The 57,671-nt window shown below is 52.5% G+C and carries 45 protein-coding genes, 4 tRNA genes, 7 rRNA genes and 1 riboswitch (1 of these 57 only partly in view); of the genes, 41 read left to right on the top strand and 15 right to left on the bottom strand.

The window, feature by feature from the left end; genetic code table 11:
- Window positions 1-433 precede the first annotated feature (433 nt).
- A complete protein-coding gene (yihA, locus tag PTW35_RS17085) occupies window positions 434-1,090 on the bottom strand; it encodes a ribosome biogenesis GTP-binding protein YihA/YsxC (protein WP_281025948.1) in 657 nt (218 codons plus the stop codon).
- A gap of 158 nt (window positions 1,091-1,248) precedes the next feature.
- On the opposite strand from yihA, the gene PTW35_RS17080 reads away from it, so the two are divergent.
- The 6 genes from PTW35_RS17080 (at window position 1,249) to hemN (ending at window position 5,928) form a co-directional block, all read left to right on the top strand.
- Window positions 1,249-1,866 carry a c-type cytochrome gene (locus PTW35_RS17080; protein WP_281025947.1) on the top strand — a complete coding sequence of 206 codons (618 nt, stop codon included), beginning with the start codon at window positions 1,249-1,251 and terminating at the stop codon, window positions 1,864-1,866.
- Window positions 1,867-2,356: 490 nt separating this feature from the next.
- Window positions 2,357-2,539 (top strand): hypothetical protein, encoded by a 183-nt coding sequence (locus PTW35_RS17075; protein ID WP_039466945.1) that lies wholly within the window; start codon window positions 2,357-2,359, stop codon window positions 2,537-2,539.
- A gap of 198 nt (window positions 2,540-2,737) precedes the next feature.
- A complete protein-coding gene (locus PTW35_RS17070) occupies window positions 2,738-3,379 on the top strand; it encodes a class I SAM-dependent methyltransferase (protein ID WP_281025946.1) in 642 nt (213 codons plus the stop codon).
- The gene (gene yihI, locus PTW35_RS17065; protein ID WP_281025945.1) at window positions 3,379-3,915 is read left to right on the top strand and encodes a Der GTPase-activating protein YihI; all 537 of its coding nucleotides are present in this window, start codon (window positions 3,379-3,381) and stop codon (window positions 3,913-3,915) included. Before PTW35_RS17070 ends, yihI begins: the two co-directional genes overlap by 1 nt.
- Before the next feature lie 12 nt (window positions 3,916-3,927).
- Window positions 3,928-4,404 (top strand): DUF2489 domain-containing protein, encoded by a 477-nt coding sequence (locus PTW35_RS17060; protein ID WP_281027549.1) that lies wholly within the window; start codon window positions 3,928-3,930, stop codon window positions 4,402-4,404.
- Window positions 4,405-4,554: 150 nt separating this feature from the next.
- Complete coding sequence (hemN, locus tag PTW35_RS17055) at window positions 4,555-5,928, top strand: oxygen-independent coproporphyrinogen III oxidase (protein ID WP_281025944.1); 1,374 nt, start codon at window positions 4,555-4,557, stop codon at window positions 5,926-5,928.
- 89 nt (window positions 5,929-6,017) lie between these two features.
- Here the strand turns inward: hemN and PTW35_RS17050 are convergent, their stop codons facing one another.
- The 5 genes from PTW35_RS17050 to glnA form a co-directional block, all read right to left on the bottom strand.
- On the bottom strand, window positions 6,018-6,146 hold the full coding sequence (locus PTW35_RS17050; RefSeq protein ID WP_281025943.1) for a hypothetical protein: 129 nt from the start codon (window positions 6,144-6,146) through the stop codon (window positions 6,018-6,020).
- 224 nt (window positions 6,147-6,370) lie between these two features.
- Window positions 6,371-7,786, bottom strand: coding sequence for a nitrogen regulation protein NR(I) (gene glnG, locus PTW35_RS17045; protein ID WP_281025942.1), 1,416 nt, complete (start codon window positions 7,784-7,786; stop codon window positions 6,371-6,373).
- A 10-nt stretch (window positions 7,787-7,796) separates the two neighbouring features.
- On the bottom strand, window positions 7,797-8,846 hold the full coding sequence (gene glnL / locus PTW35_RS17040) for a nitrogen regulation protein NR(II) (RefSeq protein ID WP_281025941.1): 1,050 nt from the start codon (window positions 8,844-8,846) through the stop codon (window positions 7,797-7,799).
- Window positions 8,847-8,966: 120 nt separating this feature from the next.
- Window positions 8,967-9,530, bottom strand: a complete 564-nt coding sequence (locus tag PTW35_RS17035) for a DUF4124 domain-containing protein (protein WP_281025940.1) — start codon at window positions 9,528-9,530, stop codon at window positions 8,967-8,969.
- Window positions 9,531-9,653: 123 nt separating this feature from the next.
- Entirely contained in the window at window positions 9,654-11,063 is a 1,410-nt protein-coding gene (gene glnA / locus PTW35_RS17030; RefSeq protein WP_281025939.1) for a glutamate--ammonia ligase, read from the bottom strand.
- Between the two features lie 484 nt (window positions 11,064-11,547).
- On the opposite strand from glnA, the gene typA reads away from it, so the two are divergent.
- Together typA and PTW35_RS17020 are read left to right on the top strand one after the other, a co-directional pair.
- Window positions 11,548-13,377 carry a translational GTPase TypA gene (typA, locus tag PTW35_RS17025; RefSeq protein ID WP_281025938.1) on the top strand — a complete coding sequence of 610 codons (1,830 nt, stop codon included), beginning with the start codon at window positions 11,548-11,550 and terminating at the stop codon, window positions 13,375-13,377.
- A 93-nt stretch (window positions 13,378-13,470) separates the two neighbouring features.
- Window positions 13,471-14,001, top strand: coding sequence for an AAA family ATPase (locus PTW35_RS17020; protein WP_281025937.1), 531 nt, complete (start codon window positions 13,471-13,473; stop codon window positions 13,999-14,001).
- Window positions 14,002-14,006: 5 nt separating this feature from the next.
- On the opposite strand, the gene PTW35_RS17015 is transcribed toward PTW35_RS17020, so the two are convergent.
- Complete coding sequence (locus PTW35_RS17015) at window positions 14,007-14,648, bottom strand: DUF2959 domain-containing protein (protein WP_281025936.1); 642 nt, start codon at window positions 14,646-14,648, stop codon at window positions 14,007-14,009.
- 65 nt (window positions 14,649-14,713) lie between these two features.
- Here PTW35_RS17015 and PTW35_RS17010 point away from each other — a divergent pair, with 65 nt between their 5' ends.
- From PTW35_RS17010 to PTW35_RS17000, 3 genes are read left to right on the top strand one after another with little or no spacing between them, the layout of a single operon-like run.
- Window positions 14,714-15,685, top strand: a complete 972-nt coding sequence (locus PTW35_RS17010; protein WP_281025935.1) for a virulence factor BrkB family protein — start codon at window positions 14,714-14,716, stop codon at window positions 15,683-15,685.
- Window positions 15,682-16,119 carry a D-aminoacyl-tRNA deacylase gene (gene dtd, locus PTW35_RS17005; protein ID WP_281025934.1) on the top strand — a complete coding sequence of 146 codons (438 nt, stop codon included), beginning with the start codon at window positions 15,682-15,684 and terminating at the stop codon, window positions 16,117-16,119. The genes PTW35_RS17010 and dtd overlap by 4 nt, the downstream gene beginning before the upstream one ends.
- A 46-nt stretch (window positions 16,120-16,165) precedes the next feature.
- Complete coding sequence (locus PTW35_RS17000; protein WP_281025933.1) at window positions 16,166-17,086, top strand: bifunctional GNAT family N-acetyltransferase/hotdog fold thioesterase; 921 nt, start codon at window positions 16,166-16,168, stop codon at window positions 17,084-17,086.
- Here PTW35_RS17000 and PTW35_RS16995 read toward each other — a convergent pair.
- The 4 genes from PTW35_RS16995 to hslR form a co-directional block, all read right to left on the bottom strand.
- Window positions 17,041-19,047, bottom strand: a complete 2,007-nt coding sequence (locus PTW35_RS16995) for an AsmA family protein (RefSeq protein ID WP_281025932.1) — start codon at window positions 19,045-19,047, stop codon at window positions 17,041-17,043. The two genes, PTW35_RS17000 and PTW35_RS16995, sit on opposite strands and share 46 nt — an antisense overlap.
- A gap of 166 nt (window positions 19,048-19,213) precedes the next feature.
- Window positions 19,214-20,845, bottom strand: a complete 1,632-nt coding sequence (pckA, locus tag PTW35_RS16990) for a phosphoenolpyruvate carboxykinase (ATP) (RefSeq protein ID WP_281025931.1) — start codon at window positions 20,843-20,845, stop codon at window positions 19,214-19,216.
- A gap of 319 nt (window positions 20,846-21,164) precedes the next feature.
- Window positions 21,165-22,043, bottom strand: a complete 879-nt coding sequence (hslO, locus tag PTW35_RS16985) for an Hsp33 family molecular chaperone HslO (RefSeq protein WP_281025930.1) — start codon at window positions 22,041-22,043, stop codon at window positions 21,165-21,167.
- Window positions 22,044-22,138: 95 nt separating this feature from the next.
- Entirely contained in the window at window positions 22,139-22,549 is a 411-nt protein-coding gene (hslR, locus tag PTW35_RS16980; protein ID WP_281025929.1) for a ribosome-associated heat shock protein Hsp15, read from the bottom strand.
- 284 nt (window positions 22,550-22,833) lie between these two features.
- Between hslR and gspC the strand changes: the two genes are divergently transcribed.
- The 14 genes from gspC (at window position 22,834) to cysQ (ending at window position 35,654) form a co-directional block, all read left to right on the top strand.
- Complete coding sequence (gene gspC, locus PTW35_RS16975) at window positions 22,834-23,748, top strand: type II secretion system protein GspC (protein WP_281025928.1); 915 nt, start codon at window positions 22,834-22,836, stop codon at window positions 23,746-23,748.
- Between the two features lie 50 nt (window positions 23,749-23,798).
- Window positions 23,799-25,808 (top strand): type II secretion system secretin GspD, encoded by a 2,010-nt coding sequence (gene gspD, locus PTW35_RS16970; RefSeq protein ID WP_281027548.1) that lies wholly within the window; start codon window positions 23,799-23,801, stop codon window positions 25,806-25,808.
- Window positions 25,808-27,310, top strand: a complete 1,503-nt coding sequence (gene gspE, locus PTW35_RS16965) for a type II secretion system ATPase GspE (protein ID WP_281025927.1) — start codon at window positions 25,808-25,810, stop codon at window positions 27,308-27,310. Before gspD ends, gspE begins: the two co-directional genes overlap by 1 nt.
- Before the next feature lie 3 nt (window positions 27,311-27,313).
- Entirely contained in the window at window positions 27,314-28,534 is a 1,221-nt protein-coding gene (gene gspF, locus PTW35_RS16960; protein ID WP_281025926.1) for a type II secretion system inner membrane protein GspF, read from the top strand.
- 20 nt (window positions 28,535-28,554) lie between these two features.
- Window positions 28,555-28,989 carry a type II secretion system major pseudopilin GspG gene (gspG, locus tag PTW35_RS16955; RefSeq protein WP_281025925.1) on the top strand — a complete coding sequence of 145 codons (435 nt, stop codon included), beginning with the start codon at window positions 28,555-28,557 and terminating at the stop codon, window positions 28,987-28,989.
- 9 nt (window positions 28,990-28,998) lie between these two features.
- Window positions 28,999-29,589: a type II secretion system minor pseudopilin GspH gene (gspH, locus tag PTW35_RS16950; protein WP_281027547.1), complete on the top strand. Its 591-nt coding sequence runs from the start codon at window positions 28,999-29,001 to the stop codon at window positions 29,587-29,589.
- Entirely contained in the window at window positions 29,586-29,963 is a 378-nt protein-coding gene (gene gspI, locus PTW35_RS16945; RefSeq protein ID WP_281025924.1) for a type II secretion system minor pseudopilin GspI, read from the top strand. Before gspH ends, gspI begins: the two co-directional genes overlap by 4 nt.
- Complete coding sequence (gene gspJ, locus PTW35_RS16940) at window positions 29,950-30,606, top strand: type II secretion system minor pseudopilin GspJ (protein ID WP_281025923.1); 657 nt, start codon at window positions 29,950-29,952, stop codon at window positions 30,604-30,606. Before gspI ends, gspJ begins: the two co-directional genes overlap by 14 nt.
- Complete coding sequence (gene gspK / locus PTW35_RS16935) at window positions 30,596-31,624, top strand: type II secretion system minor pseudopilin GspK (protein WP_281025922.1); 1,029 nt, start codon at window positions 30,596-30,598, stop codon at window positions 31,622-31,624. Before gspJ ends, gspK begins: the two co-directional genes overlap by 11 nt.
- The gene (gene gspL, locus PTW35_RS16930; RefSeq protein ID WP_281025921.1) at window positions 31,593-32,876 is read left to right on the top strand and encodes a type II secretion system protein GspL; all 1,284 of its coding nucleotides are present in this window, start codon (window positions 31,593-31,595) and stop codon (window positions 32,874-32,876) included. The genes gspK and gspL overlap by 32 nt, the downstream gene beginning before the upstream one ends.
- Window positions 32,873-33,349: a type II secretion system protein M gene (locus PTW35_RS16925; RefSeq protein ID WP_281025920.1), complete on the top strand. Its 477-nt coding sequence runs from the start codon at window positions 32,873-32,875 to the stop codon at window positions 33,347-33,349. The genes gspL and PTW35_RS16925 overlap by 4 nt, the downstream gene beginning before the upstream one ends.
- A 2-nt stretch (window positions 33,350-33,351) precedes the next feature.
- Window positions 33,352-34,110, top strand: a complete 759-nt coding sequence (locus PTW35_RS16920) for a type II secretion system protein N (RefSeq protein WP_281025919.1) — start codon at window positions 33,352-33,354, stop codon at window positions 34,108-34,110.
- Window positions 34,111-34,257: 147 nt separating this feature from the next.
- Window positions 34,258-34,809, top strand: a complete 552-nt coding sequence (gene nudE, locus PTW35_RS16915; RefSeq protein WP_281025918.1) for an ADP compounds hydrolase NudE — start codon at window positions 34,258-34,260, stop codon at window positions 34,807-34,809.
- Window positions 34,806-35,654: a 3'(2'),5'-bisphosphate nucleotidase CysQ gene (gene cysQ / locus PTW35_RS16910; protein WP_281027546.1), complete on the top strand. Its 849-nt coding sequence runs from the start codon at window positions 34,806-34,808 to the stop codon at window positions 35,652-35,654. The genes nudE and cysQ overlap by 4 nt, the downstream gene beginning before the upstream one ends.
- Window positions 35,655-35,700: 46 nt before the next feature.
- Here cysQ and sthA read toward each other — a convergent pair whose 3' ends face one another.
- On the bottom strand, window positions 35,701-37,116 hold the full coding sequence (gene sthA, locus PTW35_RS16905) for a Si-specific NAD(P)(+) transhydrogenase (protein ID WP_281025917.1): 1,416 nt from the start codon (window positions 37,114-37,116) through the stop codon (window positions 35,701-35,703).
- A 317-nt stretch (window positions 37,117-37,433) separates the two neighbouring features.
- Here sthA and fabR point away from each other — a divergent pair, with 317 nt between their 5' ends.
- Window positions 37,434-38,066, top strand: coding sequence for an HTH-type transcriptional repressor FabR (fabR, locus tag PTW35_RS16900; protein ID WP_039466870.1), 633 nt, complete (start codon window positions 37,434-37,436; stop codon window positions 38,064-38,066).
- Between the two features lie 23 nt (window positions 38,067-38,089).
- On the top strand, window positions 38,090-38,461 hold the full coding sequence (locus PTW35_RS16895) for a YijD family membrane protein (protein WP_039466869.1): 372 nt from the start codon (window positions 38,090-38,092) through the stop codon (window positions 38,459-38,461).
- A gap of 52 nt (window positions 38,462-38,513) precedes the next feature.
- Here PTW35_RS16895 and PTW35_RS16890 read toward each other — a convergent pair whose 3' ends face one another.
- Both PTW35_RS16890 and trmA read right to left on the bottom strand, forming a co-directional pair.
- Window positions 38,514-39,902: an IS4 family transposase gene (locus PTW35_RS16890; protein WP_281025132.1), complete on the bottom strand. Its 1,389-nt coding sequence runs from the start codon at window positions 39,900-39,902 to the stop codon at window positions 38,514-38,516.
- Between the two features lie 129 nt (window positions 39,903-40,031).
- Window positions 40,032-41,138, bottom strand: coding sequence for a tRNA (uridine(54)-C5)-methyltransferase TrmA (gene trmA / locus PTW35_RS16885; RefSeq protein WP_281025916.1), 1,107 nt, complete (start codon window positions 41,136-41,138; stop codon window positions 40,032-40,034).
- Between the two features lie 146 nt (window positions 41,139-41,284).
- Window positions 41,285-41,511, top strand: a riboswitch (cobalamin riboswitch).
- Window positions 41,512-41,549: 38 nt separating this feature from the next.
- Between trmA and PTW35_RS16880 the strand changes: the two genes are divergently transcribed.
- From PTW35_RS16880 to murI, 3 genes are all read left to right on the top strand, one after another.
- A complete protein-coding gene (locus PTW35_RS16880) occupies window positions 41,550-43,397 on the top strand; it encodes a TonB-dependent receptor (protein ID WP_281025915.1) in 1,848 nt (615 codons plus the stop codon).
- A gap of 50 nt (window positions 43,398-43,447) precedes the next feature.
- On the top strand, window positions 43,448-44,110 hold the full coding sequence (locus tag PTW35_RS16875) for an adenine nucleotide alpha hydrolase (protein ID WP_281025914.1): 663 nt from the start codon (window positions 43,448-43,450) through the stop codon (window positions 44,108-44,110).
- A 75-nt stretch (window positions 44,111-44,185) separates the two neighbouring features.
- Entirely contained in the window at window positions 44,186-44,977 is a 792-nt protein-coding gene (gene murI / locus PTW35_RS16870) for a glutamate racemase (RefSeq protein WP_281027545.1), read from the top strand.
- On the opposite strand, the gene PTW35_RS16865 is transcribed toward murI, so the two are convergent.
- Window positions 44,949-45,398, bottom strand: coding sequence for an RNA-binding protein (locus PTW35_RS16865; protein ID WP_281025913.1), 450 nt, complete (start codon window positions 45,396-45,398; stop codon window positions 44,949-44,951). The genes murI and PTW35_RS16865 overlap by 29 nt on opposite strands.
- Before the next feature lie 441 nt (window positions 45,399-45,839).
- Between PTW35_RS16865 and PTW35_RS16860 the strand changes: the two genes are divergently transcribed.
- The 11 genes from PTW35_RS16860 to PTW35_RS16810 all read left to right on the top strand — a co-directional run.
- Window positions 45,840-47,391, top strand: a 16S ribosomal RNA gene (locus tag PTW35_RS16860).
- A 67-nt stretch (window positions 47,392-47,458) separates the two neighbouring features.
- Window positions 47,459-47,534: transfer RNA gene (locus tag PTW35_RS16855), tRNA-Glu, on the top strand.
- A gap of 256 nt (window positions 47,535-47,790) precedes the next feature.
- Window positions 47,791-50,677 (top strand): 23S ribosomal RNA (locus PTW35_RS16850).
- A gap of 84 nt (window positions 50,678-50,761) precedes the next feature.
- A 5S ribosomal RNA gene (rrf, locus tag PTW35_RS16845) occupies window positions 50,762-50,877 on the top strand.
- A 370-nt stretch (window positions 50,878-51,247) separates the two neighbouring features.
- Window positions 51,248-52,799, top strand: a 16S ribosomal RNA gene (locus PTW35_RS16840).
- 176 nt (window positions 52,800-52,975) lie between these two features.
- Window positions 52,976-53,051: transfer RNA gene (locus PTW35_RS16835), tRNA-Glu, on the top strand.
- Window position 53,052: 1 nt separating this feature from the next.
- Window positions 53,053-53,128: transfer RNA gene (locus PTW35_RS16830), tRNA-Lys, on the top strand.
- A gap of 30 nt (window positions 53,129-53,158) precedes the next feature.
- A tRNA-Val gene (locus PTW35_RS16825) sits at window positions 53,159-53,234 on the top strand.
- Window positions 53,235-53,574: 340 nt separating this feature from the next.
- Window positions 53,575-56,461, top strand: a 23S ribosomal RNA gene (locus PTW35_RS16820).
- Window positions 56,462-56,546: 85 nt separating this feature from the next.
- Window positions 56,547-56,662: ribosomal RNA gene (gene rrf / locus PTW35_RS16815) — 5S ribosomal RNA — on the top strand.
- 335 nt (window positions 56,663-56,997) lie between these two features.
- A 16S ribosomal RNA gene (locus PTW35_RS16810) occupies window positions 56,998-57,671 on the top strand; it runs 878 nt beyond the window's last position.
- Together the 16S, 23S and 5S rRNA genes with 4 tRNA genes alongside form the textbook arrangement of a ribosomal RNA operon.

Below are 57,671 nucleotides of genomic sequence, written 5' to 3'. Positions count from 1 at the left end.
TGCGAAACCGGCTAGCCAACAAATACATGAAATCGCCATCCTGGATTTGGGGTGGCTTTTTTTTACCCGCCCTGTCATCAAACTGTAATTTTATTCCATTTTAGGATGTTTAGGCTGAGCCTAAGATGTCTTTATTTTTGATAAAAAACAACCTTTCCCGCAAATCTTCCCCAAGCGCTTAAAATGAGATGTTAGCAACAGGAAACCAAGACATAACCTGTGATTAGGTGTTGCGGTAGGCACAATTACGGGAGAAAAAACTTGCGTTGGTAGGGGAAATCACTGATGCTTTTGGGACAAATATAAAAACCTCCTATTTCTCTCCCATTGCCCCGCCTTGCTGGTGGGGTATTTTTATATTTGTGGTCAGTGAAGCTTGCTGGTGGCGGGGCAAAAAAAAGCCCCCGGTGCGGGAGCTTTGGTGCGGGAGCGCTTATTCGTCGTCTTGCGCTTCGTTTTCCTCGAGCATCGCCAGTTGGCGTTCGAGCTCGGGGGCAAACCAGTCATCCAGTTTGCGGCGGACTTGATCTACCCCGATCCCTTTAAGTGACGAGAAGGCCTCAACTTGCACGTCGCCCCCGAATGCCTTGACGCTGTCGCGTACTTTCATTAGCTGCTGCTTGCGGGCACCGCTCTTGAGCTTGTCGGCCTTGGTCAGCAGAACCAGTACCGGCAGGCGGCTCTCGATCGCCCACATGATCATCTGCTGATCCAGATCTTTGAGCGGGTGGCGGATATCCATCAGTACAACCAGTCCCTGCAGGCATTCACGCTTTTGCAGGTACTCGCCCAAAGACTCCTGCCACTTCAGCTTCATTTCTAGCGGCACCTGGGCATAGCCGTAGCCCGGAAGGTCAATCAAATTACAGCCAGGTACCACCTCGAACATATTGATCAGCTGGGTGCGCCCCGGCGTTTTTGATGTTCGGGCCAGGCTCTTTTGGTCGGTGATGCGGTTTAGGGCACTCGACTTACCTGCATTGGAGCGGCCAGCAAATGCGATCTCAACGCCTGTGTCGTTTGGCAAGTGTCGGATTGTCGGTGCACTTGTGATAAATCCTGTGTTTCTATAGTTGAGAGGTTGATTCACTGTTAACTCCGTCAAGTCTTGATGTAGTCGACTGATTACTTTTATGTGAAATTGTGTAAAATGTACGAAAACCGAGCTCGGTTAGTGGTCGCATTGTATACCATGTTACTGAGCATTACTTGTGGTACTGGAAGCTCTATAATTATAAACGGAATGTCATGAAGAAATTAGCACTGATATTGACTCTGCTGGCCAGTTGCTCAGCCTTGGCCCAGGGAGACGCAGAAGCCGGAAAGGCGAAAGCCGCGACATGTGCCGCCTGCCATGGTGCAGATGGCAATAGTATAATGGCGCAATACCCGAAGATTGCCGGTCAGCATGCAGGCTATCTTGAAAAACAGCTCAAGGATTTCAAACTTGCGATGAGTACTGGTGGCGCACAGGGGCGTAACGACCCTGTGATGGGCGGGATGGCGATGCCGCTGACCGAGCAGGACATGGCCGATCTGGCCGCTTACTACGCTTCACTACCGATCTCCGATAGCACCACGCCCGAGGCATCGATTGAAATCGGCCAAACCCTATACCGTTTCGGTGATGCCGAGCGCGGCGTAACGGCGTGCACGGCATGTCACGGTCCGCGGGGCAACGGCACCAGCCTGTCCGGTTTCCCTAAAATCTCTGGCCAGAATGCCGAATACGTCAAGCTGCAGCTGGAGAAATTCCGTGATGGCCAGCGTGGCAATGATATGAGCGCCATGATGCGTGCGGTGGCAGCCAAGCTTACCGACGACGAAATTACCGCCTTGTCACAGTACGTTGGCGGCTTGCACTAAATTTTCCTTCAGCCTGGCTTCCAGTCGGTGGTGAGAAAGGGGCAGCTTCGGCTGCCTTTTTTATTGCGCATAAACGAGAAACCGTTGCAAGAAAATGACAGTTTTTGGCCAAAACACGCAAAATGCTTGCTCTCTTGTGAGAGATCAGCCATTCGTACCGGTCGATGTTGATGAAGCTATCAATAGTTATTGCTGTTAAAGCCTTAAAAAACAGTGTCTTGGTCTGATTGAAATTAAGTTACAGGTGATGCGTCGGCTCGGGATACATTGTTTCACATGCTGATTGGCGTAAAGTATGCGGTGTCGACAGGAGTGGGCACAGGAAGGAAAGCGCCACTGATGGCATGGGCAAGGTGCCCGAAGGAATACAGGATGTCCGGCAAGGAGCCGGGTAGACCGCAAGACGTGGTAAGGACGGTCAGGAAAGACGCTTACGGAAAAGAAAACACAACATAGGAATCAGCATTCTAGGGACGGGGTGCACACACGGATGGTGAACTGGTTGCCAGATGGCAACATGCTAATGGAAAAGCCGGTTAAGGATAGCCGTACAGACAGGGATCACCGTTCAAGGACGGAAAAAACACATCAGGATGATGAAGAACAACAAGTTGGCACGGAAGCAATAATAACAAAAGGATATTGTCAGACCGGGATGTTACTAACTGGTTAAGGACAGACTAGACAGGATATAGCCAGCAATGGCGACCCCACAGAGCGACAGGTTACCCGACCTGTCGCTTTTTTCTTTTCCGCCACTTGCCTCGCCAACCTTAGTAGTGCACATTTCTCCATCAGATCTGCTATGATACCCGGCTTCATTGAGCGCCGCGGCAATGCCCTGTGCGGTAAAGTTAACAGGAGAGCAAAGATGGCCCCATGTCCGTTGTGCCAGAGCCGAAGCACTGCGCCGTTTTTTGAAGATCGGCGCCGACACTACATCCGCTGTGGGGAGTGTGCATTGATTTTTGCTGATCCCGAGTCGAGATTGTCGCCGCAAGAAGAGAAAGCACACTATGATTTGCATGAGAATAACCCGGAAGACTTGGGCTACCGGCGTTTTCTCGCCCGGTTGGCTGAGCCGCTGATGGAACGTCTCGGCAGTGCGCCGCTCTGCGGTTTGGATTTTGGTTGCGGCCCCGGCCCGACCCTGTCGCTGATGCTGGCGGAAGCCGGTCACAAGATGGCGGTCTATGATCCGTATTTTGCCGATGAGCCTGCCGTGTTGGAGACGCAATATGACTTTGTGACCTGTACGGAAGCAATCGAACACTTTTATACGCCTGCGAAGGAGTGGGGGCAGCTGGTTGGTATGGTAAAGCCCGGTGGTTGGCTGGGCCTGATGACCAAACTGGCACGAGATGCAGATGCCTTTGCGCAATGGCATTACAAGAACGATCCGACCCACGTGAGCTTTTTTAGCCGCGAAACATTCCACTATCTGGCCCAACGAGATGGCCTGGCGGTGGAATTTGTCGGGAATGATGTAATTTTGCTGAGGAAAACCCAGTAATGACCCGTAAGAAAAGAAGCCGTACTACCGGGATGTCCGATCAGGTAGTCACCGTAAAGACCCGCACCCAGCACGACCTTGATGGTCTGCAGCGTAAGAAAGATCGTAAGCGCAAAGGCCTGAAATCTGGTAGCCGCCACTCAGTGGTAACGCCAGAAGATGCCCGCAAAGCCGCCCAGCGTAAAGATCCACGCCATGGCAGCAAGAAAGCGATCCCATTGATTGTCGAGCCGAAGAAGCCGATGACCAAGCAGCAGCGTCGCATGAGCGCCGAGCAGGAGCTGCAGATGCTGGAAAATGATGCCCAGCTAATGATACTGCTTGATCGCCTTGAGGCCGGTGAGAAACTGGGCGCAGGCCTGCAGAAGCAAGTTGACCAGAAGCTGGACCGTATCGAGCAGCTGATGAACCAGCTAGGTTTGCTGGACGAAGACGAGCCGGAGATGGAAGAGGTAGCGACTCGCGGTCCTCGTTCCGATGACGATTTGCTCGATCAGTTCGAAAACATGGACTACGACGATTTCGACAAGGAGTAAGCCTTGCAGGATATGACATTGTGGCTAGGACTGGCCGGCCTGATTGTTGCGGTACTGGCAAGCTATGCCGGCTATTTGTTGTATAAACTTTACCAGCAGACCCAGCGCCACAAGGCGTTTCTTGCCCGCGCCCAGCGCCAGCAGGAAGAAGGGATCAAGCAGCGCAATGCCAACATCATGGAAAGCGTCTTGATCATCGCCGAAGCTGGCAAGCAGGATGAGTGCGATATGTCAGAAATTGCCATCCGCCTGTACAAACTGATGGAGGTCCTGCAGGGCGATCATCAGGTTGACTTTGCCAGCCAGTACCCGGCGATGCACGAGCTATATCAGGTGGTGAAGGACATGCCTCGCGGTGAGCAGCGCAAGACCCTGGCCAAAAAAGAGCGGATGCAGCTGGATTTGGTCAGGATGAAGGCCGAAGCCCGCCTGCTGGACACCATCAAGTCTGAGTTGGACTTGATCTTGGCGGCCAAGCCAGCCGCTTGATACCGGTTGCTGTTTTCCCCTGTCTATACTCAGAGGCAGGGGAAAATTGATCGGCTTGGCAGTTTAGTTAACTCCTATCTACATCTTAACCAAGTTGTGTCACACTGGACGGCCAATATTTTCTCCCCTCTAATTTAGTGGAAGTAAGTCATGTCAAATGAGCAGATTATTTGGGATCAGGCCCTAATCGAAAAATATAACTATTCGGGGCCGCGCTATACCTCTTACCCGACGGCGTTGGAGTTTCACGAAGCGTTCACGCCCGCGGAATTTGACATGGCGTGTGCCCAGTATCCTGAGCGCAACCTGTCTTTGTATGTTCATATCCCGTTCTGCCACAAGCTGTGCTACTACTGTGGCTGTAACAAAATTATCACCCGCCACCAGCACAAGGCCGATCAGTACCTTGATGCGCTGGAGCAGGAGATCCGCCAGCGTGCGGCGCTGCTGGGCGAGCGAACTGTCAGCCAGCTGCACTGGGGTGGTGGTACGCCGACGTTCCTGACCAAGCCGCAGGTGAGCCGCCTGATGGGATTGCTGCGCGAGCAGTTTACCTTTGCGCCCGATGCCGAGATCAGTATCGAGGTTGATCCGCGCGAAATTGAGTTAGATATGCTTGACCACCTGCGGAGCGAGGGGTTCAACCGCCTGAGTATCGGGGTACAGGACTTCAACAAAGAAGTTCAGAAGTTGGTTAACCGAGAGCAGGACGAAGCCTTTATTTTCGCCATGGCTGAACGCGCCCGCGAGCTGGGTTTCCGTTCGACCAACCTGGATTTGATCTACGGGCTGCCAAAGCAGACCCCTGAATTGTTTGCCCAGACGCTGGAGCAGGTGCTGACCATGCGCCCGGGTCGCCTGTCTATTTTCAACTATGCCCATATGCCGAAGCTGTTTGCTGCCCAGCGCAAGATCAAGGAGGCGGATCTACCGCAGGCCAATGAGAAGCTGACCATTTTGCAGCAGACCATCGCCACTCTGACCGGCGCCGGCTACCAGTTTATTGGAATGGATCATTTTGCCTTGCCGGAAGATGAACTGGCTGTTGCCCAGCGCGAAGGGATCTTGCACCGCAACTTCCAGGGCTATACCACCCAGGGGGACTGTGATCTGCTGGGGCTGGGGGTATCGGCGATTTCGATGATTGGTGATTGCTATGCCCAGAACCAGAAAGAGCTGAAGCAATACTACGCCAGCGTCGGCGAAAAGCGCGAAGCGCTGTGGAAAGGGGTTTCGCTGGACGGCGATGACCTGCTGCGCCGCGAGGTGATCAAGTCTTTGATCTGTAACTTCCATTTGGATAAAACCGCGATTGAGCAGCAGTTTGGTATCGAGTTCGATAGCTATTTTGCCGAAGATATCGAGTTGCTGCAGACCTTCATTAACGACGGGCTGGTTGAGGTGAGCGATACCGCGATTGATGTCGTGCCGAAGGGCCGCTTGCTGATCCGCAATATCTGTATGAGCTTTGATAAGTACCTGCGCCACCGCGCCCGTCAGCAGCAGTTCTCTCGGGTGATTTAACCCCTCCGATGGTTGTATCGCGCAGATAAACAAAAAGCCCTCGAGCCGCAATGGTTCGGGGGCTTTTTGGTATCGGCTGAGCTGAGGGATCAGCCGTTAAACATGTTCACCGCGGCAATCAGTGCCAGGATCCCGGCAGCGAAATGGCCTGGGCCATTGGCTGCGATTTCGCTGACGGCAGGCATTGCCACGCTGAATGAAACGATACTTTCCAGCATGGTGGGGTTCCCACTGTGTTCTTGGTGTTATGTTGCGTTGTGTGGTCGGCTTCAGGGGAGGCTGCAGCCGGGGGGTATTGTACGCAAAACGAGCGAAGATGGAATGGGGGTAGGTCAAAAAATGGCCAGTGATAGCGATTAATTTGCTTTGCGCTTGTCGATGTGGAAAGTCCCCCTGCTGCTGCCTGCGGGGGCGTTTCCTTACCGCTCCATAAAGGCAAGCGTTAATCTGTCACGACGTTGAGCTCTTTGAGCTTGCGGGTCAGGGTGTTGCGTCCCCAGCCCAGCAGACGGGCCGCTTCCTGTTTATGGCCGTGGGTGTGCTCTAGCGCCGCTTCCAGCAGAATTTTCTCAAACTCCGGTAATGCTTCGCCAAGCAGGTTCTGATGGCCCTGGCGCAAGTTGTCGAAGGCCCATTTTTCCAATGCATGGTGCCAATGCTGGTGGCCACCCTCGCCGGCTTCCGGCTGGCTCGGGGCAATCAGCTCCGGCGGCAAGTCGGCCGGCAGGATTTCCTTGCCGCTGGCCATGACGGTGAGCCAACGACAAGTGTTTTCCAGCTGGCGGACATTGCCCGGCCAGTCCAGCGTCGTCAGGGCCTCCTCGGTATCCGGGTGGAGGGTTTTGACCTCGACCCCCAGCTCATCGGAAGCGCGCTTGAGAAAGTGGCGGGTCAGTTGCGGAATGTCCTGGCGGCGGTCTTTGAGCGCAGGCAGGTGGACCCGGATCACGTTGAGGCGGTGGAACAGATCTTCGCGGAAATCCCCGTCGGCGACCAACCGCTCGAGGTTCTGGTGGGTGGCGGCAATGATCCGGACATCGACATTGACCGGCGAGTGGCCGCCGACGCGGTAGAACTGGCCGTCGGCCAGTACCCTCAGCAAGCGGGTCTGGATATCCAGCGGCATATCACCGATTTCATCAAGGAACAGGGTACCGCCGTTGGCCTGTTCGAAACGGCCCTGGCGGACATTGTTGGCACCGGTAAAGGCGCCTTTTTCGTGGCCAAACAGCTCCGATTCGATCAGGTCTTTGGGAATTGCCGCCATATTGAGGGCAATGAACTCCTTGTGGCTGCGTGGGCTGTGACGGTGCAGCGCATGGGCAACCAGTTCTTTACCGGTACCGGACTCACCGTTGATCAGTACCGATATCGAAGAGCGGGACAGACGGCCGATGGCTCGGAACACCTCCTGCATTGCGGGTGCCTCGCCGATGATCTCCGGCGCATTCTTTTCTATCGTCTCCGGCTGCTGCTGGCGCTTCTGCTCCTGGCTGTGGGTGACGGCACGCTCGACCAGGCTTACGGCCTCATCGATATCGAATGGCTTGGGTAGGTATTCGAAGGCCCCTTCCTGGTAGGCGTTCACCGCGGCATCGAGATCGGAATGGGCGGTCATGATGATGACCGGCAGGGTGGGGTAATCGGTCTGTAGCACCTTGAGCAACGAAAAACCATCCATCCCCGGCATGCGGATATCGGAGACCAGTACGTCGGGTACGCTGCGCTCCAGGGCTTCGACCACGCTGTCGGCATTGGCGAAGGTTTCACATTTCAGTCCGGCTGCATTGAGGGTCCGCTCCAGTACCCAGCGGATTGAGCTGTCGTCATCAACGACCCAAATTAGTCCTTTGCTCATGGTGAATCCTCTACATAATCGGTAAATACAAGGTGAATTTGGTATGGCCCGGCCAGCTCACGACTTCTATCTTGCCTTGGTGCTGGTCGACCAGGTTCTGTGCAATGGACAACCCTAGCCCAGTGCCGCCCTCGCGCCCGGTGACCATGGGGTAGAACAAGGTGTCCTGAATGTCACTCGGGATCCCGGGGCCATCGTCGATAATGTCGATCTTGGCGGCCACCCGATAGCGTTTGCCGTGGATCAGCGCCTGGTGGGCGGTGCGGGTCTTGAGGGTGATATTGCCGCCGCCGTGTTGCTTGAGGGCCAGTGAGGCATTGCTGACAATATTGAGGATGGCCTGCTCCAGCTGCTCGGCATCCATGGTGAAGTCGGGCAGGCTGGGATCGTAGTCGCGGTGCAGCTGGATATTCTCGCCGCAGTCGATACTGATCAACTGGCGGACTTTCTCCAGGACCACATGGATGTTGTCTTTCTGGCGGCTGCCGGGACGCTGCGGCCCGAGCAGGCGGTCGACCAGGTTGCGCAGCCGATCGGCCTGCTCGATGATCATCTGGGTGTATTCGGTATAGCTGGGGTCGGGCAGGGTTTTCTCCAGCAGCTGGGCGGCGCCGCGCAGGCCGCCAAGTGGGTTCTTGATTTCATGGGCCAGCCCGCGGACCAACTCCCTGGCGGCTTGCTGCTGGGCGTGCTGGCTGAGCTCCTGGCTGATCCGGCGCTGCTGGTCAATCGGCTTGAGCTCTAGCAGAATCAACAGCTCGCGCTGCCACGACAGCGGGCTGGCATTGAGCTCCAGTGTGTGGTGACGGCCGTCGATGACAAATGTCACGTCGCTGTCGGCCAGTCCTTGCCCACTTTGTAGCGTTTCCGGGATCAGGGTTAAATCCAGCGAGGTATGCTGGAGCAGATCCGGGAAGCGGGTGTTGTTGAGCCGGCGCTTGCTGAACGACAACAGCTGCTCAGCGGCCGGGTTGACGTAGCGTATGGTCAGCGACTCATCGAGCAACACGATTGCCGTGACTTGGTTGTCCAGGATCAGGGAAGAAAAGTCAGCCGTCACAATTACCATCCTTGTTGGTGCAATTCATCATGGTGCATTGAACTGCAAATGCACCATATTGGTGCAATCAAGTGTAGCCTGTCTGTCTGGTATCGTGAACGAAAAAATGGCGAACGCCTGTTATTTGGGCACTGGGTGCGGTGCCGGGCGTTGGTTGATACGGGCACGGTGCAAGAAGACAGTAATTTCTTCTGATGATGCAATAACCTTGCCGTGTTTGAGCAAATCGACCTGCAGGGTATGGCTGCCGCGATCAATGTTGGTGAGGGGCCAGGTCAGTTGGGTCTGCGGACGGCCGTATGGTTCACCATCAAGACGCAACTGGGCGCTATGGCCTTGGTTGAGTTTACGGTTAGCGACCGCGGCTACCATGATGTGGCCCTGGTTATCGCGCAGGGTTTGCTGATCCGCCGGACTGGTGAGCGCGATGCTTGGTAGCGGTAGGGCTGCGTCGCTGGGCGAGGGAGCGGTTTTCGGCACGGCATCGATTGTGCTCGGCAGCGGAGGAGATGAGACTTCCGGTGGCTGGATGTAGAGCGCCGAGGCTCCGGGGTGAGGCTTATCGGAAAAGTGGGTGGTGCCGTCTTCATCTTGCCAGGTATAGATCTGGGAGGCTGACGTGGTGGGCGGGAGCGTGGCCAAAGCCGCTAAAAAAGCCGCGAGTACATGCGGGATCCAGTACATGGTGTGCTATTGGGTTGTGGGTGTTGCGGTTATTGTTAGCAGCCTCCGGGAGGGGGGCAAGATCAAAAAGGCCAGCTTGTGAAGCTGGCCTAAATCAATTGTATCGACTTATATATCAGTTACTTAAACTGAGTAGTACAGTTCGAATTCAAGCGGGTGAGTCGTCATGTTCACTTTCTCGACATCCTGGGATTTCAGAGCGATGTAAGAATCGATGAAATCGTCAGAGAATACGCCACCGGCAGTTAGGAACTCACGGTCGTCGCTTAGTGCCTGTAGTGCGCCCTGTAGTGATTCAGCAACTGTTGGGATTTCAGCGGCTTCTTCTGCTGGTAGGTCGTACAGATCTTTGTCCATGGCTTCGCCCGGGTGGATCTTGTTCTGGATACCGTCAAGGCCAGCCATTAGCATGGCTGCGAAAGCCAGGTATGGGTTTGCCGCTGGATCACCGAAGCGAACTTCGATACGGCGTGCTTTCGGGCTTGGTACCACTGGGATACGGATAGAAGCAGAGCGGTTACGTGCAGAGTAAGCTAGCATAACCGGCGCTTCGAAGCCCGGTACCAGACGCTTGTATGAGTTGGTAGCTGGGTTGGCAAATGCGTTGATTGCGCGAGCGTGCTTGATGATACCGCCGATGTAGTAAAGCGCAGTTTCAGACAGGCCGCCGTACTTGTCGCCTGCAAACAGGTTAACACCGTCTTTCGCCAGTGACTGGTGGACGTGCATACCTGAGCCGTTGTCGCCAACCAGTGGCTTAGGCATGAAGGTGGCTGTTTTGCCAAATGCGTGAGCGACGTTGTGCACCACGTACTTGTAGATTTGGATTTCGTCGGCTTTGGTTGTTAGCGTGTTGAAGCGGGTAGCGATTTCGTTCTGGCCCGCCGTCGCAACTTCGTGGTGGTGGGCTTCAACGACCAGGCCCATCTCTTCCATGATGAGACACATGGCAGAACGGATGTCCTGTGATGAGTCAACCGGAGCGACTGGGAAGTAACCGCCTTTAACGCCTGGACGGTGGCCTTTGTTACCGCCTTCGAAGTCAGAGCCTGTGTTCCAGGCTGCTTCTACGTCGTCGATCTTGAAGAAAGAGCCTGACATGTCTGTCGCGAACTTCACGTCGTCGAATAGGAAGAACTCTGGCTCAGGGCCGACTAGTACTGTGTCGGCAATGCCGGTTGAGCGCATGAAATCTTCCGCACGCTTGGCAATAGATCGTGGGTCACGGTCGTAGCCTTGCATTGTAGCAGGCTCTAGGATGTCACAGCGGATGTTCAGGGTTGCATCTTCGGTGAACGGGTCTAGTACCGCGCTCGCTGCATCTGGCATCATCACCATATCTGATTCGTTGATACCTTTCCAACCAGCAACAGAAGAGCCGTCGAACATCTTGCCTTCTTCGAAGAAGTCAGCATCGATCTGGTGGGCAGGGATAGAGATGTGCTGCTCTTTACCCTTGGTATCGGTAAAGCGTAGGTCAACAAACTTAACTTCGTTTTCCTGGATCAGCGCAAGTACGTTTTCTACTGACATCTTGAGTAACCTCCGGTGTTAGGTTGGGCAACTAGCCGCAACAAATTAGGAATGAGCGTGTTCTGCTCTATTGCCCAAGTACATTGCGAGAACCGTGCCAACTTTTAAAAGCCCCAAAATAGCGCACTTAGTCGGTATTCCGGGCTGAATTTATCCATCAACTGCACCTTTTTGGGGAATGCTTGCACCATTATGGTGCGTGGTGGGGCGTATTCCCCTTTCTGGTGCGCGTATCTACATTAGCCCACCGCGGCATATTGTCAATCGGCGGAGAGGGAAAAAGCACGGCAGCAAGCCGGTTGGGCTAGTACTTTACTCGCTAGGTATGCGGAAAAACGCACGGTGAGAGCGGGGGAGATAAAAAAGGCGGTGATATAAATCACATATTACGTGGGTTTTGGCGTAAAATCTGTTAGATTATGAGCCGTTTTTTTAACCAAGTAGCGCCATCCGGTCGCTGCATGTTCTGAGTGAATGTGAATCCATGTCTAATCCACAGATCGATAAATTAAGAAATATCGCAATTATTGCGCACGTTGACCACGGTAAAACCACCCTGGTTGACAAACTGCTTCAGCAGTCTGGCACGTTAGAGTCTCGCGGTGAAGTTGAAGAACGCGTAATGGATTCCAACGACATCGAAAAAGAACGTGGTATTACCATTCTTGCCAAGAACACAGCGATTAACTGGAATGATTACCGCATCAACATCGTAGATACCCCGGGACACGCCGACTTCGGTGGTGAAGTAGAGCGTATCATGTCGATGGTTGACTCTGTACTGCTGATCGTTGATGCCGTTGACGGCCCAATGCCTCAGACGCGCTTCGTAACCCAGAAGGCGTTTGCCCACGGCCTGAAGCCAATCGTGGTTATCAACAAGATCGACCGTCCGGGCGCGCGTCCTGACTGGGTGATGGATCAGGTCTTCGACCTGTTCGACAACCTGGGTGCGACCGACGAGCAGCTGGACTTCCAGGTTGTTTACGCATCAGCACTTAACGGCTGGGCAACGCTGGAAGAAGGCGAGACTGGCGATGACATGGAACCATTGTTCCAGGCTATCGTTGACAACGTTGCTGCACCTGACGTTGATGTTGACGGTGCCCTGCAGATGCAGATTTCTCAGCTTGACTACAGCTCATACGTGGGTGTTATCGGTGTAGGCCGTGTTACCCGTGGTAGCGTGAAGCCGAACCAGCAAGTGACTGTTATCGGTGCAGACGGCAAAACCCGCAACGGTAAAGTTGGCACGATCCTTGGCTACCTTGGCCTTGAGCGTCACGAAGTTGAGCAGGCGACTGCCGGCGACATCATCGCAATCACCGGTCTGGGTGAGCTAAAGATCTCTGATACTATCTGTGACGTGAACGCGGTTGAAGCGCTACCTGCTTTGTCTGTTGACGAGCCAACAGTAACCATGACGTTCCAGGTAAACACTTCTCCGTTCGCTGGTAAAGAAGGTAAGTACGTCACTTCACGTAACATCCTTGAGCGCCTGCAGAAAGAATTGGTACACAACGTTGCCCTGCGCGTTGAAGAAACTGAAGACCCGGACAAGTTCCGCGTCTCTGGCCGTGGTGAACTTCACCTGTCTATCCTGATCGAAAACATGCGTCGTGAAGGCTTCGAGCTAGCGGTATCTCGTCCTGAAGTTATCATCAAAGAAGAAGATGATCAGCTGATGGAACCGTTCGAAACCGTGACTATCGATGTCCAGGAAGAGCACCAGGGCGGTATCATGGAGAACATCGGCCTGCGTAAGGGTGAGCTGACTGACATGTCTCCAGATGGCAAAGGCCGTGTGCGCATGGACTTCATGATGCCTTCTCGTGGCCTGATCGGTTTCCAGACTGAGTTCATGACCTTGACTTCTGGTTCTGGCCTGATGTACCACACGTTTGACCACTACGGCCCACACAAAGGCGGTACCATCGGTCAGCGTAACAATGGTGTGTTGATTGCTAACGCAGCGGGTAAAGCCCTGACTAACGCCCTGTTTAACCTGCAGGAGCGTGGTCGCCTGTTCATCGGTCACGGTGTAGAAGTGTACGAAGGTATGATCATCGGTATTCACAGCCGTGACAACGACCTGACGGTTAACGCCCTGAAAGGTAAGCAGCTAACTAACGTTCGTGCATCTGGTACCGATGACGCGCAGGTGCTGACTCCGCCGATCAAGTACACGCTTGAGCAAGCACTGGAGTTCATCGATGATGACGAGCTAGTGGAAGTAACACCTGAAAGCATCCGTATTCGTAAGAAACTACTTACGGAAACCGATCGTAAGCGTGCCAGCCGCTCAGCAAAATAATTGCTAGCTGTTAGCCGTTAAACCATCCCCCCATCGGTGCTACCATGGGGGGATTGTTGTATCTGAACCCTACAAAAAAAAAGAAGAACGACTATGCAACCCATCATTATTACCGGGGGACCGGGAGCAGGGAAAACCTCGCTGCTCGACGCCTTGGCTCGGCGCGGGTACATGACTTTCCCGGAAGTCTCCCGAGCCTTGATCCGCGAGCAGGCGGCCCTGCCTGGCGGTGTGCTGCCCTGGACGGATCTGCCCCGCTTTGCCGCGCTTTGCCTCGATAGGATGAGCAACCAGCGCGAGCAGGCCAAGCGTGGAACCATGCCGGCCTTTGTTGACCGGGCAATTGGCGATATCTGTGCCTACTTGACTATCGGTGGCATCGAAGTGGAAGAACATTACCAGGCAATGGCCAAGGGCTACTTCCCGACGGTCTTTGTCTGTGCGCCGCATGGCGATATCTATGTCCAGGATGACGAGCGGCCGCACAGTTTTGCCGAGGCCGAGCAGATCCACCGGCAACTTATCGCGACCTACCGCGAGCTCGGCTACGAAGTCGTTGATGTACCGTGGGGGGGGATCGAGCAGCGGGCCACATGGCTATTGGCCCGGCTCAAACAGGAATAATCCCGCTAGCTGCGTTGCAACTGAGAGATAAAGCGCTCCGACTCGGTGATGGCGGCCTCCATATCGGTGATCGCCCGCTGGATATCCCGTTGCAGCGATTGGAACTCGCCCTGCAGGGAGCCGATGGCGGCGGCGTTGAGGTTATGCTTTAAATACAGGGTATTATCCCGTAGGGTATCGAGAACGGGATCCATTTTCTGTTCGGCCCGGTGCATCGCGCTCAGCATCCGCTGGTAGGAAGCCTTGGTCGTGTTGAGTTTGGACTCGCTGTCGCGGCGCAGTTTACTGCTGCTGTAGAGCGCTAGCTCATCCTGCCACTCCTCGAACAGGGCGTCGGCAACATCTTCAATGGCGGCGATGCGCTCGCGGACTTTCTCGGCCGCGTCGCTGCTGGCCTCGTATTGGTCATTGACCTGGTTGTAGGCGCTTTCTAGATCGCCACCGTCGAATTGGTTGAGCGCCTTGAGGGCATCGAGGGCACTGGTGAATTGTTGCTGGGCATCTTGCTGGGCTTCGTTGGCATCCTCGACCCGGTCGACCATAATATCGCGTTTGTGAATGCCGACTTGTTCCATGGCTGAATAATAGGCACTTTGGCAACCCGTCAGGGCGGTGAGGCTGAGAAGGATCGCAAGCAGGTAGGGCATAGTTGACTCCATGTGTCCTAATATGAGTAAAGTGACAGTAAATACAAGCAAATAATGACATGACTATGGCTGACAAACCAACAACTAGCAAGCATAGGTGGCGGCGGCGAGCACGCAGCGTGATGGCGTTTTCCGGGTATTTGCAACACCGGATCGGCCATGACCGGCTGACGGTGACTGCAGGCTCGATGGCCTATGTCACCCTGCTGTCTTTGGTGCCGCTGATCACCGTGGTGCTGTCGGCCCTATCGACCTTCCCGGTCTTTGCCGGGTTGGGCGAGCTGCTGCAAAATTTCGTGATTGAAAACTTTGTTCCGGCCGCCGGGGAGGTGGTCAAGCAATACCTCAACGAGTTCGTTGCCAATGCCGGCAAGATGACCGCGGTGGGGGTGGCAGCCCTGTTCGTGGTGGCAATGATGCTGATTTCGTCGATCGACAAGTCGCTCAACTATATCTGGCGGGTGCATGAAAAGCGCCGCCCGGTGATCTCGTTTTCGATTTACTGGATGGTACTCACTCTCGGGCCGATCTTGGTCGGCAGTAGTATCGCCGTCAGCTCCTACCTCGGTTCGCTCAACCTGCTCGGCAGTGATGCAGTTAACGGCCTGCTCCAACGCTCCTTGCGCTGGCTGCCGGTGATCATGTCAAGCAGTGCATTTCTGGGCCTCTACCTCTTGGTCCCCAATACCAAGGTTCGCTTGCGCCATGCCTTGGTTGGTGCGGTGATTGCCAGTATCTTGTTTGAGCTGAGCAAGAAAGGGTTCGCCCTCTACATTACCAATTTCCCATCTTATCAGGTGATTTATGGTGCCCTGGCGGTGGTGCCAATTTTATTTGTCTGGGTGTACCTGTGTTGGTGTATTGTGTTGTTCGGGGCCGAAATTACAGCCAGCCTTGGCGAGAAGAGCCACTGGCATCCAGAAGCCAAGGGGTGGCAGACGACGGTGCCGACCCGGGCTGAATTATCCGAACTTCAGCCCCCGCCAGATCAACAGACTGAAATTCAACAGACAACAGAAAAAGGTAAAAACGAATGATTGCACTGATCCAACGGGTGAGCGAGGCGAGCGTGACGGTAGATGGCCAGGTGACTGGCGCTATCGGTAAAGGCTTGCTGGTGCTGCTTGGCGTAGAGAAAGGCGATGATGAAGCCAAGGCCAAGCGACTGCGCGAAAAAGTGCTGGGCTACCGGGTGTTCGAAGATGAAGACGGCAAGATGAACCTCAATGTTCAGCAGGCCGGGGGCAGTGTGTTGGTCGTTTCGCAATTTACGTTGGCGGCGGATACCAAGAAGGGGATGCGTCCAGGCTTTTCCAACGGTGCCGCACCGCAGGATGCCGAGAAGATGTACGAATACTTTGTTGATTGCTGCAAGGAAACGGGGATCAAGACGGAAACCGGGATCTTTGCTGCCGATATGAAAGTGGCACTGCTCAACGATGGCCCGGTAACTTTCTGGTTGCAGGTATAATTATCTAGTAGGCACCTTTGCCTCAGGAACGCTGGAGAAGGATTTCATGTTTCGACTTGTCACCCCACAAACGGAAGAAGAGCTGGCTAGCTATTATGATTTTCGCTGGCGGATGCTGCGTGAGCCTTGGCATATGCCAGTGGGCTCTGAGCGTGACGCTTATGATGATTTGAGCTGTCACCGGATGATTGTCAGTGATAGCGGCCAGACGATTGCCATTGGCCGCTTGTATATGACCCCGGATAACGATGGCCAGATCCGCTATATGGCAGTGCACCCCGACCACCGTCACCAGGGGATGGGGGCGATTGTTTTGATGGCGCTGGAATCATTAGCCCGTGAGGAAGGGGCGAAGCGATTGGTGTGTAATGCCCGTGAGGACGCGATCCCGTTCTACTTGCGTAGCGGCTTTACTAACCAAGGCGAGCTGAGTGAAGAAAAGGGGCCGGTGCGGCATCAGCAAATGCTCAAGCATCTGGATCCGCTGACGGAAGTGGTGCGCCATCCTGATTGGTGCCAGGAGCTGCAGGAGTTGTGGCAGTCCCAGATCCCAATCAGCGAACGCATGGGGGTGAAAATCAGCCAATACACCGGCTACCGCTTTGAGGTCAGTGCCCTGATCAACGCCAATCTCAATACCAAAGCCAATATGTTCGCCGGCAGTATCTTTACCATGGCGACCCTCGCTGGCTGGGGCTTTGTCTGGATGCTACTGAAAGAGCGCAAATATAAAGCGGATATTGTTCTGGTCGACAGCCATATTCGCTACCGCTCTCCGGTCAAAGAACGCCCGCGGGCTGTGGTGACCGTAGAGGATCTCGAGGGCGATGTTGAGCGCCTTGCGACGAACCGCAAGGGCCGGGCCATCGTCAAGGTCAATGTTTACAGCGGCGATGAATTGGCCTCGACCTTTACCGGTACCTATATGCTCTTGCCGTCACACAGCGAGCCGGATACTGTTTGCTGACCATCCTGCCAGCGCCGGATCAGGTGCTGGCAGCCTAACTTTGCCTCCAGTTCCAGCCACTGTCCGGCGGGGTTGGCCAAATCCCATTGCCCCTTTAATACCGCGTCTATCTCTTGGCCTGTAATACTGAGCGGTGCAATGGTCATTCTTCCCCGGTCACTGGTGATCTGAAGCGGTGTGATTGCCAGTGGTGTGGGCTTATCCGTCTCTGCTGTCTTAGCTAAAGGGGGCGTCTCAGATAGAGATGTCTCTAACCAGGCATCGAATAGTGAACGGCCGCCTTGCTCAACGGCACTGTCGCGGAATGTTGCCCGTAGTTCGCCGTTCAGGCTATGGGCCAGGCTGGTATAGTTCTGGCCGAGCCCCTGAAGGGCGGCGGTAATATCGATACGGCCACTGGCCGGCCAAGGCACAGATAGCCATTGCGGCAATATATTGGCTGGCAGGCTATCACCCTGGAGTGCAGCCTGCCATGGCTGCCCTTCTTGGCTCAGATTCAGCTGCCCCGTCGCTTCTAGCAACCCGTCCTTGAATGGCAAGAAGGCCTGCTTTAATTGCCACAGGCCCTGCTCACTTGCCATGTCAATAAGTGGTTCGTATAAGTCGACGGTATTAAGGCTCATTTGTCTGGCTGTGGCGGTAATATTGCCATGCCAGAGCCTGAATAAGGGTTGTGGGTGGAGTATTAAGTCACTACCGCTGAGGTTGAGCCCGTTGATATACCAGGGGATATCACTGTCAGCAGCCGTTAGCTGAGCATAGCCAATATCCAGTGACCGGATATCGATCTGCTTGAATGGAGAGAGTGCCTGCGAGAGATGGCTAGCCCAATCGGCGGGCAAGAACCATTTGATTCCCTTGCTTGTGAGGTTATCTAATTGCAGTGTCCCTGGGGAAACCTTGCCTTCTACACGCCAATACCCTTCCAGTGCGTTGACGGAGGCGCCATTGAGAATAACGGCGTTGGGGGTGAAGCTCAGATCCAGCAGGGGATCGGTAAATGACTGCTGCCGCCAACTGCCACTTTCGGCATTGAATGATAACCAGGCTTTCTGCTGCGAGTAGGCGGAGCCGGGCCAATGCCAGTCGGTCAGGGAAAGGTTGGCGTGGTTGAGGCTGATTGTGGGGAGCTCGATGCTGCTGTCGAGAATATCGACTCGATGAAGTGTTGCCTGCCATTGTAGTGAGGCCCAGTGTTCGAGCTGATGTTGCAGTGTTTGGGTTAGCCCGCGGTCTTGCAACTGTAGGCCGGACAAGGTGATCTGCTGGATATCTAGCGTCTTTTGGTCGGTCGCAATGTCAAGTTGGCCATTGATGCTGGCATGTTGCCAGTCGAGAGAAAAACCGTTGAGCTTCCATTTGGTGTCGCTGTGGCTACCATCAAGCAGCAATTGCCTGGCTTGCCACTGCTGCCATTGGACATCGTCGGCCGCTAATTGGAAATTTCCGTCGAACTGCTGCCACCAAGGAGCTGGGTCATTGGGTTGGTAATGCCAGTTGTCTAGTTGGAGCTCTCCTTGCTGGAGGGTAATTGGGGAGGTGCCAACGCTCAACCGGCTGATCGCGAGGCGCCGGCTGTATATCTCTGGCAGTCTCAAGCTATCTAGTTGCAGGGCGTGAGCAACCGGTTCGTCAATCAGCAAACTGTCAAATTGCCACGTAAATTGGGTCAGGGAAGCAGGGTTGAGCCACAGGGAGAGCCGGTTGGCGGTGATAGGTGGCTGGCCATCGCTGAGTGTCAAGACAGGACGGTTGACAGTGAGGTGCCAGGGATCCCGAATATGATAGCGCAGATCAGCGAGGCTTAAGGTATAGGGGGTCAGCCGGTTGACGGCTTGGCTGAGCATCGGCGCCGCATAGGGGGTGTGCAGCAGGGCCAGGACGATGGTGACTCCCAGAGCAATGAGCACAATCAAGGTGGCGATGATTTTCCCAATAAAACGCATAGAGGCTTCCAGCATCCGACGACTCCTAGTAATTCCCCCTCAGCACAACCGTCGCTGCGGGAATGATTATTAGGCGGCAATTTCACCATGGCTGCAAGCGCCGGGCGAGAAAATTTGCGGTGGATTAACGAAAAAGCCCCTCGTAAGAGGGGCTTAGTGATTTACTGTTAGGGGCTGGCCGTTAGTCTAGCTGTGGACCTGCAGCAACCAGAGAGGCACCTTCGTCGTTGTCGGTGTACTTCTCAAAGTTGTTGATGAATCGCTCGGCCAGATCTTTCGCCTTGCTTTCCCACTGTAGCGGGTCAGTGTAGGTATCGCGAGGGTCAAGGATTTCTGGGTCGACATGCGGCAGCGACGTTGGGACTTCCAGGTTGAAGATTGGGATATTCTTCGTTTCCGCCTTCTCAATTGAGCCATCTAGGATAGCGTCGATGATGGCACGGGTATCTTGGATAGAGATACGCTTGCCAGAGCCGTTCCAGCCGGTGTTAACCAGGTAAGCTTCAGCACCTGCTGCTTCCATACGTTTAACCAATACTTCTGCGTACTTGGTTGGGTGCAGGGTCAGGAACGCATTACCGAAACACGCCGAGAAGGTTGGTGTTGGCTCGGTGATACCGCGCTCAGTACCAGCCAGTTTGGCGGTAAAGCCAGACAGGAAGTGGTACTTGGTCTGCTCTGGCGTCAGCTTGGAAACCGGAGGCAATACGCCGAAGGCATCGGCCGATAAGAAGATAACCTTATTAGCGTGGCCGCCCTTGGAGATCGGCTTAACAATGTTTTCGATGTGGTAAATCGGGTAAGAAACACGGGTGTTTTCAGTCTTCGAGCCGTCATTGAAGTCGATAGCACCATCACTGCGTACAGTGACGTTTTCTAGCAGGGCGTCACGGCGGATCGCATTGTAGATATCTGGCTCGGCTTCCTTGGACAGGTTGATGGTTTTCGCGTAACAGCCGCCTTCGAAGTTGAACACGCCGTTATCATCCCAGCCGTGCTCGTCATCGCCGATCAGGGCGCGCTTAGGATCGGTCGACAGCGTAGTTTTACCGGTGCCGGATAGGCCGAAGAACACTGCCACATCACCGTCTTCACCCATATTGGCAGAACAGTGCATCGATGCGATGTCACGAAGCGGCAGGAAGTAGTTCATCATTGCGAACATACCCTTCTTCATTTCGCCGCCGTACCACGTACCGCCGATAAGTTGCATTTTTTCCGTCAGGTTGAACACCGTGAAGTTTTCGGAGTTCATGCCGTGCTCTTCCCATTTCTGGTTTGTGCATTTGGCACCGTTCATGACCACGAAATCAGGTTCGAAAGTTTCCAGCTCCTCTTCCGTTGGACGGATGAACATGTTTTTCACGAAGTGGGCCTGCCATGCAACCTCGGTGATAATCCGGATGCATAGGCGGGTGTCTGGGTTGGTCCCACAAAAACCGTCAATCACAAACAGGCGCTTGCCGGATAGCTGGCCTGTCACTAGCTCTTTCAGATCGTTCCACGCTTCAACACCAATGCTCTTGTTATCGTTTTTGCCTTGGTCTGCCCACCACATGGTATCGCGGGTGGTGTCATCTTTGACGATGAACTTATCTTTCGGTGAACGGCCGGTGAAGATGCCTGTATCGACAGCGACGGCACCCAGCTCGGTAACGATACCTTTTTCGTATCCCTCTAGGCCTGGCTTGGTCTCTTCTTCGAACAGAACTTCGTAACTTGGGTTACGAACAATCTCTGTAACATTGTTGATACCGTATTGAGATAGATCTAATTTTTTTGCAACCTTTTTTTCGACGTTCATGACAGTCATAGGTGCTCCTTGGGTAAGATGTTGTTTAACTGTTGACCATGCTAGCAACCCTAAAGGGGTAATTCAGGGAGGTTTATCAAAAATTAACCACTAAAAAGTTACACTTGAGTAAAAGTCTTGAATTTATTGTAGGTGGTAATTTTATCGCGATGTGAAGTGTTTGCGCCAGCTCTAAAAATTAATATTTTTCCTGAAAAAAGCGAGGGTTAGCATGTTATTTGCTTACATCTTGAGCAGAAAAAGTGTGCTTCAGGTAAAAAAAAAGCCGGACAAAGTCCGGCTTTTGTAAGTCAGTTTCAGGCTTAATTATGCTGAATAATTAATGCACCTGGTTGCTGTTGTTGGTTGCTGCTTTTTCGAACAGGGCGGCAATATCAATACTATCAAAGTCATAGCTTGTACCGCAGTAGTCGCAGTGCAGTGAGACTTTGCCTTCTTCCGCAACAATACGCTCGACTTCGGCCCGTTCGATAGAGCTGATTGCCGAGGCGCTGCGCTCGCGAGAGCAACCACACTGGAAGCTCACTTCCTGCGGGTCAAAGACCTTCACGGTCTCCTGGTGGTACAGGCGATAAAGGACATCTTGCGGCTCCAGACCGAACAGCTCTTCGTTCTTCACTGTTTCTGTCAGTTGCTCCAGATGCTCGAAGTCATCTTCGTGGCCCTGGCCGTCTGGCAGGATCTGCAGTAGCATACCGGCCGCTTTGGCATTGCCTTCATGCTCGCCAGTGCGCAGCCAAATACGAGTTTTCAGCTGCTCGGAGTTTTCGAAGTAACCTTCTAGGCAGGCCGCAAGGCTGTCGCCTTCCAGGCCAACTACGCCTTGGTAGCGCTCGCCTTTGGTTGGAGTAATGGTGATCACCATATGGCCCTTGCCCATCAGGTCATGGATAGTACCGTTGGCTGGTACTTCACCGTCCCAGCGGGCAACGCCACGGAGTTTTTGGTCGTTGTCGCCGTTGATAACAGCCAGCTTAACCGGACCGTCACCTTGCAGCTGGACGGTGATCGAACCTTCGAATTTCAGCGTGGCTGTTAGCAGGCTCGTCGCGACCAGCAGCTCGCCCAACAGGCTCTGCACTGGGGCTGGGTAGTCCTTGCTGGAAATGATCTGTTGGTAGGTGTCGCCCAACTGAACCAGTTCACCACGTACGGATACACCGTCAAACAGGTAACGGTATAGACTATCTTTTGTCATTAGCTTGATTTCTCCAGCAGGTATCTCATTGACCAAAATTGGGTATTCCACATCAACATAACGAAACTTTTCTGCGCTACACTGAACTAATACCCTTAGTCGGAATGACTTTTAAACTTAATTATATCGCGACGCTGCTTTTTATCAGGGCGCTTCTCGGGACTCGGGCTGCCGTAGGCATGAAGGCGGCGCATGTTGGCATGCTCTTCACGGCGCTTGACGCTCTCGTCGGTTTCCCGATATAGAGTTTGTGCTTCAGGTGCACCGCGGCGGGTGTCTGAGAGTTTTTCTATAATAATGGTTTTTTCATCATTGCCTTGGCGTAAACGGATCTCAGCACCGACTTCAACCAGTTTACTGGGTTTGGAGCGCTGGCCGTTATATTGCACTTTACCGCCGTCGATCATGGTGCGGGCAATAGAACGGGTTTTGTAAAAGCGTGCCGCCCATAACCACTTATCGAGACGGATTTGAACGTTGTCTTGATGAGATGTTTGTTGGCCCACAGTATGCTCCTTAACCCTAAAGGGCGCTAAAAGTACCACATTGCTGACAGAGCGTCAGCAGGCATTGAGAGTTTTTAAATGGTGATATGGGATCGGGATTTCAACCGTAAAATGGGAATAAGTCACATAAAAAAGATAGTCTATTGATAGTAGTGGAAACTTTCTGGGCTCTCTTTGGTAAACTAAGGCAGAGAATCACACGGCTCAAAAAGCAGTAATACGTTTTGATATTACCTTTTGGTATAACGCGCTAGTTTTTATTTCCGCAGGATGATGGATTTTTCATGGTTACAGCAAATTGGTTAGGGACCTTGCAGTCGAAAAGCAAGATCTCAATCTCTTCATTGACTCGCTTCCTAACTTGGGTGCTGGTTGTGATGCTCGCCTGGGTACTTGGCAGGATGGTCTGGCTTGCTCTGCAGCCAACCCAAGCCCCAGCCCGCTGGCAGGCTTCCACCGTGGCTGTATCGTCCGGTGTGGGCAACGATCGTGCAGAAGTTGCCAAGGTGCTGAATATGAACCTGTTCGGGCGTTTTCAGGAAAATGCTCCGGTGGTCGAGCGCAAGCAGCCGGTGAAACAGGATGCCCCCCAGACCCGCCTTAGCCTGACTCTGGTTGGCCTAGTGGCCAGCAGTAACCCGCAAACGGCGTTGGCCGTGATCACCCACCGAGGTAAACAAAACACCTATGGCCTGAATGAGGCCATTGAAGGTACCCGCGCAACGTTGCAGGCGGTCTACCCGGATCGGGTGATCATCCGTAATAGTGGCCGTGACGAAACCTTGATGCTGGACGGGGTCGATTTCAACAAGGCCTCACAGCGTGCCGTGCAACCCGCTCGTCCGGCGCCATCCCGAAACGCCGAGCCTGAGGACGCGCAGGAGCCAGCCTCGGATCTGAGCCGCATCAAGCAGGAAATCCTGGAAAAGCCGCAAACCTTATTTAGCTACATTCGCCTGTCCCAAGTGAAACGGGATGGCGAGTTGGTGGGATACCGGGTCAATCCTGGCAAGGACCGGGCGTTGTTTGATGCCGTGGGCCTGCAGGCCGATGACTTGGCCGTTAGCCTCAACGGCAATGATCTGACTGATGCCGCGGTGATGGCGAAATTGTGGACCGAACTGTCGGATGCGTCCGATTTTACCTTGACCGTCGAGCGAGAAGGTCAGCTACACGATATTTATATTGAGCTGCAGTAGTAGCCCAAAGCGAACATGCGATAGCGCAGGAGTTTTTTGTGAAAAAATGGATGGGTAAAAGCGCCCTCTGGTTATTAGGCAGCTTGATGTGCAGTTCTGCACTGGCGAGTGAGTTTAGTGCCAGCTTCAAAGGAACAGACATTCAGGAATTTATTAACATCGTCGGGCGTAACCTGCAGAAAACCATCATCGTGGATCCGGCGGTGCGTGGTCAGGTCAATGTCCGCAGTTATGATCTGCTCAACGACGAGCAGTACTACCAGTTTTTCCTGAATGTGCTCGAAGTCTATGGCTTTGCCGTGGTTGAAATGGACAACGGTGTGCTCAAGGTGGTCCGAGACAAGGACGCCAAGATTTCGGCTATCCCAGTAGTGGGTGATGATACCAACATCAGGGGTGATGAGGTGGTCACTCGCGTGATCGCGGTTCGCAATGTCTCGGTCCGTGAATTGTCGCCATTGCTGCGCCAGCTCAATGACAATGCCGGTGCCGGTAACGTGGTGCACTATGATCCGGCCAATATCATTATGATCACCGGCCGTGCTGCGACCGTTAACCGGTTGGCAGAAATCATCGAGCGGGTCGACCGGGCCGGTGATAAAGAGATTGATGTGGTCGAGTTGTATCACGCCTCGGCGGCTGAAATGGTCCGTATCGTTGATGCACTGAACAAGACGGCCGATGCCAAATCGACACCTGAATTCCTGCAGCCTAAATTGGTCGCGGATGACCGTACCAACTCGGTTCTGTTATCCGGTGATCCGCAGGTGCGCGACCGGTTGCGTCGCCTGATCCGACAGTTGGATGTCGAGATGGCTTCTTCGGGTAATAACCGGGTGGTGTACCTGAAATATGCCAATGCCGAACAGATGGTCGATGTGCTTAAAGGTGTATCCGATAACCTGCAGGCTGAAAAGCAGGGTAATGCCAAAGCCACTGCAGGCAGTAACTCCCAGGTGATGATATCGGCCCATGTTGATACCAACTCGCTGATCTTGACCGCGCCGCCGGATATCATGCGTGCGCTGGAAAACATCATTGCCCAGCTGGATATCCGCCGTGCCCAGGTGCTGATCGAGGCGATGATCGTCGAGTTGGCCGAAGGTGATGGCGTGAACTTTGGTGTTCAGTGGGGAACCACCGACGGTGGGGTGATCCAGTTCGGTAACTCGGGCGTGCCTATTTCCCAGTATGCGATTGGCTTGGAAGAAGCCCAAGAATCGACGCGAACGGAAACCTTCATTAACCCGAATACCGGCCAGGAAGAGACCCGTACTATTACCGAAGACGGTGACTTCAGTACCTTGGCTTCGGTGCTGGGCGGGGTAAACGGCGCTGCGCTGGGGATCGTGATGGGCGACTGGACCATGCTGGTCAATGCCGTTGCCTCGGATCGTAACTCCAATATCCTGTCATCGCCGAGTATTACCGTTATGGATAATGGCGAGGCCTCGTTCATCGTCGGTGAGGAAGTCCCGGTGGTGACCGGCTCGACGTCGAGCTCGAACAATGATAACCCATTCCAGACCGTTGAGCGTAAGGAAGTGGGTATCAAGCTGAACGTTACCCCGCAGATCAACGAAGGGGACTCGGTTCAGCTGAAAATCGAGCAGGAAGTCTCCAACGTACTGGGGGCTGATGGGGCGGTCGATGTTCGTTTCTCCAAGCGCCAACTGACTACCAGTGTGTTGGTTCAAGACGGTCAGATGCTGGCACTTGGTGGGCTGATCCAAGAGCAGACCAACGAGAGTGAGCAGAAGATCCCGATCCTGGGGGATATTCCGGTTCTCGGCCACCTGTTCAAATCCACCAACACCACCACGGGTAAGACCAACCTGATGGTGTTTATCAAGCCGACCATTATTCGCGACGGGGTGACAGCCGATGGGATCACCCAGCGCAAGTACAACTACATCCGTGCAGAGCAATTATACAAAGCGGATAAGGGGCTGCGCTTGATGCCGGAAACCGCTATCCCGGTATTGCCGAAATATGGCGAGGATATCTCGTTGCCACCAGAGGTGCGTGCCTTTGTAGCCCAGCTAGAGGGTGATCAGTAATGCATGATGTAAGCCAGGAACCGGATAAGCAGCCGCTGTTCCGGCTGCCATTCTCTTTTGCCAAGCGCCACCGGGTGGTGCTTGAGGCATTGGATCAGGGCGTCGCCCTGTATTACAGCGGCCAGCTGTCGGGTGCGGTACTGGCGGAAATCCGCCGGGTTGCCGGTGGCAGTTTTGTCCCTCAAGAATTGGAAGACAAGGCGTTCGAACTCAAGCTGACCGAAGCCTACCAGCGTGACTCGTCAGAGGCCCGCCAGTTGATGGAAGATTTGGGCTCGGACAGTGACGACTTCTTCTCCTTGGCCGAAGAGCTGCCGGAAACCGAAGACTTGCTGGAGTCGGAAGATGACGCGCCCATCATCAAATTGATCAATGCCATGTTGGCTGAAGCGATCAAAGAGGCCGCGTCGGATATCCATATTGAGACGTTCGAGAAAGTGCTTTCGATTCGTTTCCGGGTTGATGGTGTGCTGCGAGAGGTGTTGCAACCGAGCCGCAAACTGTCACCACTGCTGGTATCGCGTATCAAGGTGATGGCAAGGCTGGATATCGCCGAGAAGCGGGTCCCGCAGGATGGCCGTATCTCGTTGCGTATCGGTGGCCGTGCGGTGGATGTGCGTGTGTCGACCATGCCGTCCTCCCACGGAGAGCGGGTGGTGTTGCGTCTGCTTGACAAGAATGCCACCCGGTTGGATCTCTACAGCTTGGGAATGACCGAGGCCAACCATGCCAACTTCCGCCATCTCATCGAGCGACCGCACGGCATTATCCTGGTCACCGGCCCGACTGGTTCGGGTAAGTCGACCACCCTGTATGCCGGCCTGCAGGAGCTCAATGGTAAGGAGCGCAATATCCTGACCGTTGAAGATCCGATCGAATTTGATATCGACGGTATCGGCCAGACCCAGGTCAACCCGAAAGTTGACATGACATTTGCCCGTGGCCTGCGTGCTATCTTGCGTCAGGACCCGGATGTGGTGATGGTCGGTGAGATCCGTGACCTTGAGACTGCGTCGATTGCGGTGCAGGCCTCGTTGACAGGTCACATGGTAATGTCAACGTTGCACACCAATACCGCTGTGGGGGCGATTACCCGATTGCGGGATATGGGGATCGAGCCTTTCTTGGTGTCTTCCTCGTTGCTGGGGGTGTTAGCCCAGCGCTTGGTCCGTACCCTGTGCTCAACATGTCGTGAGCCGTATGAAGCCGATAGCGAGCAAAAGAAATTGTTCGGTATGCCGGCCGAAGAAAGCTTGACGCTTTACCATGCCAAAGGTTGTGATGCATGTAATAACAAAGGCTACCGTGGCCGTACTGGTATTCATGAACTGCTGCTGATTGATGATCAGGTGCAAGAGCTGATCCATGGTGAGGCCGGTGAGATGGCGATTGAAAAAGCCATTCGCGCCCATACCCCAAGTATCCGTGATGATGGTCTGGCGAAAGTTAAGGCCGGCATCACTACCCTTGAGGAAGTGATGCGGGTTACCAAGGAGGGTTAACCGATGGCGGCGTTTGAATACAAAGCCCTGGACGCCAAAGGGCGCCAGAAAAAAGGGGTCCTCGAAGGCGATACCGCACGGCAAGTTCGCCAGCAGCTCCGTGAGCAGGGGATGATTCCGGTTGAAGTGGTGCAAACCCACGAGCGCGAGAAGAAAAAAGCCAGTGGCGGCTTTCAGCTGCGCCGCGGGATCAGCACCACGGAGCTGTCATTGATCACCCGCCAGTTGGCGACCTTGGTACAGGCCTCGATGCCGCTAGAGGAGTGCTTGAAAGCGGTGGCGGAGCAGAGCGAAAAGCCGAGGCTGAAAAACATGCTGTTGGCCGTGCGCTCGCGGGTGGTTGAAGGCTATACCCTGTCGGATTCGATGGCGGAGTATCCGCATATTTTCGATCAGCTGTTTCGTGCCATGGTAGCGGCGGGAGAAAAATCCGGTCATCTGGATACAGTGCTGAACCGCTTGGCAGACTACACCGAGAATCGCCAGAAAATGCGCAGCAAGCTGATGCAGGCGATGATTTACCCAACCATGCTGACCATCATTGCAATTGCGGTGGTGGCCTTCTTGTTGGCGACGGTAGTGCCGAAGATTGTCGATCAGTTCGTCCAGATGGGACAGCAACTGCCGACCATTACCGAGGTATTGCTGGCCGCCAGTGACTTTGTCCAAAACTGGGGCCTGGCAGTCCTGCTAGGGATCGCTGCTTTGGTCATACTCATTAAGATGGCCCTAAAACGTCCTGACTTCAGGTTGAAGTGGGACCATTGGGTTATGCGTTTGCCAGTGATCGGGAAAGTCGCTCGTGGCCTGAGTACCTCACGCTTTGCCCGGACCCTGTCTATTTGTACCTCGAGTGCCATTCCCCTACTGGAAGGAATGAAAGTGGCCTCGGATGTGATGACCAACACTTGGGTCAATCAGCAGATCCGAGAGGCGGCAGACAAAGTCCGTGAAGGCTCAAGCCTGCGGGTCTCGCTTGAGCAAACCAAACTCTTTCCCCCGATGATGTTGCACATGATCGCCAGTGGTGAGCGCAGTGGTGAGCTGGAGCAGATGCTCACTCGTGCTGCTGATAACCAGGACCGTGATTTTGAGTCGCTGGTGAATATGGCGCTGGGGATTTTTGAACCCTTATTGATCGTCGCGATGGCTGGCATCGTGATGTTTATTGTTATTGCTACCCTTATGCCGATCATTGCTTTGAACAATATGGTCGGAATGTAATTTTTTTTGGAGGTTTTTTAATGCAACGCAAACAACGCGGCTTTACGCTGCTGGAAGTCATGGTCGTGATCGTTATCCTTGGGGTGTTGGCCAGCTTGGTCGTACCTAACCTATTAGGTAACAAGGAAAAAGCCGACCAGCAGAAAGTCGTGACCGATATCAGTGCGTTAGAGCAGGCGCTGGATATGTACAAGCTGGATAACAGCGTGTACCCAACTACCGATCAGGGTCTCGAGGCACTGGTTAGCAAGCCATCTTCTAGCCCAGAGCCGCGCAACTACCGCGATGGTGGCTACATCCGCCGTTTGCCGAACGACCCGTGGGGTAACCCATACCAGTACGTGATGCCGGGTGAGCATGGCGCGGTTGATATCTTCAGCCTGGGGGCTGATGGCCAGGAAGGCGGTGAAGGTATCAATACGGATATCGGCAACTGGAACATGCTGGACTTCTAAGTTGTGATGATGAGTAGGCGTGCAGCGGGCTTTACCCTGATAGAGATACTGCTGGTACTGGTGCTGTTGGCAACCAGTGCCGTGGCGGTTTTGGTATCCTTGCCAGAAAGCAAGGAAGACAAAGTCAGGGAGGAAGCTGCGCGCTTCCACCACCTCGTCCAGTTGTTGGGCGAGGATGCTTTGCTCAACGGGTATGACTACGGTGTCCGGGTAGAGCGTAATCGGTATCAGTTTCTTCAGCTAACCAGTCAGGATTGGCAGCCGGTGGAGTCGTCAAAATTTTTCACTGAGGTGGAAATGCCCGACGAGATCCGCTTGGTGGTCGAGATCGGCAGTTACTCCTGGCAGGACCAGGATCGCCTGTTCAAGCCGGGCTCGCTGTTTAACGAAGACTTGTTTGCTGAGCAAACTGACAAAGACAAGATCAAACCACCCCAGGTGGTGGTGATGGCCAGTGGCGAGTACACCCCTTTTACATTGGAGTTTGAAGTGACGGGTGAAAATCAGTTTTGGCGGGTACAGGCTGATGAGTTGGGGCAACTCTTTCTGTTACCACCGGGCGAGACTATCGCTAGTGTGCAGGAGAACACCCAGCCGTGAGACAGTTATCGACAGCCCGGCGCGTCCGGGGGCTGACTTTGCTGGAAGTGCTGGTGGCTTTGGCGGTGTTTGCTACCGCAGCGCTCAGTGTGATGAAAGCGGTGAGCCAGCATCTCAATACCCTGGGGTACCTTGAGGAGAAAACTTTTGCCGCCATGGTCGCCGACAATGAAATGGCCAAGATCAGACTGTCGGGGCAAATCCCGACATCGGTCAGGCGAGGAAAATCAGAATTGGCTGGGCGTGAGTGGTACTGGTCCATAAAAAGTACCCAAACAGCTGACGGTTACCTGCGCGCATTGGATGTTACTGTGGCAACAGATGAAGCGCGCAAGAAGTCGGTGGTGACGTTGAGAACGTATGTTGAGAATTAATCCTTTTTCCCGTCAGCGCCTGTCTCGTCAGTGTGGTTTTACCTTGCTGGAAGTGTTGGTCGCGATAGCGGTGTTTGCCATGTTGAGTTTGTCGGCCTACCAGGTGATGAACGGAGTGCAGCGCAGTGACGAGCAGTCACGCGAACACAGTGAGCGGCTCAAAGAAATCCAGCGAGCGATGTTGATGATGGATAATGACTTTCGTCAAGTCGTTGCGCGCAAGGTGCGTAACCAGGGCGAGACGGCCAGCGATAGAATCTTCCAGAGCAGTGAGTACCTGCTGGACTCGTCGAGCTTCGGTATTTTGTTCACCCGCACAGGCTGGCAGAACCCGCAACAGATGTTCCCGCGCGGCGAGAACGTCAAGGTTGGTTACCGCATCGTCGATGAGCAGCTAGAGCGGGTCTGGTTCCGTTACCCCGATAGTGTGGTGGGCAGTGAAGCGCTGATTCGGGCGATCTTGCCCGGGGTCGAGGAAATGTCATTTCGGTTTTATAGCGACAAGAAGTGGCTGGAAACCTGGGATAAACCTGCCGCCTTGCCGGAAGGGGTGATGATCAAGCTAACGTTGCAAGATTACGGTGATATCGAACGTGTGTATATGCTGCCGGCCTCGGCACTGGAGGTCGGCAATGAAGAATAACTACGCCCCGTTCAGGCAGCAGCGGGGGGTTGCCCTGATTGTGGTGTTGCTGCTGCTGGCGCTGATGACCCTGCTGGCGGTCCAGATGACCGAAAGACTGCATCTGAATTTTTACCGGGTTGAAAATCAAATCCAGAACCAGCAGGCCTATTGGTATGCGCAGGGGATGGAAGAGCTGGCTAAAGTGGCCATCAAGCAGGGGATAGAAGACAGTGATACCGTCAACCTGAGCCAGGCCTGGGCGACTCGCGGCCAGCGCTATCCGCTCGATGGGGGGGAGGCTGTGGGCGATATCATTGATCGCCAGGCGTGTTTTAACCTCAATGCCCTGTCGGGTGTACAACCGACAACAGGAAGCAGCACCAAGCCTTATATCGTGTCGGTATTGCAGACTTTGATTGAAGAGACCGGCGTCGAAAGTTACGACGCCGAGGTGGTGGCGGATTCGGTATGGGAGTATGTCGATCCGGACGAAAAGGTCAATGCAGCTTTTGGTGCCGGCGATAGTACTTACGAGGGCTTTCGCCCACCTTATTTGCCGCCAAGAGATTGGATGGCGGATGCCAGTGAACTACGGGCGGTCAACGGCGTAACGGCTGCGATTTTTGACAAGGTCCGCCATCAGGTATGTGCGATTCCGACCACCACATTGGCCATTAATGTCAATACGCTTTATGAGCATCAAGCGCCAATTTTGGTGGCCCTGTTTTCATCACGGCTGTCGTTGTCGGATGCCCAGAAATTGATTGCCGACCGGCCCTATGATGGCTGGGACAATGTCGAGGACTTCCTCGGGGAGTCTCGGATCGCCAGTATCGATGCCACGATAAAGGATCAGGCCAAGGAATTCCTGGCGGTCAGCAGTGATTATTTTCAGATGGATACCGAGGTATTGGTCGATCGATCTAGGGTGAGGCTGGTGGCCTTGCTCAAACGAGACAGTGAAGATTCGGTGACGGTAGTACGTCGCCGCTATGGAGGAATTAGTGAGCGAATTTCTGACAATCAGGCTAGGTAGCCGAGCTGAGCAGCCGGTGCAATGGCTTGTCTGGTCGCCACAACAGAAAGAAGTCATCGCATCGGGCCAGCTTGATACGCTAAGCCAGTTGGGCGAGATTGCCGATTATGCCAACCAGCGCGTGGTTTACGCTCTGGTGCCCGCTGCTGATGTGCTGATGACTGAGGTCGCTATCCCTGCGGGAAGCAGCCGGCAGTTGTCTGCGGTACTGCCGTTCTTGCTGGAGGAAGAGCTGGCTCAGGATGTCGACAACTTGCATGTACACCTGCTCCAGAAAAGAGGTGACACGGCGCAGGTGGCGGTGGTTGAACACCAGAAGGTCGCACTGTGGTTGGCGGCCCTGGAAGATGCCGGTATTGAAATCAAGGCGCTGATCCCGGACTGTCTGTGCTTGCCGCTGTTCGACAATGGTTTCACAGCCGCAGAACTCGATGGTATGTGGCTGATCCGCCAGTCGGAATCGTTGGGGGTTGGGGCAGACAGCGCCTGGCTGGCGCCATGGCTGCAGGCGCAGTTGCTCTGGGCCAGCCAGGATACGGAAGCGGATGCGGCTGAAGAGGCAGAGCCCAAAGTTACTGACCTTGAGCAGGATGAAGCTACGGCGAGTGAAGAGCTCGTGGTGCATTATTATACCCCGGCTCCAGAAGGCATGCCGGGCCAGTGGCAGGCCGAGACCCCGGAGCTGGTGATGCAGCTCCTTGCGCAGGGGGCGGCTGACAGCAAGGGGAACTTGCTGTCCGGTCAATACAAGCAACAGCCAGCTTGGCGCAAGTTTCTCAAGCCATGGCGTAAGGTGGCCATCGCCGCCGGGGTATTGATTGCCGTGATGGTAGCTGAACATGTCATTTCGGTACGGGCGATGGAGCAGCAGGCGCAGGCCTATAAAGCTGAGAGCGAGCGTATCTTCCGCCAGGTACTGCCTCAATTCCAGCGTGTGCCGTCGCAGAGTTACCTCAAGCGGCAAATGAACAGTGAGCTGTCACGCCTGGGAGGCGGTGGTAGTTCGGAAGGCATTTTGCACTGGTTGGCTGAGTTGCAGCCGTCTTTGGCAAAGGTATCGCAGATATCGGTACAGAACTTCCGCTACGATCAGAACCGCAAGGAAATGCGCTTCCAGGCCGTGGCTTCTGAGTTCCAACATTTCGAGCAGCTGAGAACTTTGCTCGATGAAAACTTCGAGGTTGAACTCGGTCAGTTGAACCGGGAAGGTAACCAGGTAACCGGTGCCATCGTGCTAAGGAGAAAGTCATGAATGCGTGGTGGAAAGGGTTAAGCTCGCGAGAGCAGCGCCTGGTGTTAGGCGGTGGGATTGCCCTGTTTATCGCCGTACTGTATTGGGGAATATGGCAACCTTTGGCGACGAGTGCAGATAACGCCGAGCGTCGTCTGCAAAGCGAGCATCAGTTATTGAGCTGGGTATCGACCAAGGCTGACGAAATTCTGTCGCTGCGTGGTTCAACCGGTTCGACAGGATCTGTGAGTGATAAGGGGCTGAATCAGGTCATCAATGAAACCACTCGTCAGTTCAATATCGAGCTGATCCGGATGCAACCTCGCAGTGAAGCTGTCCAGGTATGGGTACAGCCATTGCCGTTTAACACCTTGGTTAATTGGCTGGCATTCCTGCGTGATGAGCACGGTATTGAAGCCCAGTTCCTGGATGTGTCGAAAGCCGATCGTACGGGTGTGGTAGAAGTTAACCGCTTGCAGTTAGGGCGGGGGTAAAAGTGAAGTATAAGTTATTACTGGGGGCCTCGTTCGGGGCGGTGTTGATCGGAAGCCTGGTTGCACATATTCCCGCCAGTTGGGTCTGGCAGCAGGCTCCGCAGATCCGGGGCTTGGACGTGTCGGGGGTACGCGGTACGCCTTGGCAGGGCTCGGCGAGCCAGATCCGTTGGCAAGGGAGGAATTTCGGCCGGGTGCAATGGGATATGCAAGTACTCTCGCTGCTGACCGGCAAGCTAAAGCTGGATGTCCGATTTGGCCAGGGCAGTGAGATGAGCTTGCAAGGCCGTGGCCTTGTTGGCTATAGCAGCAGTGGGCCGTTTGCCGAGAATCTGCTGATCTCTATGCCTGCCAGCGAGGCTATGAAGTATTCCCCAACCGCTCTTCCTGTAGTGGTTAACGGCAACCTGGAGCTTACGTTGCGGGACTACCGGTTTGAAGCGCCATACTGTGCTCAACTCGACGGTGCACTGGCATGGACGGCGGCACAAGTTTCCTCTCCGTTGGGAGCGTTAGATCCCGGCCCGGTTATTGCCGATCTAACCTGCGACCAAGGCAAGTTGGTGGCCGATTTATCCCAGTCTTCGGCGGATGTGGCCAGCGAGTGGCAGGCCACTCTTGCGCCGGGCAATGCATATTCGTTGTCTGGCTGGTTTAAGCCGGGGGCTCAGTTTCCCCCGCAACTTGGCCAGCAACTCAAGTGGCTGGGTAACCCCGATCCTAGGGGCCAGTACAAAATTTCTTACAACGGGCGCCTTTAAACGTAATACCCGACTTTGATAGTCGGGTTAACGTTTTCCCTACAAATTACTTTATTTCCTTCGCGGCATGCCATTAAATAGCAGTTATTGTCTTGGTCACCGCTTCATTATTTGCGGTGACCCGTTTTCCCAGGAATAGGACATTACATGGCTGTGGAACACAACAAACCTGAAATTTTGGCAACGGAAGTCGTTGCCCAATCCCGACTGTTTAAGATTGAGTCGCTTGACTTGCGGTTCTCAAACGGTGTTGAGCGCACCTATGAGCGGATGAAGCCTTCGGGACGCCATGCAGTGTTGGTTGTACCGGTAACCGGGCAGGGGGATTTACTGCTTATCCGGGAGTACTCCGCCGGTACCGAGCGCTATGAACTAGGCTTCCCTAAGGGGCTGATTGACGATGGTGAATCTGCAGCCGAAGCCGCTAATCGCGAGCTGAAAGAAGAAATTGGCTTTGGTGCTAATGCGTTGCAGCCGCTAAAGGAAGTGGTGCTGGCACCGTCGTATTTCTCGAGCAAAATGACGCTATTCCTGGCTCAGGAGCTCTACCCCGAAAAACTCGACGGTGACGAACCCGAGCCATTGCAAATTGTCCGCTGGCCGCTCAGCCAAGCCGAAGAGCTGCTGCACCACATGGACTTTGCCGAGGCGAGAAGTATTACGGCCCTGTTTCTGGCCCTGAAACAACTTGGAAAATAGGAGCGAGTATGGATTTATCTAACCTGTTGCCACAAGTTATCGATATTGCCCGAGCTTCGGGCCAGGTGATCCTGGATATCTATCAGCGCGGTCAGTTCGAAAAACAAGTTAAGAATGACAATACCCCGGTGACCAGTGCCGATTTGGCGGCGCACAAGCTGGTGGTACAGCGTTTGTCGGAGTTAACTCCGGATATTCCGGTATTGTCGGAAGAAGACTCTGATATCCCGCTGGCTGAGCGAGCCCAGTGGCAGCGATACTGGCTGGTGGATCCACTTGATGGGACACAGGAATTTATCGCGGGCAGCGGTGACTTTGCCACTATCATCGCCTTGGTAGATAACAATACCCCAATAATGGGTGTGGTGTATGCTCCGGTCTCGGGTGTGGCGTATTACGCTTATCAAGACAAGGGGGCATGGAAAACGACACCGGAAGGAGAAACCGTTCGTATATCTACCCACAAGCACGAGCTACCGACCCAGTCGATTGCTGTTGCTATCAGTCGTCGCCAGGATATTGCTGCTATTACTAGCCGGTTAGATCCGGCACTCAATTACGACTTGGTTCCGCTTGGCTCTGCCGCGCTTAAATCCTGCTTGGTCGCGGAAGGGGCGGTGGACTGCTACTTGCGCCTTGGCCCTACGGGTGAGTGGGATACAGCAGCAACCCAGTGTATTGTCGAGGAAGCCGGCGGCCGGATCCTCAACACCCATTTGACCCCATTGTCCTACAATGAGCGGGATACGCTGGAAAACCCTAACTTTATCACCTTGGGTGATGAAAGCCTGCCTTGGTCATCGATCCTGACGCCGGATGACCGGTTGATGGAAATCAGTGATTAGCAAGTAGAAAACGGAGCCAAGCGGCTCCGTTTTTTTCGTCGGGCACTCAGAATAACCGATTGAGGCCATTGAGAGCGGCGACTCGGTAGGCCTCGGCCATGGTTGGGTAGTTGAAGGTGGTATTGACGAAGTAGTCAATGTTATTACCTTCTCCTTTTTGCTCCATGATCGCCTGGCCGATATGGATGATCTCGGCAGCACGCTCACCGAAGCAGTGGATCCCGAGGATCTCACGGGTTTCGCGGTGGAACAGGATCTTCAGGCTACCCACCTCGGTCCCGGCAATCTGGGCCCGGGCCAAGTGCTTGAATTGCGAACGGCCAACCTCGTATGGCACCTTTTCGGCAGTCAGCTCTTGTTCGGTTTTACCCACTGAGCTGATTTCCGGAATGGTATAAATGCCTGTAGGGATATGGTCGATGAGCTGGCCTTCTGCCGCACCATTGGCGATAGCCTGGGCAACGAAGCGGCCTTGGTCATAGGCAGCGCTGGCAAGGCTCGGGTAACCAATCACATCGCCCACGGCATAGATATGCTCGATATCGGTACAATAGTTGTGGTTGACCTTGAGTTGGCCGCGGGAGTCGGGCACTAGGCCAACTTTGTCCAAATTCAGCTTGTCGGTATTACCGGTGCGGCCGTTGGCATAGAGCAGGCAATCGGCACGCATTTTCTTGCCGGATTTCAGGTGCAGGATCACCCCATCTTCCGTTCCCTCAATTTGGTCGTAGACTTCACCGTTGCGGATCATCACCCCGCTGTTCCAGAAATGGTAGGACAGCGAGTCGGAGATCTCGTTGTCAAGGAACTCCAGCAGGCGATCCCGCGTATTGATCAGATCGACCTTGACCCCGAGACCGCGGAAAATCGACGCGTACTCACTGCCGATGACACCGGCACCATAGATGATGATATGTCGGGGATCGTGCTTGAGCTGCAGGATCGAATCACTGTCGTAGATCCGGCCGTGGGTAAAATCGACATCTCTCGGCTGGTAGGGACGAGACCCTGTGGCAATGACGAACTTGTCGGCGCTGTAGTGCTCCCGGCTGCCGTCCGTTTTTTTCACCACCACATTGTGGCTGCCGGTGAAACTGGCTTCGCCAAAGATAATGGTGCATTGGTTGCGATCATAAAAGCCCTGGCGCATTCGGGTTTGCTTGTTGACCACATCTTGGGCATGGCCAAGGATTTGGCTGAAGGTACTGTGTAGGGTTGAGTTATTTTTGCAGTAAAGCGGGTTCTGGTTGTATTCGATGATTCGGCTGACAGCATGGCGTAGCGCTTTGGAAGGAATGGTTCCCCAGTGGGTACAGCCGCCACCAACACTGTCTTCACGTTCAATTATTGCCACATTGTATCCGGCTTTGGTCAGCCCCATGGCAGCTCCTTCACCACCTGGACCACTGCCAATAATAATGGCATCAAAGTGTTGGGTGGAAGAGTGTTTGCTTTTCGTCATGCTTGGCCTTATTTATCATCCTGGCAACATTGCTAGCGTGTTATTTTAACTTCTTCTAAAGCAAGGTAGAATTAGTGTGCTGCGATAGGGAGCGGAGGATCACGTTGCCGATTTATTTTTGCAGCAAAAGTTGGAGGTTGGTGGAGGTTTTCGCCGTCACCTGACTGGTTGTGGACTTTGTGAGCGACTAGAAAAACTGGCAAGAACGACTTTGATTAAGCGTCGGTCAGGATTTACTATGTTTTGATGGCAGTGAAAAAGCGCGTATAGTGACTATTAATTTGACGCAAGATAATCCAAAGAGAAACAAAAACCCCATGGGAATCAGGGCTCAGCAGAAAGAAAAAACCCGCCGTTCGCTGATTGATGCTGCCTTCAATCAATTGAGCGCCGAACGTAGCTTTTCTAATTTAAGCTTGCGGGAAGTGGCCAGAGAGGCCGGTATTGCACCGACCTCGTTCTACCGTCACTTTAAAGATATGGATGAGCTTGGGCTGACAATGGTCGATGAGGGTGGCCTGATATTACGCCAGCTGATGCGCCAGGCTCGTCAGCGTATTGCCAAAGAGGGCAGCGTGATCCGTACGTCGGTGGAGACGTTCATGGAGTTCATCGAAAGCAGCCCGAACGTGTTTCGTTTGCTGTTGCGTGAGCGCTCGGGTACCTCTCCAGCATTCCGTGCTGCGGTTGCTCGTGAAATTCAGCATTTTGTTGCGGAACTTAGCGAGTATCTCGAGGCCAAAACCGGCGTGACCCATGATGAGGCGTTTACCCAGGCAGAAGCGTCGGTCACCTTGGTCTTTAGCTCAGGGGCCGAGGCGCTGGACTTGGACAACCATGCCCGTGCAGAGCATGCAGAAAGATTGATTATGCAATTGAGAATGATTGCAAAAGGTGCTTATTGGTACCGTAAAGAGCGTGAGCGTCGAGAGCTCAGGCAAAAACTCTAACTTTTTTATCTTGGTGAAAGGATATGAACAAGGAACAAACTAAAGCTGAACGCAAAACGCTGGTATTGTCATTGCTAGCTGGCCTGTGTGGTAATGCGACACTGGCAGTGTTTACTTCAAGCGCGGTGGCGTTTTCTATCTTCCCAGTGATTGCGTTTGCATTGGCTCTGTACTGCCTGTATCAGGAGTACTTGAGCAAGCCGATGGCTGAAGGCACGCCGGCAATTGCATTTGCCTGTTTCCTAGTAGGTGCATTTGGTTATTCGGCATTTATCCGTGCCCAGGTACCGGATATGGGTTCTAACTTCCTGCCACTTATCTTGGCATTGGGTCTACTGGTTTGGGTGGCGTACAAGCTAGGTATCATGTCGCCTAAATCCCAGCCTGAAGCTTAATCGTTTCCTCGGTATCGAGGGTAAAAAAAGGCGCCGATAGGCTGTCTCTTGATCACAAGTTTTGATGGTCAAGAGACATTGCTAGCTCATAGCCTTCAAGGATGGTTTGTAACTTGAACCATCCTTCCCATAGGGCTTTCACTGATGCCTTTCCTGTTCGTTTGGTATCTTTCCATCCCCCCATTCTTGCAAGGTTTTCATAAGCCCAAGATATATTGGGTGGCGACTCGGGAATGGTTTTCTTCTCCATTTTCAACCACAACAACTTCCAAGCTTGTGTGCTCAATACCTTTTCACAGTTATGATCAGCCTGAGAACACGTTTTTCTCATAAAGCGTAACTGTAATAAACGTGTGGCTATAAATGCTAAAATGACGCTTATCCGCTCTAAATTATCTCGACTTTGCATTCTGAGCTCTTCAACTCCTGTCCCCTCACTTTTCCAGACCTTATGGTAGTCCTCAATTAACCAGCGGTGTTCGTAATAGCTGACAATGCGTTCCGCATCTTCTGCTTTTGTGACCCTTTCAGATGTCAGTAAGTGCCAAGCGAGCTTGTCTTTTCTATCGCCTTGTTCAACACAACTGACATAATACATAGCGGTATCGGGCTGAGATGATTTATTGGCTGGTGCTTTCAGTGTGACTTTTGCGTACTTGATATCAAGGACGACATCTCTCGCTTTACGTCCCCCTTTTTGAGGTATATGCAAGACTTTAGGCGTCGCATTTTGTAATTGCTCAGCATAGTCATAGAGTTTGTTGTCATGCTCTTTGATACATCGGCTCTGCATTGAACGCACAACAAATCGTTGATTATTTTGCGCTTTGTACGCCAGATATTCGTAGATATCAGCCTCACGGTCACATACTGAAATCACTTTATCTATATTAGTGCCTAATCGTTCAACCATGTTCTGAGAGGCCTTTTCCCACTTATAGCTCTCTTTTTCTTTGTAAGGCCGCGAAGCATGTTGATGTCGCTGGCCTCGTTTCAATATGTCACGGGTCCACATTTGCTGCTCAATTAAGCCAACAATATCGTGGTTTTGTGGAGCAAAAAGCAAAATCGAATGTGCCAAGATAGCTCGATTATTATCTCCCTGATTAATATGCCCTAGTTCACCTTTAACCGATTGATGCCTAAAGACTAAAGCGGTTGTATCCTCAAGGGCGAGTAAAATGGGATGGGTTGCGGCTCTTTGAGCTGTTACTTGAAACCCCGCCTCAGCGATATCTTTTGGTTCGATATGGTCATTACGAATAAACCGGTATGCCCCTTCCATATCAGCAGGTGAGAGAGATAATTTTGACACAGCAACTCCTGGCTGTTGAGCAAGTGAAGCCGCTAAAGAGACTAAACGCTGAGTTCGTCTAGGGTCGTTGAGGTTAGCTTGCCCAAATTGCATATCTGCCCATTGTTCATGAGTATTTTTATCCATCTTAATCATCCATTTAATAGCTATTAAATGATCAGATCACAACTTCGAAAGTGAGTTCAAAAAAAATCCCCGAGCATGCTCGGGGATTTGTGCATAAGAGACAGCCGATAGGCGCCTTTTTTGTTGTCTTTATTTGCGCTCGAGCAGCACCCCAGCTTCCATATGGTGGGTATATGGGAACTGATCGAACAGGGCAAAGCGGGTAATACGGTGCGTTTCAGACAAAATGTCCAGATTGTCTTTCAGTGTCTCCGGGTTACATGAGATGTACATGATACGGTCATAGCCCTGCACCATACGGCACGTACCCTCATCCATCCCGGAACGTGGCGGATCCACGAAAATCGTGTTGCAGTTATAGCTCTGCAGGTCGATATTTTGATCTTTCAGGCGACGGAATTCACGGCGGCCTTCCATTGCATCAGTAAAGTCTTCCGCGGACATGCGGATGATTTGTACATTGTCGATATTGTTTACGGCAATGTTGTATTGGGCTGAATCAACCGATGGCTTGGCCAGCTCTGTGGCCAGCACACGCTCGAAGTTCTGGGCAAGGGCTAGCGAGAAGTTACCGTTGCCACAGTAGAGCTCAAGCAGGTCGCCTTGGCTGTCCTGGGTACAGTCAACTGCCCATTCCAGCATTTTTTGGGCAACCTCACCGTTTGGCTGGGTGAAGCTGTTTTCCACCTGCTTGTAAGTCAGTACACGCTCGTTGACCTGTAGCTTCTCGATCACGAATTCTTGGTCCAGCACAATCTTCTGCTTACGGGCACGACCAATGAAGTTCAGCTTGAAGCCTTCGTCATTCAGGCGTTGTTTTAGTGCCTTGGCTTCTTTTTCCCACTCGGCATCTAGCTGGCGGTGGTATAGCAGGGAAACCAAGATTTCGCCGCTCAGGGTCGATAGGAAATCAACCTGGAATAGCTTGTGGCGAAGCGCTTTTACTGGTTTTAGTGCTTCAACCAAGAGAGGCATCAGATCATTGATGAGACGGCTAGCCGCAGGGAACTGATCAACGCGGTATTTTTCACGAGTCTCTTGGTTGAACATGATGTAGTAGAGATCTTCACCTTCGTGCCATACGCGAAACTCAGCACGCATACGGTAGTGCTCGGCAGGAGAGGCAAACACCTCAAGCTCTGGTGTTTCAAAATCGGCAAAGATATTTTGAATACGCGCTGCTTTTTCATCTAGCTGTGATTGGTACTCAGCCGGATTGATAGTGGTGGATGCCATAAAGGTTGCCTCAAACTGCTCAAAATAAGAGCGCCAGATTTTATTGTATTGCTGACTGATGTCCAGTGCTGGACCGGATAAAATCGTGAATCAACCGTTATTTTAGCTGTAAAGCAATAACAACTAGACATTGGGATGTAGGATAATTAGCATGCAATTGCGCTGGTTAGCCTGCTTGCAGGCTGGGGAACACGGTGAAACTCCGTGACTGACGCGCAGCGGTGATAGAGAACGAAAGCACATGGACGTTCAGTTCCAAACACTGCTTCTATAATCTGTGCAATGCAGGTGGCTGAAGTGGGAAGTTGTTGCCTAGGTGGCCGTCCGGCCAAGCTCTTAAGTCCGAAGACCGACCAGTGTACCGAGCCGAGCAATGGCTCAGTAATCAACGCGACTTAAGGTATCTACATAATGAAAAAAACGCTTTTAGCAGTGGCGTTGGCACCGTTGTGCCTGCCGTCTATGGTTGTTGCCGACACGTCTACCGACGAAGTCATGGTAGTGACCGCTAACCGATTTGAGCAATCAGTTAAGAATGTGATTGCTCCTGTTTCTGTTGTCACCAAAGATGAAATTGATGCAATCCAAGCTAAGTCACTGGCTGAGGTGCTTCGCCGCTTGCCGGGCGTACAGGTTGTTTCTGGCGGTTATGGCCAAAGCACCGAGGTGTATGTTCGCGGTACGACCTCACGTCATCTATTAGTGATGATCAATGGTGTTCGAATTGGCAGTGCGACGCTGGGCAGTGCTGACTTTAGCCAAATCCCCTTGACGGGGATTGAACGTATCGAGTTTATTCGAGGCTCAAGAGCGGCACTTTATGGTTCTGATGCGGTCGGTGGTGTGCTCAATATTATTACCGCCTACCAGCCTGGTGAAACCCTGGCAGAGGTTACTGCTGGTGCTGGCAGTGATGATTACTACCTGCTGGGTGGTTCAGTTGCCGGGGCGATAGGCCAAAATAGCTGGGGTAAAATAGCCCTTAAAGGTGAGCAGGCCGATGGCTTCTCAGCCCGTAAAGAGCCTTACGAGCAAGATGATGATGGTTTCAAGAACCGTAATGTGGTTGCGGAAATTGGCACTCAGCTCAATGAGAACTGGAAAGTTAGTCTCCAAGGTTACTACCATGACGGTGAAAGTGAATATGATGATGGCTATTTTGACTTTGTAACGGGGGACTTCATCTCAACGCCGAATGCTCAAAGTGAATCCTCTTTGTATAACGTGGCGGCGAAAGCCAGTTATACCCGTGATCGCTTTATCAGTGAATTAACTATCGCCCAGAATCAGGATGAAGCCCGCAATTTTAGTGATATCAGTGCCGGGAGTAAGATCAAAACCAAACGGGATGTGGTCAATTGGCAAAATCACTACCAGCTCAATACTGCATTGGAGTTGGGAGGGGGATTTGAGTGGTATCGTGATTCAGTTTCCAATAGTACGACGCCTTTCACCGAGGACGAGCGTGACAATACGGCGCTGTACCTGACTTCTATTTACCGCAACGATATGGGCTTGCAGCTAGAAGGCAGTGTGAGAACTGATGATAATGATAGCTATGGCCGCAATAATACCTGGCAGCTCGCTGCGGCTTATTCCTTCCTAACGAACTATCAGATCTCGGCCAATGTCGGTACCGCGTTTAAGGCACCGACATTCAATGATCTTTACTGGCCGGGCTCTGGGAATCCCGATCTTGAACCAGAAGAGTCAACTAATTACGAAGTATCAATTTCAGGCTCGCACCAAGTAGTGGACTGGCGGGTGACGGCCTATCAATCTGACATTGAGCAGCTGATTGCATGGGCTCCTATTGACCCGAACAATGAATTTAGTGATTGGAAGCCAATGAATGTGGATGAAGCTGAGATCAAGGGTGTTGAGCTAACCGCTGGATTTAATACGGGACCGCTTTACCACGATATCAGTTATGACTATCTGGACGCCCAAGATAGTAGCACCAAGAAGCAATTGATCCGCCGCTCTAAGCATAATGCCAAGTGGAATGTCTCCTATTTCCTCGACCAGTGGCAGTTTGATGTCAGTGCGCTATTCAAAGGCAAGAGCTATGAAGATGCAGCGAACACCATGACTTTGGATGCTTACACCTTGGTTGACTTGGCTGCAAGCTATTACTTGAACGATAACTTAATTCTTCGAGGCCGAATCGCAAATCTGTTCGATGAGGACTATGTTGCTAAGGAAACTTACAACGTCCAAGAACGTAGCTACTATGCTACGGTAACCTATCAGTTCTAACCATCGAGAAAGCCACCTGTGGGTGGCTTTTATTTGGGAGCCATTTTCTTATGCATCCGCTGAAAACAATTGTCAGTTGGTCTTCTGGCAAGGACTCGACCTTGACCTTAATCCGTTTGCTCGATGATACCCGCTATGAGGTGGTTGGCCTTTTTACTACCTATGTTGAGGATGAAGTCCCTTTTCAGGCGACCCCTCTAGAGGTTGTTCGAGCCCAAGCAGCGCTCACAGGGTTGCCACTAGTTGAAATCCCACTGCCCGCGGTGTTTCCTTCAAACGAGGTTTATCAGTCTTTGGTCATTGAAGGGCTGAGCAAAAGTGGGTTGGCAATAGAGGCTGTAGCCTTTGGTGATATGTTCTGCAATGGGATAGCCGACTACCGCCGTAGTTATATCGAGCCTGCCGGCTGGCAGTGTCTATTCCCGTTGATGGGGCAAGACAGTCGTTTACTGGCTGATGAAATACTGCAGCGCGGGATTAAAACCTTACTGACTACGATTGACACCAGCCAATTGGATGGAAGGTTCTGTGGTCAGTGGTATAGCCGAGCGCTTATCGATTCATTACCAGCCGGTGTCGATCCGTGTGGAGAGGATGGTGAATTCCATACCTTGGTGGTTGAAGCGCCATGTTTTCAACGGAACTTGGCGATTGAATTGACGGGGATAGAAAGACAGAGCCGTTTTCATTATCAGCGTTATTGTCTAGTGTAAAAATAACCGTGGTTATTTTGGTGAAGGCTTAAATTCGCAGTATGATGTTGCCCCTTGTGAGTGATACGGCAGAGAATAAGAGTGAAGCGGGTACTGATTTTTGATTCAGGTGTAGGTGGGCTTTCCGTATATCAGGAAATATATGCGCAGTTACCTAACGTTCACTATATCTATGCATTCGATGATGCGGCTTTTCCCTATGGTGAATTACTCGAAGAAGAGCTCATAGAACGTACCAGGCATCTTGTCTCGCTATTAGTTGAGCGACACAATGTCGATTTAGTGGTTGTGGCCTGTAATACTGCCAGTACGGTTGTGCTGCCGACACTCCGTGAGTGTTTGGCGATTCCGGTTGTTGGCGTCGTGCCGGCAATCAAACCAGCGGCAACTCTTAGCAAGCGTAAGGTAATTGGCCTATTGGCGACACCTGCTACGGTTCAACGTGAATATACTGATTTACTCATCAGCCAATTTGCCAGTCATTGTGAGGTGTTGAGAATTGGGTCAACCCGCTTGGTCGAAATAGCTGAGCAAAAACTTCGTGGCCAAGCTGTTTCCATTTCTGAGCTTAAGGTGATCTTAGCGCCTTGGCACGATAAGGTTGATTGTATTGTATTAGGGTGTACTCATTTTCCACTAATTAAAGAGGAAATTTCACAAGCCCTAGATGGTGGTGTGATTATTATTGATTCTGGACGAGCTATCGCCAATCGGGTGAAGGATTTGTTAGGGGAAATAACAACCGCCTGTAATGAGTCCAACCTTACATACAAAAGTGCCGCTGGTAACAACACAGCGGCACTCGATAGAAGCTTGGCAACAATGCATTTAGGACCGGTTAGATCTCTGCATTATCCTCGCTTTTAGGTTCATTTGCCTCGCGGACTTTCAAAGTACGTTGGCCATACTCCTTGTCATTTAATTGAGCAATGGCGTTTTCTGCATCGCTGCTGCTCATCACGACAAAGCCAAATCCCCGCCTTTTACCTGTTCGCTTATCTTTCATTAGGCGAACAGCAAAGACTTCACCATGTTCAGAAAATAACTTCTTCACTTCACTTTCATTGGCTCGGTACGGCAGGTTGCCAACATAAAGGGTTTTACTAGCCTGAGATGAAGCTTGCTCTACAGAGGAATTTTGAGTTGGAATAAGGGGCAGGATAAGAGCAGTACAAATAGCGCCAAGAGCAAAGGCAATACCGGGCAGGATGGGAAGGAAACTAAATACTAGGCCCCCAACAACGGCGATTGCGAGAACCGGCATAAGAGATTGTTTGGATAATTTCATAAGTTAACTACATCGTCATAAGAAAAATAAGAAGGCGTTATTGGTTATTTTAACAACAAAGTCACATTGATATTACTTTCATTGACTTGGAATTGCTAGATAGTGAATGTGACGGCCCTCTAATGTTGAAATTAGAGGCGTTTATCTCACATTAGTAGAAATAATCGCCGGGTGGGAGTTTTTTTGAAAAAAACACTTGTCAGAGTGATTCAAGTCTCTATAATGCCGCCTCACCGACACGGAGTACGGCGAGTTAAGCCGGCGACGTAGCGGATTGTTCTTTAACAATTTGACCATGCAATCTGTGTGGGCACTCGTGAAATGATAGTCAAAAAGAATTATCAATGAAACTGAGTGACCAAATCGAATCGCAAGATTCGGCACAGTCAATTCATTCATTACTTCGGTAATGGATTAACAGTATTCATTGAGCCAAAACTTTAATTGAAGAGTTTGATCATGGCTCAGATTGAACGCTGGCGGCAGGCCTAACACATGCAAGTCGAGCGGCAGCGACATGACTGAACCTTCGGGGGACGTTATGGGCGGCGAGCGGCGGACGGGTGAGTAATGCCTGGGAATATGCCCTGATGTGGGGGATAACCATTGGAAACGATGGCTAATACCGCATAATCTCTTCGGAGCAAAGAGGGGGACCTTCGGGCCTCTCGCGTCAGGATTAGCCCAGGTGAGATTAGCTAGTTGGTGAGGTAAGAGCTCACCAAGGCGACGATCTCTAGCTGGTCTGAGAGGATGATCAGCCACACTGGAACTGAGACACGGTCCAGACTCCTACGGGAGGCAGCAGTGGGGAATATTGCACAATGGGGGAAACCCTGATGCAGCCATGCCGCGTGTGTGAAGAAGGCCTTCGGGTTGTAAAGCACTTTCAGTTGTGAGGAAGGCGTTGTCGTTAATAGCGGCAGCGTTTGACGTTAGCAACAGAAGAAGCACCGGCTAACTCCGTGCCAGCAGCCGCGGTAATACGGAGGGTGCGAGCGTTAATCGGAATTACTGGGCGTAAAGCGCATGCAGGCGGCTTGTTAAGCCAGATGTGAAAGCCCGGGGCTCAACCTCGGAATAGCATTTGGAACTGTCAGGCTAGAGTCTTGTAGAGGGGGGTAGAATTTCAGGTGTAGCGGTGAAATGCGTAGAGATCTGAAGGAATACCGGTGGCGAAGGCGGCCCCCTGGACAAAGACTGACGCTCAGATGCGAAAGCGTGGGGAGCAAACAGGATTAGATACCCTGGTAGTCCACGCCGTAAACGATGTCTACTTGGAGGTTGGTGTCTTGAACACTGGCTTTCGGAGCTAACGCGTTAAGTAGACCGCCTGGGGAGTACGGTCGCAAGATTAAAACTCAAATGAATTGACGGGGGCCCGCACAAGCGGTGGAGCATGTGGTTTAATTCGATGCAACGCGAAGAACCTTACCTACTCTTGACATCCAGAGAACTTTCCAGAGATGGATTGGTGCCTTCGGGAACTCTGAGACAGGTGCTGCATGGCTGTCGTCAGCTCGTGTTGTGAAATGTTGGGTTAAGTCCCGCAACGAGCGCAACCCTTATCCTTGTTTGCCAGCACTTCGGGTGGGAACTCCAGGGAGACTGCCGGTGATAAACCGGAGGAAGGTGGGGACGACGTCAAGTCATCATGGCCCTTACGAGTAGGGCTACACACGTGCTACAATGGCGTATACAGAGGGCTGCCAACTTGCGAGAGTGAGCGAATCCCAGAAAGTACGTCGTAGTCCGGATTGGAGTCTGCAACTCGACTCCATGAAGTCGGAATCGCTAGTAATCGTGGATCAGAATGCCACGGTGAATACGTTCCCGGGCCTTGTACACACCGCCCGTCACACCATGGGAGTGGGCTGCACCAGAAGTAGATAGCTTAACCTTCGGGAGGGCGTTTACCACGGTGTGGTTCATGACTGGGGTGAAGTCGTAACAAGGTAGCCCTAGGGGAACCTGGGGCTGGATCACCTCCTTAACGATATGACTGCGTTTTATGCAGTGTCCACACAGATTGCTTGGTTAATAGTAAAAGACAACATAGTGTCCCATTCGTCTAGAGGCCTAGGACACCGCCCTTTCACGGCGGTAACAGGGGTTCGACTCCCCTATGGGACGCCACTTTCTAAGGTTTTTTCCTTAAGAATCTTTAGAAAGTGGATGTCGAAAGACAAACACATGCTCTTTAACAATCTGGAAAGCTGACTAGTAAATTCAATCGATAGATTGATTTATTTTGTTCTTCTTTATGAAGAACGAGTTCTCAAGCAAAACACATTCGAGTGTCTTGTGTAAGAGTCCGGCGAAACACAGTTCATCATACTCAGATGAACAACCTTGGTTGTTGAGCCATACGAAAGACCTCTTGGGGTTGTATGGTTAAGTGACTAAGCGTACACGGTGGATGCCTGGGCAGTCAGAGGCGATGAAGGACGTGCTAACCTGCGATAAGCCAAGAGAAGATGGTAAGAATCACTATACTCTTGGATTTCCGAATGGGGAAACCCAGCTGCATAAGCAGTTATCGTAACGTGAATACATAGCGTTGCGAGGCGAACCGGGGGAACTGAAACATCTAAGTACCCCGAGGAAGAGAAATCAACCGAGATTCCGGCAGTAGCGGCGAGCGAACCCGGATTAGCCCTTAAGCTAGTTTTGCGTCAGGTGAATGTGCTGGAAAGCACAGCGATACAGGGTGATAGCCCCGTAACCGGTAGCGCATTATCAGTGAAAACGAGTAGGACGGGACACGTGTTATCTTGTCTGAAGATGGGGGGACCATCCTCCAAGGCTAAATACTCCTGACTGACCGATAGTGAACCAGTACCGTGAGGGAAAGGCGAAAAGAACCCCTGTGAGGGGAGTGAAATAGAACCTGAAACCGTGTACGTACAAGCAGTAGGAGCCCTTCGGGGTGACTGCGTACCTTTTGTATAATGGGTCAGCGACTTAATTTTAGTAGCAAGGTTAACCGATTAGGGGAGCCGTAGGGAAACCGAGTCTTAACTGGGCGTACAGTTGCTAGGATTAGACCCGAAACCAGGTGATCTAGCCATGGGCAGGTTGAAGGTGAGGTAACACTTACTGGAGGACCGAACCGACTAATGTTGAAAAATTAGCGGATGACTTGTGGCTAGGGGTGAAAGGCCAATCAAACCTGGAGATAGCTGGTTCTCCCCGAAAGCTATTTAGGTAGCGCCTCGGACGAATACTACTGGGGGTAGAGCACTGTTAAGGCTAGGGGGTCATCCCGACTTACCAACCCTTTGCAAACTCCGAATACCAGTAAGTACTATCCGGGAGACACACGGCGGGTGCTAACGTCCGTCGTGGAGAGGGAAACAACCCAGACCGCCAGCTAAGGTCCCAAAGTTATAGCTAAGTGGGAAACGATGTGGGAAGGCTCAGACAGCCAGGATGTTGGCTTAGAAGCAGCCATCATTTAAAGAAAGCGTAATAGCTCACTGGTCGAGTCGGCCTGCGCGGAAGATTTAACGGGGCTAAGCTATACACCGAAGCTGCGGCAATGCATTTTATGTATTGGGTAGGGGAGCGTTCTGTAAGCGGTTGAAGGTGCATCGTAAGGTGTGCTGGACGTATCAGAAGTGCGAATGCTGACATGAGTAACGATAAAGGGAGTGAAAAACTCCCTCGCCGGAAGACCAAGGGTTCCTGTCCAACGTTAATCGGGGCAGGGTGAGTCGACCCCTAAGGCGAGGCCGAAAGGCGTAGTCGATGGGAAACGGGTTAATATTCCCGTACTTCTTACTATTGCGATGGGGGGACGGAGAAGGCTAGGTGGGCCTGGCGACGGTTGTCCAGGTTCAAGGGTGTAGGCTGTAATCTTAGGCAAATCCGGGATTACCTAAGGCTGAGACCCGATGTCGAGCCGCTACGGCGGTGAAGTCATTGATGCCATGCTTCCGGGAAAAGCCTCTAAGCTTCAGATAGTAAGGAATCGTACCCCAAACCGACACAGGTGGTCGGGTAGAGAATACCAAGGCGCTTGAGAGAACTCGGGTGAAGGAACTAGGCAAAATGGTACCGTAACTTCGGGAGAAGGTACGCTGCCGGCGGTGAAGAGACTTGCTCTTGGAGCTGCTGGCAGTCGCAGATACCAGGTGGCTGCAACTGTTTATTAAAAACACAGCACTGTGCAAAATCGAAAGATGACGTATACGGTGTGACGCCTGCCCGGTGCCGGAAGGTTAATTGATGGGGTTAGACTTCGGTCGAAGCTCTTGATCGAAGCCCCGGTAAACGGCGGCCGTAACTATAACGGTCCTAAGGTAGCGAAATTCCTTGTCGGGTAAGTTCCGACCTGCACGAATGGCGTAATGATGGCCACGCTGTCTCCACCCGAGACTCAGTGAAATTGAAATCGCAGTGAAGATGCTGCGTACCCGCGGCTAGACGGAAAGACCCCGTGAACCTTTACTACAGCTTGGCACTGAACATTGACCCTACATGTGTAGGATAGGTGGGAGGCTTTGAAACCAGCACGCCAGTGTTGGTGGAGCCGTCCTTGAAATACCACCCTTGTAGTGTTGATGTTCTAACGTCGCCCCGTTATCCGGGGTGCGGACAGTGCCTGGTGGGTAGTTTGACTGGGGCGGTCTCCTCCCAAAGCGTAACGGAGGAGCACGAAGGTGGGCTAATCACGGTCGGACATCGTGAGGTTAGTGCAATGGCATAAGCCCGCTTGACTGCGAGAATGACGGTTCGAGCAGGTGCGAAAGCAGGTCATAGTGATCCGGTGGTTCTGTATGGAAGGGCCATCGCTCAACGGATAAAAGGTACTCCGGGGATAACAGGCTGATACCGCCCAAGAGTTCATATCGACGGCGGTGTTTGGCACCTCGATGTCGGCTCATCACATCCTGGGGCTGAAGTCGGTCCCAAGGGTATGGCTGTTCGCCATTTAAAGTGGTACGCGAGCTGGGTTTAGAACGTCGTGAGACAGTTCGGTCCCTATCTGCCGTGGGCGTTGGATGATTGAGAGGGGCTGCTCCTAGTACGAGAGGACCGGAGTGGACGAACCTCTGGTGTTCGGGTTGTGTCGCCAGACGCATTGCCCGGTAGCTAAGTTCGGAATCGATAACCGCTGAAAGCATCTAAGCGGGAAGCGAGCCTCAAGATGAGTCATCCCTGAACCTATAAGGTTCCTGAAGGGTTGTTGGAGACTACGACGTAGATAGGCAGGGTGTGTAAGCGTTGTGAGGCGTTGAGCTAACCTGTACTAATTGCCCGTGAGGCTTAACCATACAACACCCAAGGGGTTTTAACGGACTCCATGAGCACTTGAATGTAGTGCGAGAACATCAGCTTTCTAAGATTGTAAGAATTTGCTTGGCGACCATAGCATTATGGACCCACCTGATCCCATGCCGAACTCAGCAGTGAAACGTAATAGCGCCGATGGTAGTGTGGGGCCTCCCCATGTGAGAGTAGGACATCGCCAGGCTTGAATTACGGATAAGCCCGCTGGGTTCAGCGGGCTTTTCTTTCGCTCCGACTGATTGCAATGTGAGCGACGTCAACAGAAGGTTTTTACTTTTTCGCCAACTGCGAAAAAAGATGAAAATTTTGTCTTGACTGGATATCAGAAACGCGTATTATACGCCTCCTGACTTGCTGAGACGCGAAGTGCCAAGGCATTGAAAGTCAACGTTCTTTAACAATTTGACCATGCAATCTGTGTGGGCACTCGTGAAATGATAGTCAAAAAGAATTATCAATGAAACTGAGTGACCAAATCGAATCGCAAGATTCGGCACAGTCAATTCATTCATTACTTCGGTAATGGATTAACAGTATTCATTGAGCCAAAACTTTAATTGAAGAGTTTGATCATGGCTCAGATTGAACGCTGGCGGCAGGCCTAACACATGCAAGTCGAGCGGCAGCGACATAACTGAACCTTCGGGGGACGTTATGGGCGGCGAGCGGCGGACGGGTGAGTAATGCCTGGGAATATGCCCTGATGTGGGGGATAACCATTGGAAACGATGGCTAATACCGCATAATCTCTTCGGAGCAAAGAGGGGGACCTTCGGGCCTCTCGCGTCAGGATTAGCCCAGGTGAGATTAGCTAGTTGGTGAGGTAAGAGCTCACCAAGGCGACGATCTCTAGCTGGTCTGAGAGGATGATCAGCCACACTGGAACTGAGACACGGTCCAGACTCCTACGGGAGGCAGCAGTGGGGAATATTGCACAATGGGGGAAACCCTGATGCAGCCATGCCGCGTGTGTGAAGAAGGCCTTCGGGTTGTAAAGCACTTTCAGTTGTGAGGAAGGCGTTGTCGTTAATAGCGGCAGTGTTTGACGTTAGCAACAGAAGAAGCACCGGCTAACTCCGTGCCAGCAGCCGCGGTAATACGGAGGGTGCGAGCGTTAATCGGAATTACTGGGCGTAAAGCGCATGCAGGCGGCTTGTTAAGCCAGATGTGAAAGCCCGGGGCTCAACCTCGGAATAGCATTTGGAACTGTCAGGCTAGAGTCTTGTAGAGGGGGGTAGAATTTCAGGTGTAGCGGTGAAATGCGTAGAGATCTGAAGGAATACCGGTGGCGAAGGCGGCCCCCTGGACAAAGACTGACGCTCAGATGCGAAAGCGTGGGGAGCAAACAGGATTAGATACCCTGGTAGTCCACGCCGTAAACGATGTCTACTTGGAGGTTGGTGTCTTGAACACTGGCTTTCGGAGCTAACGCGTTAAGTAGACCGCCTGGGGAGTACGGTCGCAAGATTAAAACTCAAATGAATTGACGGGGGCCCGCACAAGCGGTGGAGCATGTGGTTTAATTCGATGCAACGCGAAGAACCTTACCTACTCTTGACATCCAGAGAACTTTCCAGAGATGGATTGGTGCCTTCGGGAACTCTGAGACAGGTGCTGCATGGCTGTCGTCAGCTCGTGTTGTGAAATGTTGGGTTAAGTCCCGCAACGAGCGCAACCCTTATCCTTGTTTGCCAGCACTTCGGGTGGGAACTCCAGGGAGACTGCCGGTGATAAACCGGAGGAAGGTGGGGACGACGTCAAGTCATCATGGCCCTTACGAGTAGGGCTACACACGTGCTACAATGGCGTATACAGAGGGCTGCCAACTTGCGAGAGTGAGCGAATCCCAGAAAGTACGTCGTAGTCCGGATTGGAGTCTGCAACTCGACTCCATGAAGTCGGAATCGCTAGTAATCGTGGATCAGAATGCCACGGTGAATACGTTCCCGGGCCTTGTACACACCGCCCGTCACACCATGGGAGTGGGCTGCACCAGAAGTAGATAGCTTAACCTTCGGGAGGGCGTTTACCACGGTGTGGTTCATGACTGGGGTGAAGTCGTAACAAGGTAGCCCTAGGGGAACCTGGGGCTGGATCACCTCCTTAACGATATGACTGCGTTTTACGCAGTGTCCACACAGATTGCTTGGTCGAAAAGTAGAGAACATGTTCAGGTACCCAAACCTGAAAAAAACTTGTGTTCCGGTATGATGTCGCTTCTCGCAAGCTCGTCACTCCGCTTACACAAAGTTAGCGAAATGTATTTCGCTGACAAACTTTGTGTCCCATTCGTCTAGAGGCCTAGGACACCGCCCTTTCACGGCGGTAACAGGGGTTCGACTCCCCTATGGGACGCCACGGGTCGTTAGCTCAGTTGGTAGAGCAGTTGACTTTTAATCAATTGGTCGCAGGTTCGAATCCTGCACGACCCACCATCTTCTCCTTTGAAGATGTAAAACATCGGAGGGCGATTAGCTCAGTTGGGAGAGCACCTCCCTTACAAGGAGGGGGTCACTGGTTCGAGCCCGGTATCGCCCACCACTCTCTAATCATTTTCTGCACGGATACGCAGATTCAATGAAGGTTAACTTTGTTGAGTCCGCTTTTTTGCCGCCTGCGCGGCCCGGCCGAAATTAATTAGAAAGTGGTTTCGATACCTATTTATTTAGGTAAACAAACACATGCTCTTTAACAATCTGGAAAGCTGACTAGTAAATTCAATCGATAGATTGATTTATTTTGTTCTTCTTTATGAAGAACGAGTTCTCAAGCAACACACATTCAAGTGTCTTGTGTAAGAGTCCGGCGAAACACAGTTCATCATACTCAGATGAACAACCTTGGTTGTTGAGCCATACGAACAGACCCCTTGGGGTTGTATGGTTAAGTGACTAAGCGTACACGGTGGATGCCTGGGCAGTCAGAGGCGATGAAGGACGTGCTAACCTGCGATAAGCCAAGAGAAGATGGTAAGAATCACTATACTCTTGGATTTCCGAATGGGGAAACCCAGCTGCATAAGCAGTTATCGTAACGTGAATACATAGCGTTGCGAGGCGAACCGGGGGAACTGAAACATCTAAGTACCCCGAGGAAGAGAAATCAACCGAGATTCCGGCAGTAGCGGCGAGCGAACCCGGATTAGCCCTTAAGCTAGTTTTGCGTCAGGTGAATGTGCTGGAAAGCACAGCGATACAGGGTGATAGCCCCGTAACCGGTAGCGCATTATCAGTGAAAACGAGTAGGACGGGACACGTGTTATCTTGTCTGAAGATGGGGGGACCATCCTCCAAGGCTAAATACTCCTGACTGACCGATAGTGAACCAGTACCGTGAGGGAAAGGCGAAAAGAACCCCTGTGAGGGGAGTGAAATAGAACCTGAAACCGTGTACGTACAAGCAGTAGGAGCCCTTCGGGGTGACTGCGTACCTTTTGTATAATGGGTCAGCGACTTAATTTTAGTAGCAAGGTTAACCGATTAGGGGAGCCGTAGGGAAACCGAGTCTTAACTGGGCGTACAGTTGCTAGGATTAGACCCGAAACCAGGTGATCTAGCCATGGGCAGGTTGAAGGTGAGGTAACACTTACTGGAGGACCGAACCGACTAATGTTGAAAAATTAGCGGATGACTTGTGGCTAGGGGTGAAAGGCCAATCAAACCTGGAGATAGCTGGTTCTCCCCGAAAGCTATTTAGGTAGCGCCTCGGACGAATACTACTGGGGGTAGAGCACTGTTAAGGCTAGGGGGTCATCCCGACTTACCAACCCTTTGCAAACTCCGAATACCAGTAAGTACTATCCGGGAGACACACGGCGGGTGCTAACGTCCGTCGTGGAGAGGGAAACAACCCAGACCGCCAGCTAAGGTCCCAAAGTTATAGCTAAGTGGGAAACGATGTGGGAAGGCTCAGACAGCCAGGATGTTGGCTTAGAAGCAGCCATCATTTAAAGAAAGCGTAATAGCTCACTGGTCGAGTCGGCCTGCGCGGAAGATTTAACGGGGCTAAGCTATACACCGAAGCTGCGGCAATGCATTTTATGTATTGGGTAGGGGAGCGTTCTGTAAGCGGTTGAAGGTGCATCGTAAGGTGTGCTGGACGTATCAGAAGTGCGAATGCTGACATGAGTAACGATAAAGGGAGTGAAAAACTCCCTCGCCGGAAGACCAAGGGTTCCTGTCCAACGTTAATCGGGGCAGGGTGAGTCGACCCCTAAGGCGAGGCCGAAAGGCGTAGTCGATGGGAAACGGGTTAATATTCCCGTACTTCTTACTATTGCGATGGGGGGACGGAGAAGGCTAGGTGGGCCTGGCGACGGTTGTCCAGGTTCAAGGGTGTAGGCTGTAATCTTAGGCAAATCCGGGATTACCTAAGGCTGAGACCCGATGTCGAGCCGCTACGGCGGTGAAGTCATTGATGCCATGCTTCCGGGAAAAGCCTCTAAGCTTCAGATAGTAAGGAATCGTACCCCAAACCGACACAGGTGGTCGGGTAGAGAATACCAAGGCGCTTGAGAGAACTCGGGTGAAGGAACTAGGCAAAATGGTACCGTAACTTCGGGAGAAGGTACGCTGCCGGCGGTGAAGAGACTTGCTCTTGGAGCTGCTGGCAGTCGCAGATACCAGGTGGCTGCAACTGTTTATTAAAAACACAGCACTGTGCAAAATCGAAAGATGACGTATACGGTGTGACGCCTGCCCGGTGCCGGAAGGTTAATTGATGGGGTTAGACTTCGGTCGAAGCTCTTGATCGAAGCCCCGGTAAACGGCGGCCGTAACTATAACGGTCCTAAGGTAGCGAAATTCCTTGTCGGGTAAGTTCCGACCTGCACGAATGGCGTAATGATGGCCACGCTGTCTCCACCCGAGACTCAGTGAAATTGAAATCGCAGTGAAGATGCTGCGTACCCGCGGCTAGACGGAAAGACCCCGTGAACCTTTACTACAGCTTGGCACTGAACATTGACCCTACATGTGTAGGATAGGTGGGAGGCTTTGAAACCAGCACGCCAGTGTTGGTGGAGCCGTCCTTGAAATACCACCCTTGTAGTGTTGATGTTCTAACGTCGCCCCGTTATCCGGGGTGCGGACAGTGCCTGGTGGGTAGTTTGACTGGGGCGGTCTCCTCCCAAAGCGTAACGGAGGAGCACGAAGGTGGGCTAATCACGGTCGGACATCGTGAGGTTAGTGCAATGGCATAAGCCCGCTTGACTGCGAGAATGACGGTTCGAGCAGGTGCGAAAGCAGGTCATAGTGATCCGGTGGTTCTGTATGGAAGGGCCATCGCTCAACGGATAAAAGGTACTCCGGGGATAACAGGCTGATACCGCCCAAGAGTTCATATCGACGGCGGTGTTTGGCACCTCGATGTCGGCTCATCACATCCTGGGGCTGAAGTCGGTCCCAAGGGTATGGCTGTTCGCCATTTAAAGTGGTACGCGAGCTGGGTTTAGAACGTCGTGAGACAGTTCGGTCCCTATCTGCCGTGGGCGTTGGATGATTGAGAGGGGCTGCTCCTAGTACGAGAGGACCGGAGTGGACGAACCTCTGGTGTTCGGGTTGTGTCGCCAGACGCATTGCCCGGTAGCTAAGTTCGGAATCGATAACCGCTGAAAGCATCTAAGCGGGAAGCGAGCCTCAAGATGAGTCATCCCTGAACCTATAAGGTTCCTGAAGGGTTGTTGGAGACTACGACGTAGATAGGCAGGGTGTGTAAGCGTTGTGAGGCGTTGAGCTAACCTGTACTAATTGCCCGTGAGGCTTAACCATACAACACCCAAGGGGTTTTAACGGACTCCATGAGCACTTGAATGTAGTGCGAGAACATCAGCTTTCTAAGATTGTAAGAATTTTGCTTGGCGACCATAGCATTATGGACCCACCTGATCCCATGCCGAACTCAGCAGTGAAACGTAATAGCGCCGATGGTAGTGTGGGGCCTCCCCATGTGAGAGTAGGACATCGCCAGGCTTCCAATTTATTTTCACTTTTAAAAAAGTGAAGACAAATAGGGCACTTGCTTACAACGTAAGCAAGTCACCATAGAGCTTTAAGTTTTCTTAGAGTTTTATGTTGACTTTCAAAGTGAGTGGCGTATTATACGCGTCCTGCTTAAGTGCTAAGGCACTGAAAGGCAATATGTTCTTTAACAATTTGACCATGCAATCTGTGTGGGCACTCGTGAAATGATAGTCAAAAAGAATTATCAATGAAACTGAGTGACCAAATCGAATCGCAAGATTCGGCACAGTCAATTCATTCATTACTTCGGTAATGGATTAACAGTATTCATTGAGCCAAAACTTTAATTGAAGAGTTTGATCATGGCTCAGATTGAACGCTGGCGGCAGGCCTAACACATGCAAGTCGAGCGGCAGCGACATGACTGAACCTTCGGGGGACGTTATGGGCGGCGAGCGGCGGACGGGTGAGTAATGCCTGGGAATATGCCCTGATGTGGGGGATAACCATTGGAAACGATGGCTAATACCGCATAATCTCTTCGGAGCAAAGAGGGGGACCTTCGGGCCTCTCGCGTCAGGATTAGCCCAGGTGAGATTAGCTAGTTGGTGAGGTAAGAGCTCACCAAGGCGACGATCTCTAGCTGGTCTGAGAGGATGATCAGCCACACTGGAACTGAGACACGGTCCAGACTCCTACGGGAGGCAGCAGTGGGGAATATTGCACAATGGGGGAAACCCTGATGCAGCCATGCCGCGTGTGTGAAGAAGGCCTTCGGGTTGTAAAGCACTTTCAGTTGTGAGGAAGGCATTGTCGTTAATAGCGGCAGTGTTTGACGTTAGCAACAGAAGAAGCACCGGCTAACTCCGTGCCAGCAGCCGCGGTAATACGGAGGGTGCGAGCGTTAATCGGAATTACTGGGCGTAAAGCGCATGCAGGCGGCTTGTTAAGCCAGATGTGAAAGCCCGGGGCTCAACCTCGGAATAGCATTTGGAACTGTCAGGCTAGAGTCTTGTAG

It is taken from the genome of Photobacterium sp. DA100 (genome assembly GCF_029223585.1).
Taxonomy (GTDB): Bacteria; Pseudomonadota; Gammaproteobacteria; order Enterobacterales; family Vibrionaceae; genus Photobacterium.
The sequence above is the reverse complement of the archived record's forward strand: the minus strand, read 5'-3'. Positions and strand labels throughout refer to the sequence as shown.

Excerpts from the sequence above, each read along its gene's own strand:
- PTW35_RS16875 (WP_281025914.1), top strand. The coding sequence starts at position 43,448 with ATGCATCCGCTGAAAACAATTGTCAGTTGGTCTTCTGGCAAGGACTCG.
- PTW35_RS17015 (WP_281025936.1), bottom strand. The coding sequence starts at position 14,648 with ATGCCCTACCTGCTTGCGATCCTTCTCAGCCTCACCGCCCTGACGGGT.
- trmA (WP_281025916.1), bottom strand. The coding sequence starts at position 41,138 with ATGGCATCCACCACTATCAATCCGGCTGAGTACCAATCACAGCTAGAT.
- gspD (WP_281027548.1), top strand. The coding sequence starts at position 23,799 with ATGGGTAAAAGCGCCCTCTGGTTATTAGGCAGCTTGATGTGCAGTTCT.
- PTW35_RS17010 (WP_281025935.1), top strand. The coding sequence starts at position 14,714 with ATGGCTGACAAACCAACAACTAGCAAGCATAGGTGGCGGCGGCGAGCA.
- PTW35_RS16890 (WP_281025132.1), bottom strand. The coding sequence starts at position 39,902 with ATGGATAAAAATACTCATGAACAATGGGCAGATATGCAATTTGGGCAA.
- gspK (WP_281025922.1), top strand. The coding sequence starts at position 30,596 with ATGAAGAATAACTACGCCCCGTTCAGGCAGCAGCGGGGGGTTGCCCTG.
- PTW35_RS16925 (WP_281025920.1), top strand. The coding sequence starts at position 32,873 with ATGAATGCGTGGTGGAAAGGGTTAAGCTCGCGAGAGCAGCGCCTGGTG.
- glnA (WP_281025939.1), bottom strand. The coding sequence starts at position 11,063 with ATGTCAGTAGAAAACGTACTTGCGCTGATCCAGGAAAACGAAGTTAAG.
- fabR (WP_039466870.1), top strand. The coding sequence starts at position 37,434 with ATGGGAATCAGGGCTCAGCAGAAAGAAAAAACCCGCCGTTCGCTGATT.
- PTW35_RS17075 (WP_039466945.1), top strand. The coding sequence starts at position 2,357 with ATGGTGAACTGGTTGCCAGATGGCAACATGCTAATGGAAAAGCCGGTT.
- glnG (WP_281025942.1), bottom strand. The coding sequence starts at position 7,786 with ATGAGCAAAGGACTAATTTGGGTCGTTGATGACGACAGCTCAATCCGC.
- gspF (WP_281025926.1), top strand. The coding sequence starts at position 27,314 with ATGGCGGCGTTTGAATACAAAGCCCTGGACGCCAAAGGGCGCCAGAAA.
- PTW35_RS17035 (WP_281025940.1), bottom strand. The coding sequence starts at position 9,530 with ATGTACTGGATCCCGCATGTACTCGCGGCTTTTTTAGCGGCTTTGGCC.
- PTW35_RS17060 (WP_281027549.1), top strand. The coding sequence starts at position 3,928 with ATGACATTGTGGCTAGGACTGGCCGGCCTGATTGTTGCGGTACTGGCA.
- gspJ (WP_281025923.1), top strand. The coding sequence starts at position 29,950 with ATGTTGAGAATTAATCCTTTTTCCCGTCAGCGCCTGTCTCGTCAGTGT.
- PTW35_RS16995 (WP_281025932.1), bottom strand. The coding sequence starts at position 19,047 with ATGCTGGAAGCCTCTATGCGTTTTATTGGGAAAATCATCGCCACCTTG.
- gspG (WP_281025925.1), top strand. The coding sequence starts at position 28,555 with ATGCAACGCAAACAACGCGGCTTTACGCTGCTGGAAGTCATGGTCGTG.
- PTW35_RS16895 (WP_039466869.1), top strand. The coding sequence starts at position 38,090 with ATGAACAAGGAACAAACTAAAGCTGAACGCAAAACGCTGGTATTGTCA.
- sthA (WP_281025917.1), bottom strand. The coding sequence starts at position 37,116 with ATGACGAAAAGCAAACACTCTTCCACCCAACACTTTGATGCCATTATT.
- PTW35_RS16865 (WP_281025913.1), bottom strand. The coding sequence starts at position 45,398 with ATGAAATTATCCAAACAATCTCTTATGCCGGTTCTCGCAATCGCCGTT.
- gspH (WP_281027547.1), top strand. The coding sequence starts at position 28,999 with ATGAGTAGGCGTGCAGCGGGCTTTACCCTGATAGAGATACTGCTGGTA.
- yihI (WP_281025945.1), top strand. The coding sequence starts at position 3,379 with ATGACCCGTAAGAAAAGAAGCCGTACTACCGGGATGTCCGATCAGGTA.
- nudE (WP_281025918.1), top strand. The coding sequence starts at position 34,258 with ATGGCTGTGGAACACAACAAACCTGAAATTTTGGCAACGGAAGTCGTT.
- hslO (WP_281025930.1), bottom strand. The coding sequence starts at position 22,043 with ATGACAAAAGATAGTCTATACCGTTACCTGTTTGACGGTGTATCCGTA.
- gspE (WP_281025927.1), top strand. The coding sequence starts at position 25,808 with ATGCATGATGTAAGCCAGGAACCGGATAAGCAGCCGCTGTTCCGGCTG.
- gspC (WP_281025928.1), top strand. The coding sequence starts at position 22,834 with ATGGTTACAGCAAATTGGTTAGGGACCTTGCAGTCGAAAAGCAAGATC.
- PTW35_RS16880 (WP_281025915.1), top strand. The coding sequence starts at position 41,550 with ATGAAAAAAACGCTTTTAGCAGTGGCGTTGGCACCGTTGTGCCTGCCG.
- PTW35_RS17070 (WP_281025946.1), top strand. The coding sequence starts at position 2,738 with ATGGCCCCATGTCCGTTGTGCCAGAGCCGAAGCACTGCGCCGTTTTTT.
- PTW35_RS17080 (WP_281025947.1), top strand. The coding sequence starts at position 1,249 with ATGAAGAAATTAGCACTGATATTGACTCTGCTGGCCAGTTGCTCAGCC.
- typA (WP_281025938.1), top strand. The coding sequence starts at position 11,548 with ATGTCTAATCCACAGATCGATAAATTAAGAAATATCGCAATTATTGCG.
- PTW35_RS17000 (WP_281025933.1), top strand. The coding sequence starts at position 16,166 with ATGTTTCGACTTGTCACCCCACAAACGGAAGAAGAGCTGGCTAGCTAT.
- PTW35_RS17020 (WP_281025937.1), top strand. The coding sequence starts at position 13,471 with ATGCAACCCATCATTATTACCGGGGGACCGGGAGCAGGGAAAACCTCG.
- pckA (WP_281025931.1), bottom strand. The coding sequence starts at position 20,845 with ATGACTGTCATGAACGTCGAAAAAAAGGTTGCAAAAAAATTAGATCTA.
- hemN (WP_281025944.1), top strand. The coding sequence starts at position 4,555 with ATGTCAAATGAGCAGATTATTTGGGATCAGGCCCTAATCGAAAAATAT.
- PTW35_RS17050 (WP_281025943.1), bottom strand. The coding sequence starts at position 6,146 with ATGCTGGAAAGTATCGTTTCATTCAGCGTGGCAATGCCTGCCGTCAGC.
- dtd (WP_281025934.1), top strand. The coding sequence starts at position 15,682 with ATGATTGCACTGATCCAACGGGTGAGCGAGGCGAGCGTGACGGTAGAT.